54 protein-coding genes (2 of these 54 running past the window's edge) are annotated in these 56,096 nt (G+C 69.8%); 24 read left to right on the top strand and 30 right to left on the bottom strand.

Translation table 11 applies throughout. From position 1 onward, the window contains the following. Together G6N64_RS08710 and G6N64_RS08705 are read right to left on the bottom strand one after the other, a co-directional pair. Window positions 1-511 carry the start of an MMPL/RND family transporter gene (locus G6N64_RS08710; protein ID WP_163796531.1) on the bottom strand. It extends 2,396 nt beyond the left edge of the window, so only the first 511 of its 2,907 coding nucleotides appear in the window; the start codon lies at window positions 509-511; the stop codon falls past the left edge of the window. Further along, the gene (locus tag G6N64_RS08705; protein WP_163796530.1) at window positions 508-939 is read right to left on the bottom strand and encodes an MmpS family transport accessory protein; all 432 of its coding nucleotides are present in this window, start codon (window positions 937-939) and stop codon (window positions 508-510) included. The genes G6N64_RS08710 and G6N64_RS08705 overlap by 4 nt, the downstream gene beginning before the upstream one ends. Window positions 940-1,136: 197 nt before the next feature. Here G6N64_RS08705 and G6N64_RS08700 point away from each other — a divergent pair, with 197 nt between their 5' ends. Then, on the top strand, window positions 1,137-1,772 hold the full coding sequence (locus G6N64_RS08700; protein ID WP_163796529.1) for a TetR/AcrR family transcriptional regulator: 636 nt from the start codon (window positions 1,137-1,139) through the stop codon (window positions 1,770-1,772). Window positions 1,773-1,935: 163 nt separating this feature from the next. Here G6N64_RS08700 and G6N64_RS08695 read toward each other — a convergent pair whose 3' ends face one another. Next, window positions 1,936-2,232 (bottom strand): hypothetical protein, encoded by a 297-nt coding sequence (locus G6N64_RS08695; protein WP_163796528.1) that lies wholly within the window; start codon window positions 2,230-2,232, stop codon window positions 1,936-1,938. A gap of 193 nt (window positions 2,233-2,425) precedes the next feature. Between G6N64_RS08695 and G6N64_RS08690 the strand changes: the two genes are divergently transcribed. Continuing rightward, complete coding sequence (locus G6N64_RS08690; RefSeq protein WP_163796527.1) at window positions 2,426-3,154, top strand: hypothetical protein; 729 nt, start codon at window positions 2,426-2,428, stop codon at window positions 3,152-3,154. A 10-nt stretch (window positions 3,155-3,164) separates the two neighbouring features. Here G6N64_RS08690 and G6N64_RS08685 read toward each other — a convergent pair whose 3' ends face one another. Both G6N64_RS08685 and G6N64_RS08680 read right to left on the bottom strand, forming a co-directional pair. Further along, on the bottom strand, window positions 3,165-4,034 hold the full coding sequence (locus G6N64_RS08685) for a L,D-transpeptidase (RefSeq protein WP_163796526.1): 870 nt from the start codon (window positions 4,032-4,034) through the stop codon (window positions 3,165-3,167). A 53-nt stretch (window positions 4,035-4,087) separates the two neighbouring features. Further along, window positions 4,088-4,687, bottom strand: coding sequence for a hypothetical protein (locus G6N64_RS08680; protein WP_163796525.1), 600 nt, complete (start codon window positions 4,685-4,687; stop codon window positions 4,088-4,090). A 385-nt stretch (window positions 4,688-5,072) separates the two neighbouring features. On the opposite strand from G6N64_RS08680, the gene G6N64_RS08675 reads away from it, so the two are divergent. Beyond that, the gene (locus tag G6N64_RS08675; RefSeq protein ID WP_163796524.1) at window positions 5,073-6,518 is read left to right on the top strand and encodes a glycoside hydrolase family 183 protein; all 1,446 of its coding nucleotides are present in this window, start codon (window positions 5,073-5,075) and stop codon (window positions 6,516-6,518) included. 13 nt (window positions 6,519-6,531) lie between these two features. Here the strand turns inward: G6N64_RS08675 and G6N64_RS08670 are convergent, their stop codons facing one another. The 3 genes from G6N64_RS08670 to G6N64_RS08660 all read right to left on the bottom strand — a co-directional run bounded on the left by G6N64_RS08670 (window position 6,532) and on the right by G6N64_RS08660 (window position 8,357). Further along, the gene (locus G6N64_RS08670) at window positions 6,532-6,792 is read right to left on the bottom strand and encodes a hypothetical protein (protein WP_308206597.1); all 261 of its coding nucleotides are present in this window, start codon (window positions 6,790-6,792) and stop codon (window positions 6,532-6,534) included. Between the two features lie 85 nt (window positions 6,793-6,877). Beyond that, entirely contained in the window at window positions 6,878-7,549 is a 672-nt protein-coding gene (locus G6N64_RS08665) for a VldE C-terminal domain-containing protein (protein WP_246231051.1), read from the bottom strand. An 82-nt stretch (window positions 7,550-7,631) separates the two neighbouring features. Continuing rightward, a complete protein-coding gene (locus G6N64_RS08660) occupies window positions 7,632-8,357 on the bottom strand; it encodes a hypothetical protein (RefSeq protein ID WP_163796522.1) in 726 nt (241 codons plus the stop codon). Between the two features lie 711 nt (window positions 8,358-9,068). Between G6N64_RS08660 and G6N64_RS08655 the strand changes: the two genes are divergently transcribed. The 8 genes from G6N64_RS08655 (at window position 9,069) to G6N64_RS08620 (ending at window position 18,438) form a co-directional block, all read left to right on the top strand. After that, a complete protein-coding gene (locus G6N64_RS08655; RefSeq protein ID WP_163796521.1) occupies window positions 9,069-10,736 on the top strand; it encodes a diguanylate cyclase in 1,668 nt (555 codons plus the stop codon). A gap of 23 nt (window positions 10,737-10,759) precedes the next feature. After that, complete coding sequence (locus G6N64_RS08650) at window positions 10,760-11,518, top strand: type II restriction endonuclease (protein WP_246231049.1); 759 nt, start codon at window positions 10,760-10,762, stop codon at window positions 11,516-11,518. Window positions 11,519-11,574: 56 nt separating this feature from the next. Continuing rightward, window positions 11,575-12,642, top strand: a complete 1,068-nt coding sequence (locus tag G6N64_RS08645; protein WP_163796520.1) for a DNA cytosine methyltransferase — start codon at window positions 11,575-11,577, stop codon at window positions 12,640-12,642. 141 nt (window positions 12,643-12,783) lie between these two features. Continuing rightward, entirely contained in the window at window positions 12,784-14,433 is a 1,650-nt protein-coding gene (locus G6N64_RS08640; protein ID WP_163796519.1) for an ABC transporter substrate-binding protein, read from the top strand. After that, the gene (locus G6N64_RS08635; RefSeq protein WP_163796518.1) at window positions 14,433-15,470 is read left to right on the top strand and encodes an ABC transporter permease; all 1,038 of its coding nucleotides are present in this window, start codon (window positions 14,433-14,435) and stop codon (window positions 15,468-15,470) included. The genes G6N64_RS08640 and G6N64_RS08635 overlap by 1 nt, the downstream gene beginning before the upstream one ends. A gap of 3 nt (window positions 15,471-15,473) precedes the next feature. Continuing rightward, window positions 15,474-16,436: an ABC transporter permease gene (locus tag G6N64_RS08630; protein ID WP_163796517.1), complete on the top strand. Its 963-nt coding sequence runs from the start codon at window positions 15,474-15,476 to the stop codon at window positions 16,434-16,436. Then, window positions 16,433-17,437, top strand: coding sequence for an ABC transporter ATP-binding protein (locus tag G6N64_RS08625; RefSeq protein ID WP_163796516.1), 1,005 nt, complete (start codon window positions 16,433-16,435; stop codon window positions 17,435-17,437). Before G6N64_RS08630 ends, G6N64_RS08625 begins: the two co-directional genes overlap by 4 nt. After that, window positions 17,434-18,438, top strand: coding sequence for an ABC transporter ATP-binding protein (locus G6N64_RS08620; RefSeq protein ID WP_163796515.1), 1,005 nt, complete (start codon window positions 17,434-17,436; stop codon window positions 18,436-18,438). The genes G6N64_RS08625 and G6N64_RS08620 overlap by 4 nt, the downstream gene beginning before the upstream one ends. Here the strand turns inward: G6N64_RS08620 and G6N64_RS08615 are convergent. The 3 genes from G6N64_RS08615 to G6N64_RS08605 are packed head-to-tail and all read right to left on the bottom strand — an operon-like array spanning window position 18,435 to window position 21,013. Then, complete coding sequence (locus G6N64_RS08615) at window positions 18,435-18,854, bottom strand: hypothetical protein (protein ID WP_246231047.1); 420 nt, start codon at window positions 18,852-18,854, stop codon at window positions 18,435-18,437. The genes G6N64_RS08620 and G6N64_RS08615 overlap by 4 nt on opposite strands. Continuing rightward, on the bottom strand, window positions 18,847-19,140 hold the full coding sequence (locus tag G6N64_RS08610; protein ID WP_163796514.1) for a hypothetical protein: 294 nt from the start codon (window positions 19,138-19,140) through the stop codon (window positions 18,847-18,849). The genes G6N64_RS08615 and G6N64_RS08610 overlap by 8 nt, the downstream gene beginning before the upstream one ends. A gap of 55 nt (window positions 19,141-19,195) precedes the next feature. Continuing rightward, complete coding sequence (locus G6N64_RS08605; RefSeq protein WP_163796513.1) at window positions 19,196-21,013, bottom strand: Hsp70 family protein; 1,818 nt, start codon at window positions 21,011-21,013, stop codon at window positions 19,196-19,198. Between the two features lie 246 nt (window positions 21,014-21,259). On the opposite strand from G6N64_RS08605, the gene G6N64_RS08600 reads away from it, so the two are divergent. Continuing rightward, window positions 21,260-21,718: a nuclear transport factor 2 family protein gene (locus G6N64_RS08600; RefSeq protein WP_163796512.1), complete on the top strand. Its 459-nt coding sequence runs from the start codon at window positions 21,260-21,262 to the stop codon at window positions 21,716-21,718. Window positions 21,719-21,837: 119 nt separating this feature from the next. On the opposite strand, the gene G6N64_RS08595 is transcribed toward G6N64_RS08600, so the two are convergent. Then, window positions 21,838-22,503, bottom strand: coding sequence for a L,D-transpeptidase family protein (locus tag G6N64_RS08595; protein ID WP_163796511.1), 666 nt, complete (start codon window positions 22,501-22,503; stop codon window positions 21,838-21,840). Window positions 22,504-22,592: 89 nt separating this feature from the next. Between G6N64_RS08595 and G6N64_RS08590 the strand changes: the two genes are divergently transcribed. Beyond that, window positions 22,593-24,080, top strand: coding sequence for a bifunctional phosphatase PAP2/diacylglycerol kinase family protein (locus tag G6N64_RS08590; protein WP_163796510.1), 1,488 nt, complete (start codon window positions 22,593-22,595; stop codon window positions 24,078-24,080). Here the strand turns inward: G6N64_RS08590 and G6N64_RS08585 are convergent. Next, window positions 24,031-24,699, bottom strand: coding sequence for a phosphatase PAP2 family protein (locus G6N64_RS08585; RefSeq protein ID WP_163796509.1), 669 nt, complete (start codon window positions 24,697-24,699; stop codon window positions 24,031-24,033). The two genes, G6N64_RS08590 and G6N64_RS08585, sit on opposite strands and share 50 nt — an antisense overlap. Before the next feature lie 172 nt (window positions 24,700-24,871). On the opposite strand from G6N64_RS08585, the gene G6N64_RS08580 reads away from it, so the two are divergent. Continuing rightward, the gene (locus tag G6N64_RS08580) at window positions 24,872-26,476 is read left to right on the top strand and encodes a purine-cytosine permease family protein (RefSeq protein ID WP_409370752.1); all 1,605 of its coding nucleotides are present in this window, start codon (window positions 24,872-24,874) and stop codon (window positions 26,474-26,476) included. A gap of 42 nt (window positions 26,477-26,518) precedes the next feature. Continuing rightward, window positions 26,519-27,001, top strand: coding sequence for a hypothetical protein (locus G6N64_RS08575; protein ID WP_163796507.1), 483 nt, complete (start codon window positions 26,519-26,521; stop codon window positions 26,999-27,001). Between the two features lies 1 nt (window position 27,002). Here the strand turns inward: G6N64_RS08575 and G6N64_RS08570 are convergent, their stop codons facing one another. Further along, the gene (locus G6N64_RS08570; protein WP_163796506.1) at window positions 27,003-27,707 is read right to left on the bottom strand and encodes a FadR/GntR family transcriptional regulator; all 705 of its coding nucleotides are present in this window, start codon (window positions 27,705-27,707) and stop codon (window positions 27,003-27,005) included. Between the two features lie 124 nt (window positions 27,708-27,831). Between G6N64_RS08570 and G6N64_RS08565 the strand changes: the two genes are divergently transcribed. Both G6N64_RS08565 and G6N64_RS08560 read left to right on the top strand, forming a co-directional pair. Then, window positions 27,832-28,347: a gluconokinase gene (locus G6N64_RS08565; protein WP_163796505.1), complete on the top strand. Its 516-nt coding sequence runs from the start codon at window positions 27,832-27,834 to the stop codon at window positions 28,345-28,347. A gap of 87 nt (window positions 28,348-28,434) precedes the next feature. Beyond that, window positions 28,435-29,886, top strand: a complete 1,452-nt coding sequence (locus G6N64_RS08560) for a GntP family permease (protein ID WP_163796504.1) — start codon at window positions 28,435-28,437, stop codon at window positions 29,884-29,886. Here G6N64_RS08560 and G6N64_RS08555 read toward each other — a convergent pair. Next, window positions 29,858-30,265 carry a YchJ family protein gene (locus tag G6N64_RS08555; RefSeq protein ID WP_163796503.1) on the bottom strand — a complete coding sequence of 136 codons (408 nt, stop codon included), beginning with the start codon at window positions 30,263-30,265 and terminating at the stop codon, window positions 29,858-29,860. The genes G6N64_RS08560 and G6N64_RS08555 overlap by 29 nt on opposite strands. Window positions 30,266-30,303: 38 nt before the next feature. Between G6N64_RS08555 and G6N64_RS08550 the strand changes: the two genes are divergently transcribed. The 4 genes from G6N64_RS08550 (at window position 30,304) to cysC (ending at window position 35,358) form a co-directional block, all read left to right on the top strand. Then, complete coding sequence (locus tag G6N64_RS08550; RefSeq protein ID WP_246231045.1) at window positions 30,304-31,659, top strand: sulfatase family protein; 1,356 nt, start codon at window positions 30,304-30,306, stop codon at window positions 31,657-31,659. 65 nt (window positions 31,660-31,724) lie between these two features. Further along, window positions 31,725-32,525 carry a trehalose 2-sulfotransferase gene (gene stf0, locus G6N64_RS08545; protein WP_163796501.1) on the top strand — a complete coding sequence of 267 codons (801 nt, stop codon included), beginning with the start codon at window positions 31,725-31,727 and terminating at the stop codon, window positions 32,523-32,525. Next, complete coding sequence (gene cysD, locus G6N64_RS08540) at window positions 32,522-33,442, top strand: sulfate adenylyltransferase subunit CysD (RefSeq protein ID WP_163796500.1); 921 nt, start codon at window positions 32,522-32,524, stop codon at window positions 33,440-33,442. Before stf0 ends, cysD begins: the two co-directional genes overlap by 4 nt. A gap of 35 nt (window positions 33,443-33,477) precedes the next feature. Beyond that, window positions 33,478-35,358, top strand: coding sequence for a sulfate adenylyltransferase subunit CysN (cysC, locus tag G6N64_RS08535; protein WP_246231044.1), 1,881 nt, complete (start codon window positions 33,478-33,480; stop codon window positions 35,356-35,358). On the opposite strand, the gene G6N64_RS08530 is transcribed toward cysC, so the two are convergent. Then, window positions 35,359-36,126, bottom strand: coding sequence for a trans-aconitate 2-methyltransferase (locus G6N64_RS08530; RefSeq protein WP_163796498.1), 768 nt, complete (start codon window positions 36,124-36,126; stop codon window positions 35,359-35,361). Between the two features lie 30 nt (window positions 36,127-36,156). Here G6N64_RS08530 and G6N64_RS08525 point away from each other — a divergent pair, with 30 nt between their 5' ends. Then, on the top strand, window positions 36,157-37,041 hold the full coding sequence (locus tag G6N64_RS08525; protein WP_163796497.1) for an amidohydrolase family protein: 885 nt from the start codon (window positions 36,157-36,159) through the stop codon (window positions 37,039-37,041). A 51-nt stretch (window positions 37,042-37,092) separates the two neighbouring features. Then, on the top strand, window positions 37,093-38,874 hold the full coding sequence (locus G6N64_RS08520) for an ArnT family glycosyltransferase (RefSeq protein ID WP_163796496.1): 1,782 nt from the start codon (window positions 37,093-37,095) through the stop codon (window positions 38,872-38,874). On the opposite strand, the gene G6N64_RS08515 is transcribed toward G6N64_RS08520, so the two are convergent. Continuing rightward, window positions 38,871-39,173 (bottom strand): hypothetical protein, encoded by a 303-nt coding sequence (locus G6N64_RS08515; protein ID WP_163796495.1) that lies wholly within the window; start codon window positions 39,171-39,173, stop codon window positions 38,871-38,873. The genes G6N64_RS08520 and G6N64_RS08515 overlap by 4 nt on opposite strands. A 142-nt stretch (window positions 39,174-39,315) precedes the next feature. Between G6N64_RS08515 and G6N64_RS08510 the strand changes: the two genes are divergently transcribed. Continuing rightward, a complete protein-coding gene (locus tag G6N64_RS08510) occupies window positions 39,316-40,515 on the top strand; it encodes an alpha/beta hydrolase family protein (RefSeq protein ID WP_163796494.1) in 1,200 nt (399 codons plus the stop codon). A gap of 68 nt (window positions 40,516-40,583) precedes the next feature. Here the strand turns inward: G6N64_RS08510 and G6N64_RS08505 are convergent, their stop codons facing one another. From G6N64_RS08505 to G6N64_RS08445, 13 genes are all read right to left on the bottom strand, one after another. Further along, window positions 40,584-41,036, bottom strand: coding sequence for a hypothetical protein (locus G6N64_RS08505; protein ID WP_163796493.1), 453 nt, complete (start codon window positions 41,034-41,036; stop codon window positions 40,584-40,586). 9 nt (window positions 41,037-41,045) lie between these two features. Beyond that, entirely contained in the window at window positions 41,046-41,978 is a 933-nt protein-coding gene (gene eccE, locus G6N64_RS08500; RefSeq protein WP_163796492.1) for a type VII secretion protein EccE, read from the bottom strand. Continuing rightward, a complete protein-coding gene (gene mycP / locus G6N64_RS08495) occupies window positions 41,978-43,360 on the bottom strand; it encodes a type VII secretion-associated serine protease mycosin (RefSeq protein ID WP_281361489.1) in 1,383 nt (460 codons plus the stop codon). Before mycP ends, eccE begins: the two co-directional genes overlap by 1 nt. Next, window positions 43,357-44,772, bottom strand: a complete 1,416-nt coding sequence (gene eccD, locus G6N64_RS08490; protein WP_246231043.1) for a type VII secretion integral membrane protein EccD — start codon at window positions 44,770-44,772, stop codon at window positions 43,357-43,359. Before eccD ends, mycP begins: the two co-directional genes overlap by 4 nt. Then, window positions 44,739-45,614 carry an ESX secretion-associated protein EspG gene (locus tag G6N64_RS08485; RefSeq protein ID WP_163796491.1) on the bottom strand — a complete coding sequence of 292 codons (876 nt, stop codon included), beginning with the start codon at window positions 45,612-45,614 and terminating at the stop codon, window positions 44,739-44,741. The genes eccD and G6N64_RS08485 overlap by 34 nt, the downstream gene beginning before the upstream one ends. Window positions 45,615-45,649: 35 nt before the next feature. Then, a complete protein-coding gene (locus tag G6N64_RS08480; RefSeq protein ID WP_163796490.1) occupies window positions 45,650-45,943 on the bottom strand; it encodes a WXG100 family type VII secretion target in 294 nt (97 codons plus the stop codon). A gap of 31 nt (window positions 45,944-45,974) precedes the next feature. Then, the gene (gene esxG, locus G6N64_RS08475) at window positions 45,975-46,268 is read right to left on the bottom strand and encodes a type VII secretion system protein EsxG (RefSeq protein WP_163796489.1); all 294 of its coding nucleotides are present in this window, start codon (window positions 46,266-46,268) and stop codon (window positions 45,975-45,977) included. A gap of 51 nt (window positions 46,269-46,319) precedes the next feature. Continuing rightward, the gene (locus G6N64_RS08470) at window positions 46,320-47,882 is read right to left on the bottom strand and encodes a PPE domain-containing protein (RefSeq protein WP_163796488.1); all 1,563 of its coding nucleotides are present in this window, start codon (window positions 47,880-47,882) and stop codon (window positions 46,320-46,322) included. A 7-nt stretch (window positions 47,883-47,889) separates the two neighbouring features. After that, window positions 47,890-48,198 carry a PE family protein gene (locus G6N64_RS08465; RefSeq protein WP_163796487.1) on the bottom strand — a complete coding sequence of 103 codons (309 nt, stop codon included), beginning with the start codon at window positions 48,196-48,198 and terminating at the stop codon, window positions 47,890-47,892. Further along, a complete protein-coding gene (gene eccCa / locus G6N64_RS08460) occupies window positions 48,195-52,145 on the bottom strand; it encodes a type VII secretion protein EccCa (protein ID WP_163796486.1) in 3,951 nt (1,316 codons plus the stop codon). Before eccCa ends, G6N64_RS08465 begins: the two co-directional genes overlap by 4 nt. A gap of 28 nt (window positions 52,146-52,173) precedes the next feature. Beyond that, entirely contained in the window at window positions 52,174-53,745 is a 1,572-nt protein-coding gene (gene eccB, locus G6N64_RS08455) for a type VII secretion protein EccB (protein WP_163796485.1), read from the bottom strand. After that, the gene (eccA, locus tag G6N64_RS08450) at window positions 53,742-55,553 is read right to left on the bottom strand and encodes a type VII secretion AAA-ATPase EccA (protein ID WP_163796484.1); all 1,812 of its coding nucleotides are present in this window, start codon (window positions 55,551-55,553) and stop codon (window positions 53,742-53,744) included. Before eccA ends, eccB begins: the two co-directional genes overlap by 4 nt. A gap of 125 nt (window positions 55,554-55,678) precedes the next feature. Continuing rightward, window positions 55,679-56,096, bottom strand: the 3' end of a protein-coding gene (locus G6N64_RS08445) for a class I SAM-dependent methyltransferase (protein ID WP_163796483.1). 503 nt of this gene lie beyond the right edge of the window; only the last 418 of its 921 coding nucleotides appear in the window; the start codon falls outside the window, past its right edge; the stop codon is at window positions 55,679-55,681.

Here is a 56,096-nt window from a genome sequence, read left to right as displayed (position 1 = left end):
CGTCGGGTGCAGGCGTGTCCGCGACGATGTTGCGGATGCTGTCGACGGATTCGTTCGACAGGGCTTCGCCCTGGTTGCCCCGCAGGTAGACCTGGACCAGGGCGGCCTTGCCGTCCTTGCTCTGCGAGCCGCCCGCCGTGAGCGGGTCTCCCCAGAAGTCCTGGACGTGCTCGACGTGCTTGGTGTCCTCGTTGAACTTCTTGACCAGGACGTCGTAGTAGTCGTGGGCGCTCTGGCCCAGCGGCTCGTCGCCCTCGAGCACGACCATCGCCGCGCTGTCGGAGTCGAACTCGTCGAACTTCTGGCCGATGTGCCGCATCGCCATGATCGACGGCGAGTCGGCCGCGTTCATCGCCACCGAGCGCTCCTCGCCCACGGCTTCGAGCTGGGGCGAGACGATGTTGCTCACGACGGCGATGGCGATCCAGAGCAGCAGGATCGGCAGCGCGAGCGCGCGGATCAGGCGCGCCGGACGGGAGTGCACGGACGTTTCCTCGCGGTGCTCGCTCATGCCGACTTGTCCAGGCAGGCGATGTATCCGTTCACGTTGCTGGTGGACCTTTCGTCCTTGACGATGCCGTTGACGGTGATCCGGCAGGTGATCGGCGCGGAGTCACCCTGGGCGCGCAGGTCGGCGAAAAGCGTCGGGTCGTCGGTGACCAGGTTGTGCGACCACGGCAGCGGCACGTCGTCGACGCGCTGCGGCTGGGCGTTCTCGTCGAGGAAGTTGATGGTCGCGGTCGCCCCGGGGCTTCCGAACACCTCGAACAGGACCCGCTTCGGGTTGTATCCGGTGTTCTCGAGCGAGTCGGCAGCCGGCCGGGACGTCTCGTCGGTGGATCCGAAAATCCCCTGCAGCCGGTCGATGCTGAACACGACGATGGCGATGACGATCACGGCGACCAGGACCGTCCAGTGCCTCTTCATGACGCCGATCATCGAAAACCGCCCACGGGTGAAGCCTTTCGACGTCCGTCGCATGCGGCCATCCGCATCACGATCAATTGGTCCCAAACACTGAACCGAACGAAACCGTACGGTACCGTTCGTGGAGTTGCAACCGCAGCGACGCTGCCGCTCGCCTGCACGTATGGCACATTCGGTAACGGCGACGGCGTCAATATCGACGTACACCGATGGAACATCTGGACGGAAGGAGGCGCGTGAGGCGGACGTCCACACCCACCGCACCCGCCGAGACCAAGCCGCGGTGGACGAAGCGCGAGGCCGAACTGCTCGCCGTCACCCTGCGGCACCTGCAGGAGCACGGCTACGACCGACTGACCGTCGAGTCCGTCGCCACCGACGCCCGGTCGAGCAAGGCGACGCTGTACCGGCGGTGGCCGTCAAAGGAACGGCTCGTCCTCGCCGCGTTCATCGAGGGCACCAACTGTTCGGACGTCCCGCCCCAGACCGGCTCGCTGCGCGGCGACCTGCTCCACATCGGCAACGAGATCTGCCGGCAGTCCTCCGAGCACGCCAGCACCATGCGCGCGGTCCTGATGGAACTCGACCGGAGCCCGGAACTCGGCGAAGCCTTCGAGACCGAATTCCTGGTCCAACGGCGCAAGGTGTACGACGAGGTGCTCGCGGCCGCCGTCGACCGGGGCGAGATCGACGCCGAGGTCATCACGACCGAACTCAACGACCTGCTCGCCGGCTACCTGGTCTTCCGGTTCCTGATGCCCGGCAAGTCGCCCACCGAGGACACCGTGGTCGCACTGGTCGACGGCGTGCTGCTGCCCAGCCTGACCCGCAATCGCAGGCGTTGACCTCCCGATCCGACTTTGCTGAATCGACGAGGTTCGGTGCGTACCGGGCTGTATAGACTCCCGACGAAGTAAAGGACGAAGGGGTGGCCATGGGTCGGCACAGCGCCGCGTACATCGCACGCACGCAACGGGTTCGCACGCCGGCGGCGTCGCGAGCCGGGCATCACGTCGGCCGCATCGGTGCGTTGGCATTCGCGCTCGGCGTCGGCGCCGCCGTGGCAGGTGGTGCCGGGACCGCCCACGCCGAGGGGCCGACGGACTCGGGGAGCGCGACCGCCTCCGCGTCGCCGGGCACGTCGCCCGGCGCGACCACCGGCCTGTCGGGAGCGCCGAGCACGTCCACGGGCTCGAACTCGACCACCACGGGTTCGACGTCGGCGACCGCGCCGACCACGACACTGGGCAACGGCCGTGATGCGTCGATGGGTCGGCAATCGTCCTCCTCACGTGCCAGTGGCATGACGGCCGTGCCTTCCGGCCGGACCTCCACGGTGCGGACGCACGCATCCACGGCCGACGAACGGACGCCGGTCTCGGGCCTGGTGCCGAAAGACACTGACACGCAGACGAATACGACCGATATCCGGCCGACCTCAGTCGTCACGTCGGCGAGCAGCCCCCGTGACGACACACCGGTCGCGCCGTTTCCGATCGTGCAGGCCGCACTACAGCTGGTCCATCGGGAGATCGAACGAGCATTCGGACTCGGCCCCACCGGGCCGGCGCCGAGTCCGGTTGCCATCCCGACGACGTCCTCCCCCTCGCTCAGTTCCGGGACACCCACCGCCGTTGACGAAGCGGCGACCCCGTACGGCGACATCGGCAAGTGGATGCTGCAGCCCAACGGGCAGATCTCGAACTACGGCGGGCTGCCCTCCGGTGGCAAGACGGTGCTCGAACCCGTCAACGTGATCATCGTCGATCCGACGTCGTCGTCCGCCGCGCAGTCCGCCGCCAAACTCAACACCGCGATGTTCTGGTCGGGCTTCCCCGCGCAGCCCATCCACAGCACCGGATTCCAGGGCAGGATCGACGACGTCACGTACGGGCAGGAGCCCACGGGCCCGCTTCTCGGGTACTCCGACGCCTTCTTCCTGCTGACCAACAACCACGGCCGCATCTTCGGGCCGGACCCGGTGGAGACCAGTACGGGATACGTCTGGAGCGGCGCCTTCAGCACCGAGGCGTTCGTGTTCTACCAGTTCCTGCCCAGGCACGCCTACGTCTCGTCCACCATCGCCCGCAACGCGCTCGCGATGAGTCTGATCGCCAGCGGCCGGGCCACCTACGGCGGCATGGTCCCACTCGAGAACGCCTACACCACCGCGGACACGACCACCGGCGATCACGACGGCTACGCCGTGGTCGTCATTCTGCGGTAGGAGATCCCCACTAGCTCACGCGCCGTGGCACTTCCGGGTTCACCGGCGGGGCGACGGGACGAGGAACCTCGACGGCGTTCTCCTGAATGATGATCGGATCGCCGACGTTCACCGTGTTGAAGTACCACTCCGCGTCCTCGGTGCTGAGACCGACGCAACCGTGACTGACGTTCTCGTAGCCGAGTGAGTTGACCGCCCACGGTGCCGAGTGCACGAAGAGTCCGCGGCTGGTGAAGCGGACGGCGTATTCCACGTCGAGCATGTAGCCGTCCGGCGAATCGACTGGAATGCCAACGCTGCTCGAGTCCATCTTCACGTCGCGTTCCTTGCCGAGCACGGTGTACTTGCCGACCGGCGTCGGGTACTTCGGCCTGCCCATCGACGCGGGGAACACCCCCTCCTCGCCGAAACGGGGCCGGTGATGCGGGGCCGGCAGCGGGGGGCCCGCCTCGACACCGTCGATCGTCACGGTGAACGTGTGCTCGGAGATGTTCGCGGTGCCGATGACTGCGGGGCCCGTCCGCAAGGTGGTCACCCGATTGCCCACCGACAGAGCCACGGTGGTGTGTGCCGGCCAGAACTGATCCGGCACCCACTGGACCGTGTCGGCGCCCTGCCACTCGAACGTCCCGGTCATCGCGGGTGTCGTCCTGATCCCCAGGGCGCGTTCGGCGGCGGACCGGTCGGCGACCGGGCCCGTGAACGTGACCACCACGGGGTGCGCCACTCCCACCACCTGGTCGGGTGCGGGAGCGACCGAGGCGATCGCGTACTCACCGATCCGGCTAGCCGCAGCACCCGACCCGACGGCGACCGGACCCGCCACCACGCCGACGGCCGTCAACACGACCACGAGCAGACTGCGAAGGATCGTGCGCATGATCTCTGCTCCTCTCGGACGACGGGGGTGGTGGGGGACGGTTCGGGGTCAGATCAGCGCGTGGGACCCGGGGCGATCGGCTGACCGGCGACCGGGGCGCCGGGCGGCGGCGGACCGGTGGGCGTGCCCTTGCCGCCGACCGTGCCGGACATGTCCACCAGTGGGGCGAGCACCGGTCCGCCGACGGGCACCGGAGCACCCACGGGGACGGGCGGTACCCCAACGGGAACCGGGGGTACACCCACCGGAACCGGCGGAACCCCGACCGGAACGGGCGGTACGCCAACGGGAACCGGCGGTACGCCCACGGGGACCGGAGGTACGCCGACGGGCACGGGCGGTACGCCCACGGGGACCGGCGGCACGACCACCGGCGGGCCGGGGAATGCCATGGGCACACCGGCCGACATGTCGGTGAGCGGCGCACACGAGGCACCACCGGCGGCTCCCGCGGCTCCGGTGGCGCCCGGCGCGGCCGCGCCCGGTGCGGCGGCCGGCCCGATCCCACCCGCCGAGGTCTGCAGGCATTCGTAACCGCCGGTGGTGAACGGGGTGGCTGCAGCCCAGGGGCTCAGCGCCACTGCGGCAACACACATTCCGGCAATGGCGATCGCCTTGATGCCCGACCTGCTCGAGATCGTCGTCAACGTCATGTTCCTTCCTTCGTGTACTACTCAGTGATCAACTGGTGCAGCCAAACCAGCTGTACCGATGTCGTACCTTCGACCGAATCAAATTGACGGTCGCCACAATTGGGCCAGAGCCGTTCGTGGTCCGCGACGCGCCGCACCGCATCGTTTCCAAATGGTGACGTTCATCGCACCGCAGGGCCAGATGGCCGAGTAACCCGCTGCTCAAACGTGATTCAACGGAGATGAACCGGACCGGATCACGGCTCAAGACCCCGACGACCGGTCGCGACACGGTCACGAACGCGGCTCGGTCGCGCATCACGGGCCTGTGCGGCTCCACTGCTCGTTACTGTCCGAGACCTGAGTGGACGTCACCGCGTCGTCCTCATCTCGGTGAAGGGGCCACATGTCGTCGCGTCTGCGCATCGCATCCGTTCCGATGGCGGTGGCGGCGGTCGTCGGGCTGACCCTCCCGATGGGCATCGCGCCGCTCGCGAACGCCGAACCCTGCGAGGGTGCGGCGGCGGCCGCGCAGCCACCACCCGGCGTCGGCGTCGAGATCCCCAGCCCGTCGGCACTTCCCGCGTTCGGTAGCAGGCCGACGGGACACCGTCCCGCCGGTGCGAACGACGAGGCACCCAAACCCCGGCTCGGCCAACTGCCGCTGGCCATCCTCAAGGCACTCACACCCCCTCGCACCGGTCAGGTGCAGCAGCAGGCGGGTGTCGTGCCTTCGCCGCAGCCGAACACCACCGCTGCGCCGCCTGCCGCGCAGGCGCCAGTCGCCCAACCCGTTCAGCCCGTCCAGCCCGCGCCTGCCGCGGCACCGGTGCCCGCCGCGCCGCCGGGTACCGCACTCGTCGGCTGGGTGACCGGTCCCGACAGTCCCACCAAGACCATCGACCGGTTCGGCATCACCGGCACCGACCTCGGCATCATGTGGGACAACGGCGATCCGGCGAACAATCAGGTGTTGGTCGCGTTCGGCGACACCTACGGGTACTGCGGCATCCCCGGCGACCAGTGGCGCTACAACGCGCTGTTCCGCACCCAGGACAGGCAGCTGGCCCGCGGCATCGAGGTGGCACCGGGGGCGGTGGGCAACCCGTACTCCGGCTCACCGGTGTGGCGGCCCAACCTCTCCAAGCAGATCATCAACAGCATCAACTATGCCCCGCAGGAGAAGGGCATCATCCCGACCGCGGGCGTCGCGGTCGGCAAGACCCAGTACCTCAACTTCATGTCCATCAAGAACTGGGACAGCAACGGCGCGTGGACGACCAACTTCTCGGCGGTCGCCGCGTCCACCGACAACGGCGAACACTGGGGCGTCTACCCGGGGACGGTCCGCACCCCCGGCGCCGGCAACGAGAACTTCCAGCAGGGCGCCTTCCTGCGGCCCGGACCGGGTGACCCGTACCTCTACTCGTTCGGAACACCCGCGGGGAGAAGCGGTGCCGCGTTCGTCTCGCGGGTGCAGCCCGGCCTCGTCCCCGACCTCACCAGGTACGAGTACTGGAATGCCGACAATCAGAGCTGGGTGCCGGGCAACCCCGCGGCCGCGACACCCGTCGTCCCCGGCCCGGTCGGCGAGATGTCGGCGCAGTACAACACCTACCTCCGGCAGTACCTGATGCTGTACTGCAACGGCGCCAACGACGTCGTGATGCGCACGTCTCCCGCGCCGCAGGGACCATGGGGACCCGAGCAGATGCTCGTCCGGTCGTCGGACATCCCCGGGGGCATCTATGCACCGTTCCTGCACCCGTGGTCGGTGGGCAAGGAGCTGTACTACAACCTGTCGCTGTGGTCGGCGTACAACGTCATGCTGATGAAGACCGTTCTCCCGTAACCGATCACGTCGGTCAGGCGAAGTTCAGGCGCGCCGATGGGAGTGCCGCCGTTCCGTCGCGCGCGAATCCGGTCCAGACCGCACGCATCCGTTCACCCAGGGCCTCGTCGAGTCGCCGGAGTGGCCCCAGCATCGGCGCGTCGGACCAGGCCTCGGGCGTACCCAGCAGGTACGGGAGTTCCATGCAGTGGCAGGCGCCGAAGGGCGCGCCGCGGGGCGCCCAGTCGAAGCGATAGGTGGCCACCCGCCCGCCGCTCGACCGCCACGACTCCACGAACTCCGCGACCGCCAGCGGACGCGTCGGCCTTCAGGACCCCGGAGTCGATCTCGGGTGCACGGCACGAACGTACCGGCCGGTGTCAGCGGTAGTAGGTCTCGTCACCGTCTGGGTAGCCGCCGCCCGTCGTCGTGACGTGTACGTGGTCGAAGTGCCCGGCACCGCCGCCGGCGGGCCCGCTCGGCGTGAAGTAGGTCCCGCGCCAGATGGCGTCCTGCATGCCGAACCGCTTGGCGTTCTTGATCACGAACCTGACGATCTCGTTGCCCAGCGCGATGCCCGAGGCCGAGCCGGCGTTGGGGATCATCACGTCGATGGCCAGACCGTTGGGATGCCACGGCAGCGGATCGGCGCGGACACCGCCGATGTGATCGATCTCCGGGAACGCGGCGCTGATGGCGCGGGCCGCCAGGATGGTCCGAACCTGCAGGCCGGATTCGGAGGCGACGCCGACGGGCAGCGGCTTCGGGATCTGCGCGGCGACCCGCCACCGGGACACCGACACCAACTGATTGACCGGACCGCCGGGCGCGAGGGCGGCGGGTGCCGGCGCGACGTCCTCCAGCGCGGGGACGATCTCCAGGCAGCAGGGTGCGATCGCCGCGGCTGCCGCGACGGCCTTCGTGTCGACCATGGTCGGGGGCGCCGGTGAGACCTTCCCCCCGGTCGCGAGCACGACGGCCACCGGTCCGAGGACCGCAGCGGCCAGCACCGTCGACGTCCGTCGACTGCTGGGTGCTCCGCGTCGTGCCACAGCTCGCACCATACGTGCACTTCGCCGATAGTTCGGGTGGATCGCGTGATCAGACCGTTGGCCAGTCGTTACGGATTCGTGATCAGGCGGCGCGGCCCTGAACGGCTGCTGCCGTCGCGCGGCGGGCCTGAGCCATCTCGCGCACGATGGTCGCGACCTGATCGGGTTCGCCATGTGCGGCGAACGCGCTGCGGTCCCACCACATCATCTTGGTCTCGTACCGCGCATCGGGGTAGGGCGTCGCGGGAATCGGAGCGACCACGCCGCCCGAGGATCGCCACTGGTCGAGGATGTGCGCGGCAGTCGTGGCCATGCAGAAGCCGAGGTCGAGGGCTGCCATCGCGTGAAATCCGCTGCGGGCGATCATCTTTGCGCGGTGCCGCGTTCCGCCGGGTTCCTTGGACAACCAGGCGGCCTTCATCTCGAGGACGCCTCGGGGAATCCGCGCCTCGATCATCCGCCGCACCTCGGTCTCGCCCGCCTGGCCGGCCCACTCGACGATCGCGTGGGACTCCTCCGGCGCGCGTAGCGGCCCCTTGGCGCGCACCCCTCCGACGACGTCGCCGCCGACGTCGACCAGTGCCCAGAACAGCGCCGTGTCCTCGGCGCACCCCGCGGCGTCGGGATCGAGGGCATCGGAGACGCCGAAGCGCGCGTAGCTCGCGACCGCACCGCGGTGGTAGTCCGCGAACATGTCCGGTTCAGCGGCCGGCGTGGCCATCACCATCGTGCACTCGGCGATCGGATCCCACGCCGCGAACCTTGTGAAGTCACTCGCGAGGGTCGGGACCTCTGCAATGCCTGCCATCGTCACCGGAGCACCATCCTTGGGTCGTGTCTGAGTTGCGCTCAACGCTGTCGCGCAGTTCTAGCAATACCATACTGGAGGTATTTTTAGTTGTTGAGCATGAGTTTTAGTATTTGTGATTGTTTTCAGCACATTATTAGCTGTTGACGTAACGAACCTTCTCCACCCGCCTGCGAGCGCGTCGATCGAACGGCTCCGGGCAGCGAACGTCGAACGGAGACCGACGCGTCGCCGACCGCGCGTGGACGCCGGACGAACCCGCATCTCACGGGATCGCGGGTCGACGGCCGCCCCCGGCACCGCCGCCGGACAGGCAACGGTTCCACCGGACCGACGCGCTCTACGCGTGCCACCGAACCGACGAGAACGGGCCGACCCGCCCGGGTTGCTGAGCCGTCACGCCCCGGAAACTGGCGACGCGGGCCGCGCCGATGTTCCTGGGAGACAACGGGAAAAAACCGAGGAACGACCGTCCAGCGAATAATCGACCGGTGCGCTAATACTTCGCCGCCGTGGAAACTTCCCGACGAGCCCCCCGGTTGCTCAGCTCAGTGCGGTATCGTGGGCGCTTCGAATGGCAGCGTTGAACGTTTCAGGCAAACTTTTAGACTGCGGCGACGAACGTTCACGGCAAATGGGTAGGGCGGTCGGAGCGAACATCGCGTGTTCTTGGGGGACGGTGATGACGGATTCGGTGAACGAGGCCTCACGATGAGGCATCGCGCACCCTTCGACGGCGATGACGACGCCGCCACGGGAGCCGGTCCCGGCCACCCGCACGACGACGGACGCGTCCATCGCACACACGTCCCCGTCGCCGGCATCTCCGCAGTGCTCGACCACGGCCCCGACGGCGTCGGCGTACACCAGAACGGCCGCTTCGTGTACGTCAACGCCGTGGCCGCACGCTGGCTCGGAGCCCGATCGGCCCGCGAACTGATCGGCCTCGAGGTGTCCAGCATCGTCCACACCCGGTCACTTCCGTTGGTCCTCGCCGGCGTCGCCTCGCTTCATCGGCCGGGCGACGTGTCGCCGGCCGTTCGGGCGACGGTGGTCCGTGCGGACGGCGCCGACCTCGACGTCGAGGTGCTGTCGACGATGACGACGTGGGACGGTGCCGACGCCTACCAGCTCGTCCTGCGGGATCTGTCGGAACGCCGCGGTCGCCACGAGGCCCTGGCGCGTCAGGCCGCGCTGGTGGACGATGCCGGTGACGCCGTCATCTCGACCACCCGGTCGGGGCTGGTGACCAGCTGGAACCCGGCCGCCGCGCGCCTCTACCGCCGCCCTGCCCACCTCGCACTGGCCTCACCCATCGAGCGCGCGCTCGGAACGAGCATCGACCTGGCCGCGGCCGCCGAGCGCGGCGTCGTCCACGCGGCGCACCACGCCATGGACGGTTCCCTGCGCCGGGTTCGCGTGGGGGTCACCGGTTCCGGCGGAGGGTACGTGCTGATCTGTTCGGACGAGTCGACGCTCCACCGCTCGGCCCGCAATCTGCGAACGGCGATCAACGCGCTGCAGACGGGCGTCCTGGTCGTCGATCCCAATGGCTGGGTGCAGACCGTCAACCTCGCGGCCAGGAGGATCATCGGCCGCGACCACGGCGACGGGGACGCCGAGCGGCGGTTCGACTTCCACGATCTGGACGTCTACGACGCCGACGGCGAACTGCTGCCCATCCCGGACCGACCGGTGAGCAGGGCGATGGCGAGCGGGCTACCCACGATCGGACGGGTGGTCGGCGTCGACCGCCCCGACGGAGCGCGCGTCTGGCTGTCGCTGAGCTGCCAACCGCTCTACCCGGCCGAGGGTCAGCGCTCCCCCATCCTGGTGTCCTTTCACGACGTCACCGCTCAGCGCGCCACCACCGAGCACCTGGCGTTCCAGGCTGCGCACGACGCGCTGACGGGTCTGCCCAACCGCAACCACATCCTCGAGACGATCAACGCCCTGCATCACGACGCAGGCGTCCTGCGAGCCGTCCTGTTCATCGACGTCGACGACCTCAAGACCGTCAACGACACCTTCGGCCACGAGGTCGGCGACCTGGTCCTGCAGACCACCGCGTCCCGGCTGTGCAGGGCCGTGCGCGGCGACGACGTCGTCGGCCGACTGTCCGGTGACGAGTTCGTCGCGCTCCTGGTCGGCGATCTGCGCAACGGCGCCCTGGATCGCTTCGTCGACCGGATCCGGCGCGTGCTCGCCGAGCCCGTGCACATCCCCGGGGGAACGCTGCACCTCGGCGCCAGCATCGGCGTCGTCGACACCGACGGCCACGACGAGCGCGACGCGAACACCCTGCTCCGCGACGCCGACGCCGCGATGTACGAGGCGAAGGCGACCGGCCGCCGGGTCAGCGTCTTCGCGAAGCACTGACCCGCTCTGGCAAGCTCCCCTCCGTGGTGCCGGTTGAGCAGTGGCTTCGGGAACAGTGCGGCGACTACGGCTGGGGGCTCGGCGGCGTCTTCCGCAGCAAGGGCGACCACGCCTGGCCGCTCGTCGCTCGCGACGCCGAGGACCTCGAGGCGCAGCTGGTCGCGGGAGGCCACATCCTGCCGCTGCCGAAGGAGCCCGCCGCGCTGGCCAACGTGCTCGAGGTGGGCATCGTCAGCTTCCTGATGGACCGCGCCGACGACCTCGCCGGTGCAGCCTCGGCGCGCGGCACCGAACGCGGCTACCCGGACGTGGAGCTGAGCGGTGACGCATTCGGCGGCGGGTACCACGCCGTCGACATCAAGGTGGCGCGGCGCGCGGTCGGCACGCGGGGAAATCCGTTGGGCCGCACGCAGAGCCGCATCACCCTGTACACCGGCAACACCTACTTCCGGCACCCCAAGATCTCGTTCCCCGGGGTCATGCGGCCCTTCGCCGAGTACACCTCGCACCTCGACGTCCTCGGGATCTACACCCTCGACGAGACCACCCCCGGTCGCGTCGCCGACCTCGAGCTGATCGTGCAGCAACCGTGGCGCATCGCCAGCAGGCACCGCTCCTCCACCACCAGGGAGTACATCGGCGCGGTCGACAAGATCGCGGACCTGCGCGCCGGGCACGGCGAGTTCGACACCGAGGCCGAGTTCTACTCGTTCTGGCGACGGTTCCCGTTCAAGACCGCGCGGGCGGTCGAACTGCTGCTCGCCAAGGAACTCGACAGGTAGCCCCGCCCCGGGCCGCGTACCCCCGATTCGTCGGTGGGTCGTGGGATGCTTCTGCGATGGCGAGCAGCAAGGGAACGGCGATCTCGTTGTTCTCCGGCGCCGGTGGTTTGGACCACGGCGCGGAGGCTGCCGGCTTCGACGTCAGAGCCGCGGTCGAGCGCAACCGCGATGCCGCGGCGACCATGGAGAAGAACTTCCCCCGACTCGCCTCACCGGTGATCCAGAAGGACATCCTCGAGACGAGCACCGCCGAGATCCTGCGCGCCGCCGGTCTGCGCCGGGGTCAGCGCCCAGACCTCCTGCTCGGCGGTCCGCCCTGCACGCCGTTCTCCAAGAGCGGTTTCTGGCTCGAGTGGAAGCGTTCCGGCCTGGATCCGGATGCCACGCTGCTACAGGAGTACACCCGCGTCCTGCGCGAGGCACGGCCGCGCGCCTTCGTCCTGGAGAACGTCTACGCCCTGACCTACGACAACCGCGCCAGCCGCCCCGCGCTCCTGAGACTGTTGCGCGAGATCGACGAGGCGGGGTACGACCACCGCATGGAGGTCCTGCACGCCGCCAACTTCGGTGTGCCGCAGGCGCGTCCGCGACTGTTCATCGTCGGCGCACCCAAGGGCCGGCCGACGCCGGACTTGCCGGTGCCCACCCACGGAGGCAGCTGGGAGCGGCGATCCACGGGCAACCGGGAGCGGCCGTTCGTCACGGCCGGCGAGGCGCTCGACGGCCTGGTCTGCGATCCCGAGCCCGAGGAGGTGCTGCGCGGGCAGTACGCCCCGCTGCTCGCCGACATCCCGCCGGGCGGGAACTACCTGCACTACACCGCCGAGCGGGGACATCCGGATCCCCGCTTCGAGTGGCGCAGCCGCTACTGGTCCTTTTTGCTGAAGCTCGACCCCGCCAAGCCCTCCCCGACCATCCAGGCGCAGCCCGGGCCCAACGTCGGGCCGTTCCACTGGGGCAACCGGCGGCTCCGGACGGCCGAGGTGAAGCGGCTGTTCACCTTCCCCGACGACTTCGAACTCGTCGGAAGCCGGGCGAGCGTACAGGCCCAGCTCGGCAATTCGGTCCCTCCCCTGCTGGCACGCCACGTCTTCGTTTCGGTGAAACGTTCGCTACGCGCCTGATTTTCCTGCGAACACGGCGTTGTTCCGGAATGTTCGAGTTGCCATGTGTCGGAATTCGGTAAAGATGCTCTGCGGACACGTCGACAGGCGTACTGCTTGAGATCACCGACCGGACAGCCCCCGGTCACCGAAGGAGACTCGATGAAGATGCTCGGAAGGGTCGCGGCGACGGCCTGCGCCACCGTCCTGACCCTGACCATCGCTGCCTGCGGCGGCGATTCCGGAGGTGACTCGGCGTCCGGCACCGGCGGCGGTGACGTCACCGTCACCATGACCTCCTTCCCCGACTACGTGGATCCGCAGCTGTCGTACACCGTCGAGGGATGGGAGACGCTGTACAACGTCTACACCCCGCTGCTCACGTACAAGCACGAGAAGGGCGAGGAGGGCACCAAGGTCGTGCCCGGTCTCGCCGAGGCCATGCCCGAGGTGTCGCCCGACGGCAAGACCTACAAGCTCAAGCTTCGGTCCAACATGAAGTACTCCGACGGGACGCCGATCAAGGCATCCGACTTCACCTACGCGATCCAGCGGCTGTTCAAGGCCAACTCCGGCGGCTCGGTGTTCTACGAGACCATCGTCGGCGCAAAGGAGTACGCCGGTGGCACGGCCGACACGATCAGCGGCATCGTCACCGACGACGCGACCGGCGACGTCACCATCACGCTGACCGAGCCCAACGGCACGTTCGACAACATCCTCGGCCTGCCGTTCGCGGCGCCCGTCCCGCCGAGCACCCCGCTCGACAAGGACGCCACGAACGACCCGCCGCCCGCCAGCGGCCCGTTCATGATCTCCAGCGTCCAGGCGCCGCAGACCATGACCATGGAGCGCAACCCGAACTTCTCGACCGTGAAGGACGCCGGCGCAACGGATGTCGCCGACGCAAACGTCGACAAGATCACCATCACGCAGAACAAGAGCAACACCGCGCAGGTCACCGACATCGAGCAGAACCGCGTCGACTACATGTCCGACCCGCCGGACGCCGACCGGCTCGCCGAGGTCAAGTCGCGCTTCGGTGACCGGTTCCGCATGGAGGAGTCGATCAACACCTACTACTTCTGGATGAACAACCAGATCGCACCGTTCAACGACGTCCGCGTCCGCCAGGCGATCAACTACGCCATCGACCCGGAGGCGCTGAACCGCGTGTTCGGCGGGCGACTGCACCCCTCGCAGCAGATCCTGCCGCCGGGGATGCCGGGCTACGAGGAGTTCAAGCTCTACGCGGGTCCCGACCTGAACAAGGCGAAAGCGCTGATCGCGGAGGCGAATCCGGCCGACCGGGACATCACGGTGTGGACCGACGACGAGCCGGACCGCAAGCGGATCGGCGAGTACTACCACGACGTGCTGTCCCAGCTCGGCTTCAACGCCACACTCAAGGTCATCTCCGGCGACGTCTACTGGGCCACGATCGGCAACCAGTCGACCCCCGACCTCGACACCGGCTTCGCCGACTGGTTCCAGGACTTCCCGCACCCGGACGACTTCTTCCGCCCGCTGCTGAACGGCGCCAGCATCCTGCCGACCAACGGCAACAACTACTCTCGGGCCAGCTACCCCGACCTCGACGCGAAGATGAACGAGCTGCGCAGCAAGCAGCTCGAGGATCCGGGCGTCAAGGAGCAGTACGCCGCGCTCGACCGTGCCTACATGGAGCGGGCGGCGTGGGCCCCGTACGGCAACGAGCAGTACACGACCTTCCTCTCTGAGCGCATGGACTTCGACAAGAGCTACCGCCATCTGCTGTTCAGCCAGGACTTCACCTCGTTCGCCATCAAGTAATGGCCGCGCCCTTCTCGGAAGTGGTGGTTCCCGACGAACCGCCACTTCCCCCGGGGATCCCGGCTGCCGAGATCCGGGGGCGCAGCCCCTGGTACCTCGCGGGACTTCGGTTGCGCCGCAACAAGGTGGCACTGGCGTTCGGGGTGCTGTTCGTCGCGATCGTGCTGGCGTGCCTCGCAGCACCGCTGTGGGCGGACCACGTCGCACACACCACCCCGGACGCGAACCACATCACCGACACCATCGACGTGGACGGCCAACAGGTCGACATCGTGTCGCCCGACGGCACGCCGATCGGACCGGGCCTGCGCGGTCAGTACCTGCTCGGCGCGGACCAGAACGGTCGCGACGTGATGGTCCGGCTGCTGTACGGCGGCCGCACGTCGCTGTTCATCGGCGTCGTCTCGGCCGCGATCACCACCGTCGTCGCCGTGATCGTCGGCCTGCTCTGCGGGTACTACCGCGGGTGGATCGACGCGATCCTGTCGCGCGTGATGGACGTCGTGTGGGCCTTCCCGGTGCTGCTGCTCGGCATCGCGCTGGGCACGGCCCTGGCGGTCGGCGGCCTGGACATCGGCGTCGTCACGATCGCCGGTGACTCCGTGTGGATCCCGATCCTGATCATCGGGCTGGTGTACGTGCCCTACATGGCCCGACCCATCCGCGGTGAGATCCTCGCGCTGCGCGAGAAGGAGTTCGTAGAGGCCGCCGTCGCGCAGGGCAAGGGTCCGCTGCGGATCATGATCACCGAGCTGCTGCCCAACGTGGTGTCGACGATCATCGTGTTCTTCACGCTCAACATCGCCAACGACATGCTGCTGGAGTCCGCGCTGTCCTTCCTCGGAGCGGGTGTCCGGCCGCCCGGCGCATCGTGGGGCACCATGATCGCCGACGGCTACCAGACCATCTACACCGCGCCGCACCTGACCATCATTCCCGGCCTCATGATCGTGCTGACGGTGTTGTCGCTCAACGTGTTCGGTGACGGGCTCCGCGACGCGCTCGATCCCCGCGCCAAGATCCGACTGGAGCACTGACCCATGTTCCGCTTCGTCGCCCGGCGATTGACCGGGATGATCGCCGTGCTGTTCGCCATCTCGGTGATCGTGTTCCTGATCTTCAACGTGATCCCCAACTCGAATCCGGCCATCCGGATCGCGGGCAAGAACGCCAATCCCGAGCTGATCGCCCGCGTCAGTGCCGATCTCGGTCTCGATCAACCGCTGCCCGTCCAGTACGCGACGCTGATGCAGAAGATCTTCACCGGCCAGTTGACGTCGTACGCGAGTTCGCAGAACGTCACCGAGCAGATCTGGCGCGGGCTGCCCGCCACGCTCTCGCTGACCGTCGGCGCGGCCGTGCTGTGGATGGTGCTGGCCGTCGTGTTCGGCTACCTGAGCGCCATTCACGCCGGCCGCTTCACCGACCGGGCGCTCACCATCCTGTCGCTGGTGGGCATCTCGATGCCGGTGTTCTGGCTGGCGGCGATCCTGCTGTACTTCTTCACGTTCAAGATGCAGATCTTCCCGACCAGCAGCTACGTGCCGCTGACCAAGGATCCGGTGAAGTGGGCGTCGCATCTGATCCTGCCGTGGTTGACGCTCGCGGTGCTGTACGTCGGCTTCTACAGCAGGGTGCTGCGGTCGAACATGCTCGACGTGATGAACGAGGACTACGTGCGCACCGCACGCGCCAAGGGCGTCAGCGAGCGGCAGGTGCGCATCCGACACATGTTGCGCAACTCCATGATCCCGATCGTCACGCTGTTCGGGCTCGACTTCGGCGCGGTGGTCGGCGGCGGCGCCATCCTCACCGAGACGGTGTTCAACATCAACGGCGTCGGCCTCTACGCCGGCCGCGCGATCGGCAGTCTCGACCTGCCGCCGCTGATGGGCGTGACGATGTTCGGCGCGTTCTTCATCGTGTTCTTCAATACGGTCGTCGACATCCTCTACGCGTTCCTCGACCCACGCATCAGGCTCGGAGAGGCGGCACCGGCATGATTCTCGAAGTGGAGGACCTCCACGTCTCCTTCGCCACCGACGGCGGCGTGGTCAAGGCCGTCGACGGCGTGTCGTTCAGCCTCGCCGCCGGCGAGATCCTGGCCATCGTCGGCGAATCCGGCTCCGGCAAGAGCGTGACCGCGCAGACCGTGCTCGGGCTGACGCGGGCGCCGAACGCCACCATCACCGGCGCGGTCAGGTTCGACGGTCGCGACCTCACCGACCTCGACGACCGCGACCTGCGGCAGGTCCGGGGCGACCGGATCGCCATGATCTTCCAGGACCCCATGACGTCGCTGAACCCCGTGTACCGGGTCGGGGAGCAGATCGTGGAGATGATCCGTGCGCACCGCGACGTGTCGAAGCGCGAGGCCCGGGAGCGGGCCGTCGAGCTGCTCACCTCGGTCGGCATCCCCAATCCCGAACGCCGCGTGCACCATTACCCGCACGAGTTCTCCGGCGGTATGCGTCAGCGCGTCATGATCGCGATGGCGCTCGCGCTGGATCCGGACGTCCTGATCGCCGACGAGCCGACCACCGCACTCGACGTCACGGTGCAGGCCCAGATTCTGCGCCTGCTCGACCAGTTGAACCGCGAGCGTGGCCTGGCGGTCGTGCTCATCACCCACGACCTCGGCGTCGTCGCCGAGATCGCCGACCGGGTGGCGGTCATGTACGCCGGGCAGATCGTCGAGGACGCGACGCTGGAGAACGCCTTCTACGATCCGCGCCACCCCTACACGTGGGGGCTGCTCGGGTCGATCGCCCGTCTCGACGACGACCGCCCGACGCGGCTGGCGCAGATCGCCGGCTCGCCGCCGTCGCTGCTCTCGCCGCCCACCGGCTGCCGGTTCGCGGCACGGTGTCCACACGAGTTCGCCAAGTGCTCGGAGCCACCGCCCCTGGACGGTGACCGGTGCTGGCTGTCGCCGGAGGACAAGCGCCGCCTGCGCGACGTCGACGGTCGCATCGGCCTCCGGGCGCCGGCGGTGACCCCGTGAGCACGCCGACGACCACTCCCCTGCTCGAGGTGACCGACCTGGTCAAGCACTTCCCGGTCAAGTCGGGCATCATCGTCGACCGCGAGGTCGGCCGGGTGAAGGCGGTCGACGGCGTCAGCCTCACCATCGGTGCGGGCGAGACGCTGGGCCTGGTCGGCGAATCCGGTTGTGGAAAGTCCACGTTGAGCCGGACGATCCTGCAGTTGACGGCACCGACGTCGGGTTCGGTCCGCTTCGAGGGCGAGGAGCTGGTCGGGCGGTCACGCCGGGCGATGCGCCCGCTGCGGCGGCAGATGCAGATGATCTTCCAAGATCCGTATGCCTCGCTGAACCCTCGCAAGCGAGTGGGTCAGATCATCGGCGAGCCGATGGAGTTGCACGGCATCGCCTCGGGCCGCGACGTCACTCCTCGGGTCCGCGACCTGCTCGAGCGCGTCGGTCTGCAGGCCGAGCACGCCGAGCGGTACCCGCACGAGTTCTCCGGCGGCCAGCGCCAACGCATCGGCATCGCCCGGGCGCTGGCACTCAAGCCGAAGCTCATCATCGCCGACGAGCCGGTGTCGGCGCTCGACGTGTCGGTGCAGGCGCAGATCATCAACCTGCTGAAGGACCTGCAGACCGAGTTCGGGTTGGCGTACCTCTTCGTCGCGCACGATCTCGGTGTGGTGCGCCACGTCTCGGACCGCGTGGCGGTGATGTACCTGGGCCGGATCGTCGAGATGACCGATGCGCGTTCCCTGTACGACCAGCCGCTGCACCCGTACTCGCACGCGCTGCTGTCCGCGGTTCCGGTGCCGGACCCCCGGATCAACGCCGCCCGTGAGCGACTGGTGCTCGAGGGCGACCCGCCGAGCCCGATCGACCCGCCGTCGGGCTGCCACTTCCACACCCGGTGCCCGCGGGTGGCCGACGACTGCAGGGTGGAGGATCCGGCGTTGCGCGAGCTGATGCCCAATCACGTTGCGGCATGCCATCACCCGCTGTTGGGTGTGAGTCCCTAGCCCGCCGCCTGGCTCTTCGTCGCGTTCTTCTCCTTGGCCGCCGCCGCCTTCAGGGCCGCTCCCTCGGGGCTGGCGGCGGAGTACCCGGGCACCTTGTTGCTCGCGGGGGCGGCGTCGCAGTTGAGCGATACCAGTACCTCGTTGACGGCCGATCCCGAGCTGTTCTCGGGTGCGGCCATGGTCCGTTCGTGGGCGTTCGACACCAGGCAGTCCGACCACGACTTCTGGTCGCCGACGGTGGTGGCGACCACGGCCTTCATTCCCGCGCCACTGATCGCTGCGCTGGCGTCGCCGTACTTCTCCCCCGTGACCGACGGCGCAGACGCCTGCGCGACTCCCGCGCCGAGCGTCAACGCCGCCGCGGCGGCCGCCACGGCGCACGCCACCCTCTGCATGGACCGGGTCACGTCAGCCACCCGCCTTGACCGGAGGGACGGCCTTCTCGACCTCGGGGGTGGGCGCGGGCGTCGTCCACGTCACCGTCGCGCCCATCTTCGCGGCACCCACCACGGGTTGGACGAAGACCGTGTTCGTGGGGGCGTCACCCGACCCGGCCAGGACGTGTGGGGAGTCGGAGGTCACCGTCGAACCCTCGTGGATCCCGAGAACGGCGAGTGCGATGAGCGCGCAGCCCCCCGACACCCCCGGTAGCCGGACGAAGGTTCGGTCGCGTCGTGCGGGGTCTCGTGTGTCGTCTTCCATTCCCAGATGGTGGACGCCGTCCTCGTCGGCACGCTGAATCCCCGCTGTGACGTTGCTAGTAGCCGAACTGCGGGGGCTGATAGATCGGCGGCTGCTGGTAGTACGGCGGTTGCTGGTAGTACGGCGGCTGCTGATACGCCGGCGGTGGCTGATACGACGGGGTCGGCGTCGACGGCACCTGAACGGGGATCGGCACGGGCACGAACGGCACCGTGATGTAGCTGGTCGTCATGGTCGGTGACGGAGACGTCGTCGTGGGCGGCGTGGTCTCGGTCGTCGTCGTCGTCGGCGCGGTCGTGGTGGTCGTCGGTGGCGTCGTGGTCGTCGTGGTGGGCACGGTCGTCGTGGGCGCGGGACGCTCCACGGTGACCGTCTCGGGCGGCGGTGGCGGTGGGGCCTCCTGGGTCGCCGTGACCGGCGGTGCCTGCGTCTCGGGCGACGGCGGGGGCGCCTCGGACGGCGGGGGCGGCAGCACCGGCTCGGAGGTGGGCGGCGGCAGCGTCGACGTCGCGATCACCGGCGCGGTGCTGGGCGTGGGCTGCGTGTCCTCGGTGGCACTGGTCAGGGCGATGGCCACGCCTCCGACGGCAACCAGGGCGATGACGGCCGCCACGCCGAACACCAGCTGCGGGAGCCGCTGCCATGCACGGGGCTCGTCGTCGTAGACGTCGTCGCGCGCCACCTGCTGCGACACCGCGCGGGTGGTGCCGGTGTCGAGCGAGTAGGGGTTGCCGCCGGCGTAGGGGTTCTCGCCGGCGTAGGGGTTCTCGCCGGTGTAGGGCACCGGATCGCCGACGGCCTCGTCGTCCTGCGACCACGCCAGCGCACGGAACGTGGCCGACCCGGGTGCCGCCTCGCTGATCGCCTCCGTGGTGAGCGCGGCGTGCGCCACCCCGGTCTGGGCGTCGGAGTCGGCGGCGAAGGCGGCGTACACGGCCGCGCCCACGGCTGCGTCCAGCGCGGGCTGCGGCGTGGTCACCGACAGTGGATGGCGTTCGGCGAGCCGCCGGACGACCAGCGGAATGCTCGCACCTCCGCCGACGGCCACCACCGCCGTGACGTCGTCCCACGTGATCCTGTTGCGCTGCAACAGGTCGTCGAGTTCGGTGAGCACGCGGCCGAAGGGCTCGGACATCACCGCGTCGAGGTCGTCGCGGGTGACGGGCACAGCGGAATGGTGACCAGGCAGGTTCACCGCGATCTCGGTGGACGTCTGACCCGACAGCCGTTCCTTGGCTCGACGGCACTCCTCGTGCAGCGCGGACAGGGAGCCAACCGCGGCCGTGCCCGCGGGGTCCACGCCGTCCCGGTCGGTGATCGTGTCGAGCACGTGGGCCATCAGCGCCTGGTCGACGTGATCGCCGGAGAAGTCGAGGACCCGCAGCGTCTCGATCGGTTCGAAGGACGCCGCCGCGTCGGCCAGGGTCAGACTGGTACCTCCGCCGCCGAGGTCCACCAGGGCGATCACGCCATCGGTGGGCAGGCCGGGGTTGGCGTGCAGCGCGGTCAACGCGGCGACGGCGTCGGACACCAGGCGCGCGGGCACGCCACCCGGCGACAGGTTCGGCTTCGTGCGCATCGCCGAGCGCAGGGACCGCAGGGTCGCACCGTTCCAGTACGCCGGGACCGCGATGGCGATCTGACCCGAACCGGGTCCCACCATCTCGTCGAGCGCCTCGACCACGAGGTCGTCCGCCATGAACCGGGATCCGTCCGCGGCGACCAGCGGCACGGGGTCGCCGACCCGCTCGACGAAGCCGCCGAGGGTCTGACCGGACACGGTGAGCACCGATCGGCGGGTGACGGGTGGACTACCGACGCGGGCCGCAACCATGGTGGTGGTCCCGATCGACAACCCCAGGGGGTCGCTCATAACCGTCTCACCATATCGGGCGGCCCTCCTCCGGGGGTACTGACACTCCGGCCGCACGGCGCGCGAACGCTGTTCTGGCGTCATGGTTTTGACGGGCGCACCGGCCACGGAGGCCTGTCGGGACGAGGCGCTTCGACCGGGATCGCACCACCGTCACCAGCACCGATGGTGGGCGTCGTCGAACCCGTCAATACTTCTCGCGCCGGAATCCCATGCGCGGGACCGCCCGTGTGCTGCAATGTCGAAATGGGTGACATCGACGAGATCCAGCACGTGAAGTACCGCTACCTCCGCGCGCTCGACACCAAGCACTGGGACGACTTCGCGGACACCCTCACCGAGGACGTGGTCGGCGACTACGGCGAGTCCCTCGGCGAGGAGCACCACTTCACCGACCGGGCGTCCCTCGTCGAGTTCATGGTCCGCTCGATGCCCGCCGAGGTCATCACCGAGCACCGCGTGACGCATCCCGAGATCGACGTCACCGGCGACGAGGCGACCGGCATCTGGTACCTGCAGGACAAGGTCATCGTCCCGGCGTTCGACTTCATGCTGATCGGCGCGGGCTTCTACCACGACCGGTACCGGCGGACCGCCGACGGCTGGAAGATCAGCGCTACGGGCTACGACCGGACCTACGACGCGTCGCTGTCGACGAAGTCCCTCGACTTCAAGGTGAAGGCCGGCCGCGCCATCCATCTCTGACCTCCTTCCTCCGCCGGGACACTCCCCCGCGAGCAGACGCCAACTCCCCTGATCCGGCCCCATTCAGGGGAGTTCGCTGGAGCCACGCAGTGGAGTGCTCGCGGTCAGAGGGGACCCGGTCACTTGGACACGGCGATCAGCGCACCGGGCCGGAGCCACTTGATCAAGCCGACCATCGTGGCGTCGTCGACCGCCACGCAGCCCGCGGTCGACCCGCCGTCGGTGGTGTGCACGAAGAACGCGCCGCCCTTGCCGGGAACCCGCGCCTTGTTCACCCCCATGACGATCGCGTGGGCGTACTGCGGGATGTCGAGGTTCTCGGTGCCGTCGCTCAGTGACGTGCTGAACGGGCACTGCGCCTTCTTGCACACCTGCATCGTGTTGTAGGTGGGGCTCTTCATGTCGCCGTCCCACCAGTGGTCGGGCGTGACCTGGACGTACTTCAGTCCGCCACCCGGATTCGGTTGCGTGCCAAAGGCGAAGTCGAGCGTGTAGACCCCCATGGGCGTCATCATCGACCCGTCGTAGTGGTCGGGGGACATGCCCTTCGAGCCGATCTTGGCCGGGATGCCCGCGCTCACGGCCTGCCAGCCCGCGGACGTGCGCTCGTAGACGTCCATCTTGGCGTCCGAACCGCCAACGCCGACAACGGAGATCACCTGCGTGGCGGTACCGACCTGGCTGGCGAACCACGGCGTCAGCTCGGCACCCGCCAGCGGCGTTCCGGACCATCCGCCGACGAGCGCCACCGCCGCCACGCACAGGACGGTCAGCAGACGGCGCACGTCCTCCACTCTTCGCAGGCCGGTAGCGCCCGGTCAAGCAAGGTTCGGACACGATCCGGCAACTGCCGGGCGACGGCTAGGTTGGAGGCATGGACATTCGGCGGCGACGGCGCGGCATCCAACAGATCGGCAAGGGCCTCGGCACGCTGGACCGGGAGATCTTCGAGGCGATCGCCGAATCGCCGAGCCCGCTGCTCGACGCCGTGATGCCGCGGCTGACGGCGGCCGCGGACCACTCGAAGCTGTGGTTCGCGATCGCCGCCGGCCTGGGCGTCGTCGGCACCAAGCGGATGCGCCGCGGGGCGCTGCGCGGCGTGGCCACGCTGGGAGTCACCAGCCTGGTCACCAACCAGGTCGCGAAGCGGGCCTGGCGGCGGCAGCGCCCGAACATCAGCACGGTCCCGATCATCCGGCGCTCCCTGCGGATGCCCACCTCGAACTCGCTGCCCTCCGGTCACTCCGCCAGCGCGGCGGCGTTCGCGATCGGCGTCGGCCTCGAGAGCCCGTCGGTGGGCCTGGGCCTGTCGCTGCTGGCCGGCATGGTCGGCATCTCGCGCGTGGCGACCGGCGCGCACTACCCGGGTGACGTGCTGGCCGGGTTCGGCCTGGGCGCGGCCATCGCCGTCGTCGGCAGCCGCATCGTGCCCCCGATCGTCGAAACCCGTTTGCCCACCGCTGATCCCCTGCTCGTCAAGACCGCGAAGCGACCCGACGGCGAGGGCGTCATCCTGGTCATCAACCCGGCGTCGGGCAGCGGCACGGGCGCCCGCGTCATCGACGAGGTGCGGGAGGCACTGCCCCGCACCGAGATCGTGGAGCTGACCCCCGACGACGACGTCGAGGCCGTCATGCGCGACGCCGCCGGGCGCGCCGACGTGCTCGCGGTCGGAGGCGGCGACGGCACGGTGTCGTGTGCGGCAGGCATCGCCCTGGACACGGGCAAGCCTCTCGCCGTCTTCCCCGGCGGCACGTTCAACCACTTCGCCAAGGACATCGGCTGCGACACCGTCGAGCGGACCGCGCAGGCGATCCGTGACGGCAGTGTGTCGTGCGTGGACGTGGTGCGGCTCAACGACACCGGGACCATCATCAACACCGCGAGCATCGGCGACTACCCGGCGTTCGTGCGCACCCGGGAGAAGCTCGAGCACAAGATCGGCAAGCCGTTGGCCGGGGCGTATGCGCTGTTCCATACGCTGCGCCACAACGCGCCGGTCCGGATCGAGTACGACAACAAGGTGCTCGACACGTCGCTGTTCTTCGTCGGCAACTCGGTGTACCTGCCGTCGGGGTTCGCGCCGTCGCACCGCAGCCGGATGGACGACGGTCTGATCGACGTCCGCATCCTGGAGACCGGGAAGCCGCTGGCGCGGACACGCGTGCTGACCGCGTTGGCGCTGGGCCGCCTGGTGCGCAGCCCGCTGTATCACGAGATGCGGGTGCCGGAGTTCTCCTTCAAGGCCATCGACGGGCCCACCCCGGTGGCGCACGACGGGGAGGTCGAGATGACCCTCGACGAGGCGACCTTCAGCGTCCGGTACCGGGCGCTACCGGTGTTCCGGCCGCTGGCAGGCTGACCCGGGCCCCCAGCACCGGCAAGCACAGCACGAACCACGCGTACCCGAGCGCCCAGCCGGCGACCACGTCGGACGCGTGGTGAACGTTCAGTGCCACCCTGCCGACCCCCACGCCCACGATCACCAGGACGGCCGCGGCGACGACGAGCGGGCGCAGGGCCGGGCGGACAAGCGGCCACGTCACCACGCAGAGCGCCAGCACGCAGGCCATGACGCCGAGCGCGTGTCCCGACGGGAACGACGTCGACGAGGCGTGCACCATCGCGGTGTCGGGCCGGGGGCGGTCGGCGACGTACTTGGCGAGTTCGGTCAGCGGCCCCGACATCACGGCGCACAGCAGCAGGAAGCACCCGACCCGCGGCCGGCGCCTGACGAATGCGTAGACGATCAGCACGACCGCGACGACGCGGAGGACCAGCGGCGAGAACACGGTGCACAGCCCATTCCAGAACGTCACCCACGCGCGGTCGCCGTCGCCGGCCCGGTGGGCCGCCGCCAGCGTCGAGGTGTCCACGTCGGTCAGCCACCGCCACGGCGAGGTGAACCCCACCCACATCGACGCATAGACGAGCAGGGCGAGCACGGCCAGTGCGACGAGGACGTGCGCGCGCTTGATCATCCGTCCACAGGTACCACGTCGATTTCGGCCGCGGCCGATTTGTAAAGCGCGTGGGAACACGACCGTCACACACTGGCAACAACTCGGTTCTACCTTGCCATCCATGACGCAGGAGGCGCAGGACGCAAGCGCGGGGACGGAAGTTCCCGCGGCACCAGTAGAAGTCGACACCATGACGGCCACCAAGGAGACCTTGGAGGACTACACGCTGCGGTTCGCACCGCGCAGCTACCGGAAGTGGTCCACCCGGGTGGTCGGTATCTCGGCGCTCGGTGGCATCGCCTACCTGGCCGACTTCGCGATCGGTGCGAACATCGGCATCGCGTACGGCACCACGAACGCGCTGTGGGGAATCCTCATCTTCGCGGTGGTCGTGATGCTGACGGGCTTCCCCGTCGCCTACTACTCGGCGCGGTACAACATCGACCTCGACCTGGTGACCCGCGGCAGCGGGTTCGGCTACTACGGCTCGGTGGTCACCAACGTCATCTTCGCGACGTTCACCTTCATCTTCTTCGCCCTCGAGGGCTCGATCATGGCCCAGGGCCTCGAACTCGGCCTCGGCATACCGCTGTGGATCGGCTACGCGGCATCCACGTTCGTCATCTTCCCGCTGGTCATCTACGGCATGAAGGTGCTCTCGACGCTGCAGGTGTGGACGACGCCGCTGTGGCTGATCCTCATGGTCGCGCCGTTCGTGTACCTCGTCGTCAGCCATCCGGAGTCGGTCAGCTCGTTCTTCGCCTACCAGGGCGAGAACGGCGTGCAGGGCTTCGACCTCGGCTCCACGCTGCTGGCCGCGGGCGTCTGTCTGTCGCTGATCGCCCAGATCGCCGAGCAGAACGACTACCTGCGCTTCATGCCGCCCCGCACCCCGGAGAACAGCCGCAGCTGGTGGACGTGGCTGTTCCTGGCCGGCCCCGGCTGGGTCATCTTCGGCGCCATCAAGCAGATCGTCGGCCTGTTCCTCGCCGTGTACCTGATCGCCAACGTCGCCGACGGCGCGGGCATCGCGAACCAGCCGGTGCACCAGTTCCTGGAGATCTACCAGAACTTCCTGCCCCCGTGGCTCGCCATGACGCTCGCGGTCATCCTGGTGGTCATCAGCCAGGTGAAGATCAACGTCACCAACGCCTACTCGGGCTCGCTGGCGTGGACCAACTCGTTCACCCGCATCACGAAGACCTACCCGGGCCGTCTGGTGTTCCTGGCGTTCAACCTGCTGATCGCCCTGGTTCTGATGGAAGCCAACATGTTCGACTTCCTCAACACGATCCTCGGCTTCTACGCCAACTGCGGCATCGCCTGGGTCGTCGTGGTCGCCTCGGACATCGTCTTCAACAAGTTCCTGCTGAAGTTGTCGCCGATGCAGCCGGAGTTCCGCCGCGGCATGCTCTACGACTTCAACCCCGTCGGGTTCGTGTCGATGCTGGCCGCGGCCGGCGTCTCGATCCTCGCGTTCTTCGGCGGGCTCGGCGAGGCCATCCGGCCGTACTCGCCGCTGGTCGCCATCGTCCTCGGACTGGTGCTGCCGCCGATCATCGCGGTCGCGACCAAGGGTAGGTACTACCTGCGCCGCACCGACGACGGCATCGACCTGCCCATGCTCGACGAGTTCGGCAACCCGTCCGATGACCACCTGCGCTGCCACGTCTGCCACCACGAGTACGAGCGACCCGACATGGTGAAGTCGGCCGGCGTCGACGACGGCTACATCTGCTCGCTGTGCCTGTCCACCGACAAGACCGGTGAGAACGTCCTGCCCGCGCAAACGTAGAACACACGGCACGAGGGCGGCCATGGTCGATATCGTTCGATCATGGCCGTCTTCCTGCGTCGGATGCTCAGCATCGGCAACCTGCCCGACGACATGCGGGCGGAGGTCGACGGGGAGGGCGTCCTGCACCTCGAGGAGTTCGTCCCGGTCACCTTCCGGTTCTCGGGCAAGGTGCCCGGCAAGACCGCCAAGGGCAACGTGCGCAGCTACGTGGGCGCGCTCGCGCTGACGAGCCGGCGCGTGCTGGGCACCCTGTCGACCGTGCCGAAGAAGGCCGGCCGCGCCGTCGACCATCCGTGGCACGACGCGACGGGGTCGATGGTCACCGGGACGCTCGACTCCAGTGGCCTCCTCCTCGAGGTCCCCGACATCTCCGTCATCGACCCGGGTTTCGCGGGATCGGTGTCGCTGCACTACAAGTCGGACCTGTCCGACGAGGTGCTGATGCGGGTGCCGCAGCGCTCCTTCGCGTTCGACGTCCCACCGAAGTTCGTCTACTCGCTGTGCGGCGTGCCGCGCGGCTGAGTCAGTCCGCCGAGAGCATCGACGACGCCGACTCGTCGATGATGGCCAGCATCGCGCGTTCGGCACCCGCTTCGTCGCCGGTCCTGATCGCTCGAGCGACGTCATCGTGCAGCGCGATCGCCACGGGACTCGGTGATGCCGGCATCATGCCGAGGCGCGTACGGCCCGAAAGCACCTCGTCGACTATCCCGCTCAATGCGCGGAGCATCTCGTTGCCGCTCGCATCGAGAAGGGTTTGATGAAAGATCTTGTCGGCCAATAGATAGTCCTCGAGATTGCCGGATCGGCCGTGAATCACCATGTCCGACACCGCCGCCGCCATGATCCGACACTGGTGAGCATTGGCGCGGCGCGCCGCCAGCGCCGCTGCGGCCGGTTCGAATCCGCGTCGCAACTCGGACAGCGACGCCAACTGTGCAGTGCGGTCGCCGAACTCGAGTCGCCAACGGATCACTCTCGGATCGAACACGTTCCACTTGTCCGCCGATCTGATCGTGATTCCGACCCGGCGCCGCGACTCGACCATTCCCATCGACTCCAGTACGCGGATCGCCTCGCGGACCACGCTGCGGGACAACCCGTGCTCGGCGCTCACTCCGTCGAGGGTCAGCACCTCGCCCGCCCGGTACGTTCCCGACACGATCGCCGAACCCAACGCGGCGAGCAAACTGCCGTGCAAAGCACTGACGTTCGGCCGTTCCGGCATGGGCACATCCTGTCATAGCGACGATCAGGCCGGCTTTGAGTAACCGATGATGCCTGAGGGTTGCAATAGTATGCCTTTTGCGGCAGGGTCTGTGATGCCGAACACAACGAAGGAGTCGCACCGGATGAACCCACCCATCGTCGTCATGGGCGTCTCCGGCTCCGGCAAGTCGACCGTCGGAGCCGCCCTCGCGCAACGACTCCGCGTGCCGTTCGCGGACGCGGACGACTTCCATCCGCCCGCCAACATCGCCAAGATGACGGCCGGCGAACCCCTCGACGACGACGATCGCCACCCGTGGCTCGAGGCCATCGGGGAGTGGCTGGCCGCGCGCACGTCGGGCGGCGTCATGAGTTGCTCGGCGCTCAAGCGGCAGTACCGCGATCAACTGCGACTGCATCGAGCCGACGTCGAGTTCCTCCACTTGGCCGGGTCGGCCGACGTCATCAGCCGACGGCAAGCAAGCAGGCCCGGACACTTCATGCCGGCCGCACTGCTGGCATCACAGTTCCAGACTCTGGAACCACTCGAGGACGACGAGCGAGGCGTGGCCATCGACGTCAACCAGGACATCGACTCGATCATCGAGGACTATCTCGAGTCCACCGGTTCTCGTGCGTCGGGCCGTCAGGACCCGTGACGTAGGGGAATGGGACGCAACGTTTCAGCCACCGTGCAGAGCGCACGATGCCCGGCACGGTCCGGGCACTGACACCCCGGAGGCAAAGTGGAGGCAATCGAGCCGGCATACGGTGCCGGCACACTGCTGCTGATCGCGGCGGCAGCCGTCGCGATCCTGCTGTTCTTGATCATGAAGGTGAAGCTGCATGCCTTCGTCGCGCTCGTCCTGGTGAGCGTACTGACCGCCCTCGCCGCGGGAATCCCCGTGGGCGACATTCCCGATGCGCTCTCCTTCGGCTTCTCCAACACCCTCGGTTCCGTGGCCCTACTCGTCGGGTTCGGCGTGATGATCGGTCGACTCCTGGAGATCACCGGCGGCGCACAGGTTTTGGCGGACACCCTGATCGGGCGCTTCGGCGAGAAACGGGCACCGTTCGCCCTGGGCGTCGCGGCGCTGCTTTTCGGGTTCCCGATCTTCTTCGACGCCGGCCTGGTGGTCTTCCTGCCGATCATCATGACCGTCGCGCGCCGCTTCGGCGGGTCGCTGTTGCTCTTCGCCCTGCCCGCCGCAGGGGCGTTCGCCGCCATGCACGCGCTGGTCCCGCCGCACCCGGGGCCCGTCGCGGCTGCCGAGGCACTCGGCGCGAGCATCGGGCTCACGCTGCTGATCGGTGCACCCGTCGCCGTCCTGTCGTGGTACGTCGGTGCGTATCTCGTCTCTCAGGCGCTCGGCCGTCGCATTCACGTCGACGTCCCGAAGTCGTTGTTCGGTGAGATCAACGGGGGTCGCGATGCCGACGGCACGACCGACGAGGATCCCGGCACGACGAACGGAGGGAGCGGACGCGCGATCGACACGGCGACGCCGCGTACCGCACCGGCGTTCGGGACCGTTCTGTCGGTGCTGTTGCTCCCGTTCGTCCTCATCTCGTTCAACACGGTGCTCAACACGCTGATGACCTCTGGTGTCGTCGCGGAGGACGCCGGCTGGGCGCAGTTCCTGCGCCTGCTGGGCAACACCAGTGTGGCGCTGCTGATCACGGTGATCGTGGCGGTCGTGGTCCTCGGCCGGCGTCAGGGTTCCATGGCCGACGTCAACACCATCCTCGACAACGCCCTCGGACCGATCTGCGCGGTCATCCTGATCACCGGCGCAGGCGGGATGTTCGGTGGCGTGCTGCGACTCAGCGGCATCGGCGATGCCTTGAGCGGATCCCTGTCCAACCTGGGGATCTCGCTGATCCTGCAGGCGTTCCTCATCGCCACCCTGCTACGCGTCGCCCAGGGTTCGGCCACCGTCGCGTTGACCACGACGGCCGGCCTGCTTGCCGCCGCGGTCGCCGACGCCGGCCTGAGCAACCTGCAGTTGACCGCCCTGGTCATCGCCATCGCCGCCGGGGCCACCGTCCTGTCGCACGTCAACGACTCCGGCTTCTGGTTGGTCAGTCGATTCTTCGAGATGGACGTCAAGACGACCTTCAAGACGTGGACCGTGATGGAGACGACTCTCGGCCTCAGCGCCTTCGTGATCAGCCTGCTCCTGTGGTCCGTGGGCTGACGTCACCGTCGACGTAGCACCAGCGGCCCGCGCGGCGCTCGAAACGGCTCCTCTCGTGCATCGCGGCGGGACCCTCGGCGTCACGGTAGTGCGCCGTGAACTCCACCTCGCCACGGTCGTCGTCCGCGCCCCCGGCCACCACGGCGTGGATCTCCAACTCCAGCCACGAGATGTCGTCGTCGAGCGAGAGGTCGGCCGGACGGGTGCGCGGATGCCAGGTGCGGAACACGTAGTCCGAGCGCCCGCGCGCGTACGCCGAATACCGTGACCTCATCAGTTCCTCGGCCGTTCCGGCGGCGCGGGTGCCGTCGTGCAGCGGTTCGCAGCAGGCGTCGTAGCGTCGACCGCTGCCGCAGGGACAGTCACCGGAGGTGGGCACGAGGACATGATGGCCCGATCGGGGATATGTTGCTAGCGATGACTGACAACGTGCTGCTGGTGCACTGGCACGACCTCGGTCGCCATCTGGGCGTCTACGGTCACGCCGACGTGTCCAGCCCCCGCATGGACCAGCTGGCCGCCGAGGGCATCCTCTTCACCCGCGCCCACGCGACGGCGCCGCTGTGCTCGCCGTCGCGCGGTTCGCTGTTCACCGGCCGCTATCCGCAGAGCAACGGGCTGGTCGGTCTGGCCCACCACGGCTGGGAGTACCGCGCGGGCGTCCGGACGCTTCCCCAGCTGCTCTCCGAATCCGGTTGGTACACGGCGCTATTCGGCATGCAGCACGAGACGTCGTATCCCGCCAAGCTCGGCTACGACGAGCACGACGTGTCGAACTCCTACTGCGAGTACGTCGTCGACCGGGCCACCGAATGGCTCGCCGACCCGCCCCGCGAGCCCTTCCTGCTCGTCACCGGATTCTTCGAGACGCACCGGCCCTACCCCAGGGACCGGTACGCCCCCGCCGACAGCGCCGCCGTCTCGGTGCCCGACTACCTGCCGGACACCGACGACGTCCGCTCCGACCTCGCCGACTTCTACGGGTCGATCACCGTCGCGGACGCGGCGGTCGGCCGGCTCCTCGACACGCTCGAGGAGACCGGGCTCGACCAGAACACCTGGGTGGTCTTCATGACCGACCACGGGCCCGCGCTGCCGCGGGCGAAGTCGACGCTCTACGACGCGGGCACCGGCATCGCGTTCATCGTCCGCCCGCCGAAGCGGTCCAGTGCCACACCGACGGTGTACGACGAGTTGTTCAGCGGCGTCGACCTGGTGCCCACCCTGCTCGAACTGCTCGGCGTCGACGTGCCCGACGAGGTGCAGGGCCTCTCGCATGCCGCCGCGCTGCGCGAGCCCGGCCGGCCGTCACCGCGCACCGAGGTCTACACGACGAAGACGTACCACGACTCGTTCGACCCGATCCGTGCGATCCGGACCACGGAGTACAGCTACATCGAGAACTACGCGCAGCGTCCGGTGCTCGACCTGCCGTGGGACATCGCCGACAGCGCGCCCGGCCAGCTCGTCGCGCCGCTCACCCGGGGGCCCAGACCGCCGCGCGAACTCTACGACCTGCTCGCCGACCCGACGGAAAGCATCAACCTGCTCGTCGGCGACCCGTCCCCCGAGCACGAGGCCGTCGCCGCCGAACTCGCCCTGCTGCTCGACGACTGGCGCACCAAGACGGGAGACGTCATCCCGTCCGACTTCGCGGGCAGCCGCATCTCCGAGCGCTACACCAGCACCTATCTGAGCATCCAGGGCCGGCCGCTGCCCAGCCGGTCGGCACTCGCGTCGGGGCGCGGCGTGCACGACGACACGAGTCGATAGTTGCGCTCGTGCTGAGCGGAAATCGCCCGGGGCACGCCCTCTGACCACCGGCTAAGCTCTCGCGAATGGCCGCCCCGACCGCTTATCTGGTGCTCGCATCGCAGCGCAGTGGCAGCACGCTGCTGGTCGAGTCGCTCCGCGCCACCGGTGTGGCAGGCGAACCGCAGGAGTTCTTCCAGTACCTCCCGACCACGAGCCAATCCCCGCAGCCGCGCGAGTGGTTCGCGGAAGTGGAGGACGAGTCGATCCTGCGCCTTCTCGACCCGCTTGACGAGGGCAAGCCCGACATCGCGCCTGCCGAGATCTGGCGGGACTACATCCGGACCGTCGGCCGCACCCCGAACGGCGTGTGGGGCGGCAAGCTGATGTGGAACCAGACGCCGCTGCTCCTCGACCGGGCGCGAAATCTCCCGGACCGGTCGGGCGAGGGTCTGCTCGCCGGGATTCGCGACGTCGTCGGCAGCGACCCCGTGCTGATCCACGTCTACCGTCCCGACGTCATCTCCCAGGCCGTCTCGTTCTGGCGTGCGGTCCAGACCCGCGTGTGGCGTGGCAGGCCGGACCCGGTCCGCGACGCCCGCGCCGAGTACCACGCCGGCGCCATCGCGCACGTCGTGACGATGCTGCGGGCGCAGGAGGAGGGCTGGCGCACCTGGTTCGCCGAGGAGAACGTCGAACCGATGGACGTGCCCTACCCGACGCTGTGGCGGAACCTGACCGAGGTGGTCGGCAACGTGTTGGAGGCCCTCGGACTCGATCCCCGACTGGCGCCCGAGCCGGTGCTGGAACGGCAGGCCGACCACCGGTCCGACGAGTGGGTCGAGAGATACAAGGCAGACGCCGAACGGGAAGGACTTCCGACATGACGGTCACGGCAACCGACGCCACGCGCGTCGACGAACTGCGCGTCCTCGAGGCGGAGGCGGTGCACATCATCCGCGAGGTGGTCGCAGAACTGCAGCGGCCCGTGCTGCTGTTCTCGGCGGGCAAGGACTCGATCGTCCTGCTCCGGTTGGCGGAGAAGGCCTTTCGGCCGTCGCCGCTGCCGTTCCCGGTGCTGCACGTCGACACCGGCCACAACTTCGACGAGGTCATCGAGTTCCGCGACCGCCGGTTGGCCGAGCACGGTCACAAGCTGATCGTGGGCTCGGTGCAGGAGACGATCGACAGCGGCCGCGTCGCCGATCCCGGTGAGGGTGCGTCGCGCAACCGGCAGCAGACCCGCACGCTGCTCGACGCGCTCGAGGCCGGCGGCTTCGACGCGGCGTTCGGCGGTGCCCGCCGCGACGAGGAGCGGGCCCGCGCCAAGGAGCGCATCCTGAGCTTCCGCGACGAGTTCGGCCAGTGGGACCCGCGCGCCCAGCGGCCGGAACCGTGGTCGCTGTACAACGGCCGCATCCGCAAGGGCGAGCAGGTTCGCGTGTTCCCGCTGTCGAACTGGACCGAGTTGGACATCTGGCGCTACATCGAGCTGGAGAACCTCGAGCTGCCGCCGATCTACTTCGCCCACGAGCGCGAAGTCCTCGAGCGCGACGGAATCCTGCTCGCCGTCTCGGATTACGTGCAACCCCGAGGTGACGAGAAAGCCGCCGTCGAATGGGTGCGCTACCGCACCGTCGGCGACCTCACTATCACCGGCGCCGTCAGGTCGCGGGCGACGGAGATCTCCGGGGTCATCGAGGAGATCTCGGCGGCCACCGTGTCCGAGCGTGGTGAGACCCGCGCCGACGACCGCACCTCGGTGGCGGCGATGGAGGATCGCAAGCGAGAGGGCTACTTCTGATGAGCGGGACTGGGGCGAGCGAAGCGACGGGGAATGTGGTTGCACGGCAACTGCTGCGCATCACCACGGCGGGGTCGGTCGACGACGGCAAGAGCACGCTGATCGGCAGGCTCATGCACGACACCGACAGCCTGCCGCTGGATCACCTGGACGCCGTCACCGACGAGGCGGGCGTCGCCGACCTCGCCGCACTGTCCGACGGGTTGCGCGCCGAGCGCGAACAGGGCATCACGATCGACGTGGCGTACCGGTTCTTCTCGACCGAACGCCGCAGCTACATCCTGGCCGACACCCCGGGCCACGAGGCCTACACCCGCAACATGTTCACCGGTGCGTCGAACGCCCACGTGGCGATCCTGCTCGTCGACGCCCGCGCCGGCGTGCTGCGCCAGACGCGGCGGCACGCCCGGATCGCCAAGCTGCTGGGCATCAAGCACTTCGTGGCGGCGGTCAACAAGATCGACCTGGTGGACTTCGATCAGGCCCGGTTCGACGAGGTTCAGGCGGAACTGCAGCAGGTGGCCGACCGGCTCGGCGGGTCGGGCACGGAGGCCGACCTGGCGGTGATCCCGATCGCAGCCAAGCTGGGCGACAACGTCGTCCTCCGCTCCGACAACACGCCGTGGTACACCGGCCCCACCCTGCTGGAGTACCTCGAGGGCATCGAACTGTCTGCGCCGCAACCGGAGCCGACGAAGTTGCGGTTGCCCGTGCAGTGGGTGTCGCGGCCGACGGCCGAACAGCGGCGCCGCTACACGGGCCGGATCTCGGCGGGCACGCTGAGCGTCGGGGACCCGATCCTCGCCCTGCCGTCGGGCAGCCGGTCGACGGTCACGGCCCTGGACACCCTCGACGACGACCGCGCCACCGGCGTTGCCCCGCTGTCGGTGTCGGTGGAACTCGCCGACGACATCGACGTCGGCCGCGGCGACGTATTCGTCAGCGGCGCGGACGATGCCGTGCTGCCGGTGGCGGCCCGCGAGCTGTACTCGACGGTGTGCTGGTTCGCCGACACCCCGCTGCGCGCCGGCGACCGGTTGGCGCTCAAGCAGGGCGCACGCACGGTCCGCGCCACCGTCCAGGAACTGCACACCCGCCTCGACCCGGAGACACTCGACGACCTTGACGGTCCAGTCGAGTTGACGCTCAACGACATCGGCGCGGTGACACTGCGCACCAGCGGCGTCGTGGTCGCGGACCCCTACGCCGACAACCGCGACAGCGGCGCGTTCATCCTCATCGACGAGACCTCCAACGACACCGTCGGCGCGGGAACCGTCACCGAGGCGCGTGAGGTCAAGCCCGGTGAGCCGACCCGCAACGACATCCGCTGGCACCCGTCGTCGCTCGACCGCGACTACCGCTGGGGCAAGACCGGCCAGCGCGGGGCCACGATCTGGCTGACCGGGCTGCCCGCCTCCGGCAAGTCGACGCTCGCCGTCGCCGTGGAGCGCGCACTGGTCGAGTCCGGCGACGTGGCCTACCTGCTCGACGGCGACAACATCCGGCACGGCCTGAGCGACGACCTCGGCTTCTCCGCGGGTGACCGCGCCGAGAACATCCGCCGCGTAGGGCATCTCACGCGACTGCTCGCCGACGCGGGCGTCGTGGCGCTGGCGTCGCTGGTGTCGCCGCTGAAGTCGGACCGCGACATCGCCCGCACGCTCAACGAGGCGGCGAAGCTGCCGTTCATCGAGGTGCACGTCGCGACGTCGCTCGCCGAGTGCGAGAACCGCGACCCCAAGGGTCTCTACAAGCGCGCCCGCGCAGGCGAACTCAAGGGATTGACCGGGGTGGACGCACCCTACGAGGAGCCCGAGAACCCCGACCTCGTGGTCGACACCACCGGTGCGGACATCGGCGATCTGGTGCGCCAGGTCCTCGACGCGCTGCACGCCGCCCGCGACCGGAGGTAGTCAGCCGCCGACCCGCGCCACCACGAACACCCGCCGAAACGGGAAGTACGTCGTGCCGTCACGCCGCATCGGGTAGGCCTGAGCCAGAAGCGGAATGATGGCCTGGCGGTACCGCTCCCAGGCGTCGTCGTCGAGCCGGCTGCGCACCTGGGTCAGTGCGGTGCCCGTAATCCAGTCCAGCACCGGCGTGTCCCCGGTGAGCTGATGGACGTAGATGGTCTCCCAGGCGTCCACCACGCATCCGGCGTCGGCCAGCAGTTCCGCGTACCCGGTCGGGGCGGCGACCACGTCGGCCTCGCGGAACGGCATGTCGGCCAACGCATCGGCGAACTCGTCCGACCGGGCGACCGTGCGCACGGCCTCGTGCGAGGGGGCGTCGAAGTTACCGGGCACCTGCATGGCGATCCACGCCCCCGGATCGAGCAGGCCGGCCCACCGCACCAGCATGTCCGCGTGTCCGGGCACCCACTGTAGTGCGGCGTTGGACACGACGACGTCCGTGTCGGGCTTCGGCGACCAGTCGGCGATGCCCGACAGCTTCGCGTCCAGCCCGCGGGCGCGGGCCGCCTCGACCATCTCGGCCGAGCTGTCGACGGCCTCGATGACCGCGTCCGGCCACCGCTCGGCCAGCGTCACGGTCAGGTTTCCGGGTCCGCAGCCGAGGTCGACCACCCGGCGGGGGCTCTGCGCCCCCACCCGCGACAGCAGGTCGAAGAACGGCCGACCGCGATGGTCGGCGAAGGCGAGGTAGACGTCGGGATTCCACATGCCTGCGATCCTCTGCCATCCTGTCCGGTGATGGAAGAGACAGCGGCCGTGCGGCGGATCTGGGCGGACCTCGGGCTGCCCGGGATCGTCGACGTGCACACCCACTTCATGCCCAAGCGGGTCATGGACAAGGTCTGGCAGTACTTCGACTCGGCGGGTCCGCTGGTCGGCCGCGAGTGGCCGATCACCTACCGCACCGACGAGGTGGAACGCCTGCGCACCCTGCGTGAGTTCGGCGTCGTCGCGTTCACCTCGCTGGTCTACCCGCACAAGCCCGGGATGGCGGCGTGGCTGAACCAGTGGGCGGCCCAGTTCGCGGAGGCGACCCCCGACTGCCTGGCCACCGCGACGCTGTACCCGGAACCGGGTGTCGAGGACTACGTCGCCGATGCGATCGGGCGGGGCGCCCGGGTGTTCAAGGCGCACGTCCAGGTCGGTCGGTACGACCCGTCCGACCCGCTGCTCGACGCCGCCTGGGGCATGATCGCCGACGCGCGCGTACCCGTCGTCATGCACTGCGGCTCGGGTCCCGCGCCGGGCGAGTACACCGGTCCCGGGCCGGTGCTCGACGTCCTCTTACACCATCCCCGGCTGCGCCTGATCGTCGCGCACCTCGGCATGCCGGAGTACTCGGAGTTCCTGGACCTGTGTCAGCGGTTCGACGACGTCTACCTCGACACCACCATGGCGTTCACGGCCTTCGCCGAGGAGACGATGCCCTTCCCCACCGCCGACTACTCGCGGCTGCGCGACGTCGGCGACCGCATCCTGTTCGGCAGCGACTTCCCCAACATCCCGTACGGGTACGCCGAGGCACTCACCTCCGTGACCCGACTCGACGACGTGGACGACGACTGGCGGCGAGCGGTGCTGTACGACAACGGCGCCCGCCTGTTCGACCTCGCGCCCAGGTGATTCACAGGCGCCGCACCGGCTCTCGGGAGCATCCCCGACGACGCTGACCCCGTGACCGACCGGTGGCCGCGGTGGACGCTCGCCGCCGTGCTCGCGGGCACGGCCACCCTGTACCTGTGGAACCTGTCGGCCAGCGGGTACGGCAACACCTACTACGCGGCGGCCGCCCAGGCCGGCGCGCAGAGCTGGTCGGCGTGGTTCTTCGGGTCGCTCGACGCCCGGAACTTCATCACCGTCGACAAGCCGCCCGCCGCGCTGTGGGTGACGGGACTCTCGGTGCGCGTGTTCGGCATGCACCCGCTCGCGGTGCTCGCCCCGCAGGCGCTGATGGGGGTGGCCGCGGTGGCGGTGCTGTACGCGACCATGCGCCGGACGTTCACCGACGCGGTGGAGGGTGCGGTGGCGGGCCTGGTGGCCGGTGTCACCCTCGCGCTCGTCCCCGCGGCGGCGCTGATGTTCCGGTTCGACGATCCCGACGCACTGCTGGTGCTGCTGTCGACCGTCGCCGCCTACGGGTCGATCCGGGCGGTGCGGTCGACGTCGTGGCGCTGGCCGGTGTTCGTGGGCGCGGTGGTGGGGCTGGCGTTCCTGACGAAGATGCTGCAGGCGCTGCTGGTGGTGCCCGGCTTCGCCGCCGCCTACCTGACCTGCGCGGCCATCCGCTGGCGTCGACGGGTCGCGCACCTCGCGGCTGCGGGCGTCGCACTGGTGATCGGTGCGGGCTGGTGGGTGGCGGCGGTCGCACTGATCCCCGCGGATTCACGCCCCTACGTGGGCGGTTCGACCGACGACTCGGTGCTCGACCTCGCCTTCGGCTACAACGGCGCGAGCCGGATCCTCGGTCAGGATTCGCCCCGCGTCGCCGGTGGCGCCCGAACCGCGGGCGTGGGACGACTGTTCACGGGTGAGATGGGTGACGAGATCTCCTGGTTGCTGCCCGCGGCGCTCGTGGCGACCGGCATCGGCGCCTACCTCGCCTGCCGCGGTCGGCTCGGGCGGGTGGAGCGTGCCGCCCTGGTCGCGTGGGCCGGCTGGCTGGTGGTGACCGGCGTCGTCCTGAGCTACATGCGCGGCACCGAGCACCCCTACTACGCGGTCCTGCTCGCGCCCGCCGTGGCAGCGCTCGTGGGGCTGGGGTCGACGTGGGCGTGGCGGTGGCGCGACGCGTGGGGCGGTCGGATCGCGATGGCTGCCCTGGTGCTGGCCGGGTCGTCGTGGTCGTCGCTCCTGCTGCAGCGCAACGGGGTCCGATTCGCAACGCTGGTGATGGCCACAGGCGTTTTGGCAGCCGCGGCGCTGTCGATCGGCCACCGGTTTACGGGGCCCGGCGCACTGCTGGGTGCCGCGTCGCTGGCGGTGGGCAGCGTCGTCTTCACCGTGGCGACCGTCGGCACACCGCACCACGGGTCCGTCCCGAGTGCGGTGGTCATGCCACACGGCAGGGCGACCGCCGCTGCCTCGTGGACGGGGGACGAACAGGACGACACCCGGCTCGCCGATCTGCTGGCCGCCACCGACACGCCATGGTCGGCGGCGACCAACGGAGCGCAGTCGGCCGCTGCCCTCGAGATCTCTTCGGGGACGGCGGTGATGGCCGTCGGCGGATGGGGTGGCGACCCCGTGCCGACGTTGGCACGGTTCGTCGACGACGTGCATGCCGGCCGGGTGACCTACTGGGTGGAGGCGGGCGGTGCGGGAGCGGCCCGGCCGCACGGCGAAGTCGTTCGCTCGCAGAATCATTCGACTGCGCACACCCGGGAGATCGCCGACTGGGTGGCCGCGACGTTCCCACCGACGACCGTCGGCGACTCCCTGGTGTACCGGTTGTCCTAGACGGTGTCGTTGCAGGAGGTCGTCACGTGCACCGTGTCGAGTTGGGTCCCGTCGATCCGGCGATCGTCGTCGTCGACGTTCGAACCGCGCAGACCACTCACACCCGTTGCGGTGCACTGGGACAGCGATCCCTGACTGGGTCCGCCGTCGAGCTGGACCTGGTAGCCCTCGGAGCGCAGCCACTCGACGGTGTCCTCGGCCGAGCCGCCCATCGGCACGGCGGCCGCCGATGGTGCGAGCGCAATCCCGCCCATCATCAGCGCGCCGATCGCGAAACCCGTTGCCGCATAGCTCTTCATCAGGGAACTCCTTCGTTCGTCTGGGATGTGTGGTTGGTGCGTCTCCTCCAGGATGGTTGGCGTTCATCTGCAGTGCGAGGAACTCATATGCCACGCATAGACGGCTCGCCGGTGACACCCGAGTGCCGGGTTACCATCGCGTATGGCGCAAGCGCAGACGGATGCGATCGATCCACCGATCCCCGTCCTCGACGTCCCCGGTGCGGACGCCACCAGGGGTGGTCTCCCCCGGCGGGAGGATCTCACCTGGGAGCAGCGGCTGATCGTGGACTCGTCGGCGGTCGCCGATCTGGGTCTGCGCACCGCGATCGCGTCCGTGATCAGCGCGACGATGCTGCCGCGGATGGCGATGTCGGCCCTGCGCCCCTCCGATACGCGGGCCGAGCACGCGGCGCTCGAGTTCTACGCCGACCTGGCCGCCGGCAAGGATCCCGCGGCCTCGTTCCCCGCGCCCACCCGGCCGCCGCGGGTGTCGACGCGGCCGGCCAATCCGATCGCCGAGTGGACTGCCCGCGGACGGGTGGAGAACCTGCGGTTCGCGAGCAGCTTCGAGGCCGTCAACCCCGCGGTACGGGACCGCCGCCTGGGATACGCGCGCAACAGCGTCGTGCACGCGCAGCACTGGCGCCACGACGACGGACCGCATCCGACGCTGTGCCTGATCCACGGCTTCATGGGGTCGGCGTACCTGTTCAACGGGCTGTTCTTCTCGCTGCCGTGGTTCTACCGCGCCGGCTACGACATCGTGCTGTACACCCTGCCCTTCCATGGCAGGCGAGCCGAAAGGGGTTCGCCGTTCAGCGGTTACGGTTATTTCGCCGACGGGCTCGCAGGGTTCGCCGAGGCGATGGCACAGGCCGTGCACGACTTCCGTTCCGTGCTCGACCATCTCGAGTACACCGGAGTGGACCGCATCGCTCTGACCGGGATGTCGCTGGGCGGCTACACCTCGGCGCTGATCGCCGGCGTCGACGACCGCGTCCAGGCCGTGATCCCGAACGTCCCCGTGGTCACGCCGGACGCGGCGTTCGACGACTGGTTCCCCGCCAACCTGCTCGTCAAGCTCGGCAATCGGATGACGCACACCGACCAGGACCTGATGACCGCCGCGTCCGCCTACCACTCGCCGCTGAACTATCGGCCGCTGGTGCCGAAGGACCGGCGACTCATCATCACCGGGCTCGGCGATCGTCTGGCTCCGCCCGAGCAGGCCGAGCGGCTGTGGCAGCACTGGGACCGGTGCGCGTTCCACTGGTTCCCCGGCAATCACGTCCTGCACGTCAGCCAGCCGGACTACCTGCGCCGCATGACGCGCTTCCTCTCGGAGTTCATGTTCGACTAGCTCGAGTGGCCAGTTACCTGCCGCAGCCAGGCCTGCCGGCGCACGTAAGTGGCCACTCGGCGGCGACGCTACAAGGGGCCGAGGCCGACGCCCGGTAGTAGGCCGCCGTCGGTGTCACCGTCACCGGTGCCGCCCGGCTGGTTGGGGAAGGCGGTCCGCGGGGTCGGGCTCACGCTCATCGGCGTCCGCAGCGTCGGGGTCGGTGTCCGTCGCGGGGTGCTGGACGTCGGGCCGGGCGGCGGGGCCGTCACCACGGGTGGGGGCACCGAGACCGGCACGGGTGCGTCGACGACGGGTGCCAGGGCAGGCGCGTCCACCGGCGGTTCCGGCGCCACCGAGACGGTTCCTGCGGGCACGGCCACCATGGGAGTGCTCGTCGAGGTGGACGACGGGACGGGCTCGACCGGCGAGGCGTCGTCGACGGCGTGCGGCCACAGCGCCATCGCCCCGACCACCGCGCCGATGGCGGTCGCCGAGGCCAGCGCCAGGACCGACCGGTCTCCGGCAGCAAACCCTGCCATGCGGCGATGCTACAAGCGCGCGTGCGCTCCGCCCGCCACTTCCGCCGAACCCATCGGCCAGTGCAGCCGGTCGAGCACGTCCGCCCGCAACGGTGCCGGGTCGAGGCCGAGGGCCTCGCCGGTATCCGAGCCGAGGGCGCTCAGCAGCGGGCGATGCCGTCCGCTCTGCGGCACCAGACCGGGGACGGGCGAACCCTTCTGGACGTCGTCGGTGCGGATGGCCGCCACCGCCACCGCCGACGGCCGGGCAGCGGAACCACTGAACTCCAGCGCCGTCCACGTCGCCTCGCCCGCATGGGCCCACACCTGCTCGAGACGCTCGGGCAGGGTGTCGTCGACGGGGATCCGGTATGCGCTGACGAATCCGGCGTCGTCGCGCAGCCCGTGCCACGTCTCGCGAGCCGACTCGACGAGAGGGCCCTCGACGTCGTCGACGATGACCGCCTCGACGCCGAGTTCGCGCAGATGGTCGGCCAACCGCCTGCCGACGATCTCCGCCGTCTCGAACAGCGGCAGTTCGGGCGACCTGGCCCGCAGCGCCGCCAGGTTGTCGACCGCGGCCACCGTCAGGGCGACCCACGTGCGCCGGGTGTCACCGAGGTCGAGGGTGGTGACGCGCACGGACGCGCACCGCACGCCGTACCGCTCCACGTAGCCGGCGATCACGTCGAGCGGCAGCGTCGCATCCGACCGCCCGGCCATCGAGAGCAGCACCGTCACGTCGTCCGAAGGCGTCGACGCGCCGGCCCCGCGGTTGCGTCGCGCCACCGCCAGCCGGCGGCGGATCATCGTGGTGAGGAACTGTCCCCGCCACCACGCCAGCACGATCAGCACCACCGCTATCGCGACGCCGAGCACCCAGCGCTCGGTGGGTGTGTGCCACGGGTAACCCATGGCGGCGGGTATGACGACGAGCAGCGCCAGTGTGAGTCGGGCGGTCATCAGCCCTCCTTCCGTCGATGTGCGGCGATCAGGGTGGCCGCCGCGGCGACGGCGAGGACGCCGGTGCCGACGAAGGCGATGGTGCGAGGAGTGTGGTCGACGACCTCGGGCGGTGCGGGCGCGGCGAGTTGCCGTGACTCCGGCGCCTCGGCGCCGTCGTCGGCGCCGACGTCCCACGTCAGGGCGGCGACCGGATCGACCGTGCCCGCCCCGACGAGGTTGGACGGCGACCGTGCGGCGCCGTGCGCGCTGGCGGTGATCCGGCGCACGACCTCGTCGGCGCGCAGCTCCGGGAAGCGGCTGCGAACCAGGGCGGCGACGCCCGACACGTACGCCGCGGCGTAGCTGGTGCCGCTGACGCCGAACAGTTCACCCTGATCGTTGGGCAGCGCGTTGGCGAGTCCACCGCCGTCGGCGTTGCTCACCGAAGCGATGCCCTGCCCGGGCGCGGCGAGTCCCACCCACGGTCCCGCGGACGTGAAGTCGGACGGCCGGCCCTGCGCGCTGACCGATCCGACCGAGAGCACATAGGGCTGCCACCACGACGGGATCGACACCGAGGTGACGCCCGCCCAGTTGCGCGCGTCGTCGGGACGCCCGGGGTCCGACAGCGGGTTCGACGGACAGGCCGACCCCGCGTTCAGCCCGGCCCGGTTGTTGCCCGCCGCGGCGACGATGACGACGTCCTTCTCGACCGCCGCGTAGCGCAGGGCCGCACCGAGTTCGTCCTGTGCGACAGCCTTGTTGGCGGGCAGGCAGGTCACCGTCGAGACGTTGATGATCCGTGCGCCCAGATCGGCGGCCCGCACCACGGCGCGGGCCAGGCTCGTGACGTCCAGCGTCGCCCGAACCAGCAAGGGGTCCTCCCCCGTCGCGCGGGGTGCGAACCGTCCCGAAGTCTGGCGGATGGAGATCAGCCGTGCGCCGGGCGCCACGCCCGAGAAGCCGTCCTCGCCGGGCTGTCCGGCGATGAGACCCGCCACCAGGGTCCCGTGGCCGTCGCAGTCGGTGAGCCCGTCGGTGTTCTCGACGTAGTCACCGCCGGGTTCGACGTTCGGCAGGCGGGGGCCGGGGCGGACCCCGGTGTCGATGACGGCGACCGTCTGGCCGTCGCCACGGCTGTACTCCCACGCGCCCGTCAGGTTCAGCAGCCCGCCGTTGGGGCTCGCGGCACCGGGATCGCTGCCCGGTAGGACACCCGCGACGAGGCAGGGGCTGCGCTGTGCCATCGGAGCAACCGGGCCGGCCGTGCCCGGCGGCGGTGCCACCTGAGCGTCGATCTCGGGGGGCGTAATCGCCCATGCCGCAGGACAACTCGTCACCGCGACCGCTACCGAGACCGCGAGCGAGGCGAATCCGGCGCGCACCCGCGCGTCGGTCACCGCTCCAGCACCCAGGTGAACAGCCCGACGAGGTACGCCATGACCGGGATCAGCGACGCGTCGAGCGCGGAGGCGACGAAGCCCGTGACCCGCCGCATGGGCAGCGAGTAGGTGTCCGGGTTGGCGACCGCGGGGTAGAGCGCGGCGATCGCCCACGCCACGGTCAGCCCGGCGAGGACGATCAGCGCCCACCACGCCGCCTCGTAGCGCTCGTCGAGCAGGTAGACGATGCCCAGCGCGACGGTGACGAGGTAGGACTGGCCGAGCAGCCACGCCTTGCACGGCGCGGAGTCCCACACCCTGGCCCGCAGTGCCGCGCCCAGCGCCGCCGCGACCACGACGTACCACGCCCACGCCGAGACGCCCTGCGGCGCAACGAGGGCGACCGATCCCGCGACGGCCAGGACGACGCCGCCCGCGACGAAGCCGGTCTGGTGCGAGTCGCCGACCCGAACCCGGCGGGGCAGGTCCTCGAGCACGCGCAGCGACGGGGCGGCCGGGGACGGGTCGCCGGGCGCCGGGATGACCGGCACCGGGAACCGGGCCCACAGCGCGGACAGCTGCGCGGCCTGCACGGTGAAGAGCAGCGCGAGCACGATCAGGGCGCTGCCGAGGACCAGGGCGTCGAGCGTCCACAGTGCGGCCGCGCCGGACACGATCGCGGCGCCGACGCCGACGGTGGTCGCCGCGGTGAACACGGCGATGGCTCGCTCGGCGAGGGTGATGCTGATGATCGACCACGCCGTCACACCCGCGGCGGCGAGCAGCACCTGGGCGGCGCCGACGTCACCGGGCACGGCGAGCGCGAACGCCGCCGCGATCGGGAGGAGCGCGGTGACCGACAGGGCCGTGGCCAGCCGCGGTGTCCGGGACCGGGTGACGAGTGCACCGAGGACCGTCAGCAGCGCGACACCGCTGACGGTGAACAGTCCGGCGTGCTGGCCCGTGGCGACGCGGTGCAGGGTGGCGACGGCCGTGGCGAGGACGACGAGCGCGAGCACGGCGATCGAGGCGCCCCGCTGCACGTGCTCGGCGCCCCAGGGCCGTTCGCGCGCCGCGGAGAAGATGACGGCGGCGTCGGCGATGTCCTCGACGATGCGCGGTGCGGGCGGACCCACCGGAACCGGTTGCAGGGCGAGCAGATCGCCGTCGGCGACACCGACGGTGTCGAGGGTGGCGTCCAGGCTGAACGGCACTCCTCCGACCGGGGCGAGGGACAGCTGCACCGGCACCGCGGGGCGCGCGTCACCGGTCGGCAGCGCCATGCGGCGCACCGCGGGAAGGATCTCGCGCAGCGGCAGTTCGGTGGGCAGCGCCATGTCGACGAGCCGGCCGCCCTCGTCGCCGGTCGCGAGGACCGCGACGCGCACGATGGGCATCACCGGCGAGCCGGACGTGATGGTGTCGGACATTCCTGGTCTTCCGTTCTATGGTCGAAGTCTCTGGTGAGGTGGGCGTGGGGGAACCACACGCCGTCGGGCAGCGTCGAGGTGAGCCGCTCGACGGCGGCCGCAATGGCCAGCGGGGTTCCGGGGGTGAACGTCGAGACCCACTCGCCGTCGTATCCCACTGCGGGACTGACGAGTACGCGCCCGGCCGAGGTTTCGACGACGCTGACGCCGACCTCGGTGCTGACGCGGTGGCCGTCGCGGTGGTCCCCGGCGACGATCTCCACGTACGTGCGGTCGGGCGCGTACGCCGCCTCCACGACGTGCCGTGCACCGGCCGGTATGCCGAGGTCGTCGACGACGTCCGTCAGCGTGGCCCCGCCGCGCAGCCTCTCGTCGGCTCTGGCCCCGACCCGCGCGGCGAGGACGAACTCGTCGAAGCGTGCGGCCGGTCGGTGCGACAGCCCCGCCGTGACCACCGGTACCAGCGCCTGCGGATGGTCGACCTCGAGTTCGGTGAACGTGACGAGGCCGCCGCTGCGGAACGCCACCACCACGCCGCCCTCGAGTCGGGACACGAAGCCGCGCAACAGCCGTCCCGGACCGGACACGAACCGCAGTTCGAGCCACCGCCGTGCACGACAGGTCGCGGTGACCCACCGGGCGACCGACGCGGCGACGCGGCCGTCGGCCAGCACGCCCAGCCCGGTCAGTTCGTCCCGCAACCGGGCGTCGAAGGCCGGGCGCGCCGCGAGGTCCGCATACGGCGGGGTGATGGCGAGAACCCACGGGAAGTTCCCGGCACCCACCGTGTCCGCGACGGACCACGCCTGCTCGGCGGTCAGCTCGACCGCGTTAGCGCCCACTGCTCATCGGGGCCCCCGCATCGGGCTCGACGTCATCAGGCCGCGCCCCACTTCGCGCCCTGTGCCGCATCCCGCGCGCTCATCGACATGGTGTTCATCTCGTGCGTGCTGGCCATCGCCCGGTAGGCCCGGACGAGCTCCTCGAGGCTGGTGTTCCACTGCGCCTGCCATGCCTGGTACGACATGCCGGTGTCGCCCTGCCAGCCCGCGGACAGCGCGGCCTGCTCGCTCGCGACGTCGGCGCCCACGGCGTGGAGCGCGCCGGAGTAGCCGTTCATCTCCGCCGACAGCGCCAGCATGGCCGGGTAGTTGTACATGATCTGCGACATCTGTTGTGTCCCTTCAGCTCTGCTCGGCGGATCAGATTGCGGTGTAGGTGCTGGACGCGGCGGCGTCCTCGGCGACGTAGGTGGACGCGGCGTCGCCGATGTTCGCCTGGGCGATGTCGAGCAGGGCGTTGACCCTCGCCGACACCTCGATGAACCGGGCGTGCGCGGCCTGGAACGCCACAGCCGACTCACCCATGTGAAACGCCTGCGAGGACTGTGCGGCCTGCTCGGCCTGGGCGATGGTGCTGCGCATGAGCGCGGCCTTGGCGGAGAACGCCGCCTCCGAGGCGACGAGCTGGGGGATGTGAGCGTCGAGAAGGCTCATGGTGGGTCCTCATCTGTGAAAGTGATCGTGCGTGGTCGGTGCTCGGGTGTCTCAGGTGCGTGGTCCCCCCTCCTGGTCCCAGTCGCCCGGCATCAGCGGGTCGACGGGACCTCCGCCGTACGGGTCGTCCGGGAGTTGGGTGAGACCTCGCACGTCCTGCGTCGACGCGGGCCTCTCCGCGGTCGTGGTCCCCGTGAAGCCGATCTGACCCGCTCCGCGCGACGACGCGCTGCTACCGGGCTGCGCCCGAGGCGTCGGTTCGGAATCCGGTTCGGGTTCGTAGTCCATGTAGGCGTCGGCGTATCCGCGCTCCTGGACCTGGGCGCCACGCTTGCGACGCGCCTTGCGCTTCGCGAGGGACGACGCCGCCGCACCCGTCGCCGCCGCAGCAGCGATGTCCGAGGCCGGGGCCTTGGCACCGGTGCCCTCGCGCAGCGTCGGGGTGGGCCCGGGGCCGGGGTTGCCGCCCGACACCGCGTAGGGCACCAGCGGCGCGCCCGCCGCGGCGGCGGATCCGACGCCGGGCGCCGACCCGGCGGGCACCGACGTCACGGACGTGGCGGGCGCCGGCGTGACCGTCGGGGCGACACTGGCGGCGGGCAGCGGCTGTTGCTGCTGAACCTCGGCGCGCGGAGCGGGCGCCTGCGCCGGCGCGGGCTGCTCGGCCGGTGCCGGCTCCGGGGCGGCCGGCCTGTTGAGGTACTCCTGGAGGAAGTAGTTGCCGACGCCCAGACCGATCGCGAGCAGCGGCTGCAACAGCAGCTGTGGGTAGGTCAGCGACGCACCGACCCACGAGATCGCCTGATACGCCAGGGCGAACAGGAACGGTCCGTACTGCACCAGCGTCGGCCCGGGATTCGTCAGGAGCCCCGTGAGCAGATCGACCGTGTTCCCCAGCGGGTCCGCGAAGAAGTCGATGAGCGGGTCGAAGAGCGACGACGTGAAGTCGGTGTAGGCCTGGAGTATCTGCTGGAGGAAGTCGGCGTTGTTCAGCGCCGACCCCGCGTCGACCGCCTGCACCTGTGCGACCGACTGCTGCGCGTCCGCGGCGCCCGATCCTGCCTCGCCGACGCCGGGCGCCACCAGCATCGGCGCGGGCGGGGTGGCGGGCGTCGCGGCGACCGACGCACCAGCGACCGCCTGGTACGTGCTCATCGTCGTGGCGGCCTGCACCCACATGCGGACGTAGTCGGCCTCGTTCACGGCGATCGGAATCGTGTTGATGCCCAGGAAGTTCGTGGCCATCAGTACGCCGTGCACGGTGTGGTTGGCCGCCAGCTCGGGCAGCGTCGGCATCATCGCCAGCGCCGTCGTGTACGCCGCCGCCGTCGTCTCGTGCTGGACTGCCGATGCCGCGCTGTTGGCACTGGCCTGAGCGAGCCAGGTCAGATAGGGCGCATGCGCGGCGACGTACTGCTCGGCGCTCGGCCCCTCCCACGCACCCGACTGCACCGCGGCCAGCAGGCTGGTGAGTTCAGCTGCGGCCGTGGAGTACTCGACGCTCAACGACTGCCACGCCGCGGCGGCGGCCATCAGCGGGCCGGGACCGGGGCCGCTGCTGAGCAGACCCGAGTGCACCTCGGGCGGCAGCGCCATCCAGACGGGAGCGGTCATGGCGGCGTCAGCTACCGGCGGTCAGGTAGGAGGACGCGGCCATGGCGTCGCCCGTGGCGTAGCTGGTGCCCGACTCCGCGACGCCCAGTCCGGACCGGCTGAGTTCCGTGGTGCCCTGTGCCGCAACGGCACTGTGCTGCGCGCCGTGGACGCTGAACGCTCCCGCCGACTGCAGCGAGACCGGGTCCGCCGCGGGCGGCAGCACGGTGGAGATGACCGGCGCGGCGGCCGCGTGGGCGGCGGCCAGACGTGCCACGAGTGCCTCGACCTGACCACCGGCCGCGGTCAGCCCCTCCGGAACGACCCTGAGTGTCATCGGTTGAACTCCCTTCCCGAGTTGCCGCTCGTCGCCGCTTCGTCGACGAACGGATTGACCAGTTGCACGAACGTCGCGACGTCGCCGTCGTCGAGCAACAGCCCCCGCCCCGCGGGCAGCCGGCTGAACCGGTGGCCGCGGATCTTGCCACCATCCTGCGGATTGCCCGACAGCATCAGGGTGGTGGCCTGCAGTTCGTTGAGGCGGCGCAGCATGGCGTGGGCGGAGCCCGCCGCGCGCGCCGTCACGATGACGCGCAGCCCCAGCTCCGTCGCCTGCGACAGCAGTCCCACCAGGTTCGTCCACGGCCGCTGCCCGACGTAGGGCCCGCTGATGGCGGGCGCGTCCGGGATCTGGTCGACGTCGTCGACGATCAGGTAGTGGGTGTGCCCCTCGTACGTCCAGCCGCTGAGGTCACGGGCCGCGAGACCTGCCGGGGGACGGCGCTTCTCGAGCAGTGCGGCCAGGCCCAGCATCGCCGGCGTCACCCGGTCGATGTTGGGCGTGTACTCGTTGTCCGGGAAGAGCGGCTCGTCCACCAGGTGCAGCCGGCGGTCGATCACCGTGAAGGCGACCTCGTCCTGCGTGGAGTTCTCCCGGATCGTCCGGATCAGATGCCGCAGCAGCGTCGTCTTGCCGGACTTGGTGTCGCCGAACACCATCAGCAGCGGGTTGTCGGCGAAGTCGACCTCGACCGCGGCGAGATCCTCTTCGCGCTGGCCGACGACCACCCGCTCCGGTCCCCGGTACAGCGGCGCGACCGCCTCGGGTGCCAGCACCGTCGGCAGCAACCGAACCGGCGGTGCGGCCTGGCCGGGGTGGCGGGCGTTGATCGCCCCGATCGTCTCGAGCGTGGGCCGAGCGAACAGGAAGTGTTCGGCGGCCATGGTCAGGCCGCGTCCCGGCTGGTCGGCGGGCACCCCGTCGGCGGCACGGCGCAGCGCCCCGACCACCCGCACGTTGCTGTCCTGCGAGTCGGACAGCTTAAGTTCGAGTCGCAACCCCAGCCCATCTCGCATGGCCAAGGGGACCTCGAGCCAGTTGGGCGTCGTGATCACGACGTGGATGCCGTACGACAGACCCGTGTTGGCCAGCTGGGTCACTCTGGCCAGCAGGGGGTTCCGGGTGTTGAACTGGTCGGTGTTGTCCCGGCTGAACGCGTACAGGTTGTCGATGACCAAGAAGACGTGGGGGTACGCCTCTCCGCTTTGCGTCTGAACCCCGTTGCCGCCGTTCGCCGCCCGCTCCTGACGGGCCCGCAGCAGCTGCTCCAGTTCACCGAAGGTGCGGCGGATGCGCTCGGGCTCCAACGGCGAGGCGACGCTGCCCACGTGGGCCAGGTCGGACATCGGGCGCAGCTGTCCGCCGCCGTAGTCCAGGCAGTAGAAGGTCACGTCGCGCGGCGAGTGCAGCGCGGCGGCCGACAGCATGAAGGTCTGCAGCGCCGTGGTCTTGCCCGACTTCGGCCCACCGTGGATGACGAGGTTCGCGCCCGCCGAGGTGGCGTCGAACACCAGCGGGTCGCGACGCATCTGGAACGGTTTGTCGATCTCGCCCAGCGGCCAGCGCCACTGCCGCTCTGGCACGCCGGCCCGGTGCAGCAGTTCGGCGAGCGGGATGGGCTCGTCGAGCGGCGGCAACCACAGCGCCGGCGCCTTGGGACCATAGTGGGACAGTTGATCGCCGATCGTCGCGACCAGCTTGCGCGGCGGTCGGACGTCCTCCTCGACCGCGCCGCTGACGACCACGGTCTCCGTGGGCGCCTCGACGTGGCCAGCCGTGAACGGTTGCGGGACGGGGACGGCCGACACGACCACCGACGTCGGCGTGCGCGGCGGATCGTAGATGCCGTCGACATAGGTGCTGCGGAACTTCACCGGCATCGCACCCGGGGTGGGCACCAGGAAGCCCTCGCCCTTGTGGTCGGGCCCCGCCTCGATGTGGAAGGCGTCCTCGACGCCGATCACCTGCCGGCTCACGCTCGGGCTCGCGACCTTAAGGCCGATCCGGTATGAGGTGTTCTTGTCGATGTCCTTGATCCGCCCGACGTCGAGGGTCTGCGAGGCGAACAGGATGTGGATGCGGAAGGACCGCCCCTTGCGGGCGACGTAGTCGAACAGGTCGGCGTACTCGGGGTGGTCGGCCAGCATCAGCGAGAACTCGTCGGCGACGACGAGCAGCGTTGGCATCGGGGCCAGGTCGTGGCCGGCCGCGATGGCCGCCTCGTACTCGCGCACCGAGTTGAAGGCGCTGCCCTGGACACGGCGGCCCGCCTCCATCAGCAGCTGCTCGCGGCGGGCGACCTCGCCGCGCAGCGTGTCGGCGAAACGGTCTGCCAGCGAGCGCTTCTCGGCCATGTTCGAGATGACGGCGACGACCTGGGGGAAGTTGCGGAAGATGTCGGCGCCGGCCTCACCCTTGAAGTCGGCGTAGATGACCACCAGCCGGTCGGCGGAGTGGGTGGTCAGCAGGGCCAGCAGCATCGCCATCAACGTCTGCGACTTGCCCGAGCCGGTCATGCCGATCATCAGGCCGTGCGGCCCCATGCCGCCCTCCGCCTCGTCCTTGAGGTCGAACATCAGCGGCTCACCGGTCGCGGTGACGCCGATGGGCACGCGCAACTCGTCGGCGCGGCTGCGCGGTGCCCACAGGTCCGCCACGTCGAGCGCCGAGGCGTCCGCGATGCCGAGCAGGGTGTTGAACGTCTCCAGGCCCGCGCTGGTGGTCCTCGTGTGGCGGGGATTCGAGTCCCATCGCGAGAGTCGGCGCGCGACGTGTTCGGCGTCGGCCACCGGGTAGTGGTCGGCCTGGCCGACGTAGGTCTGCCATGAGCCGGACTGCCAGCGCTCGATGCGGCCGTCGACCACGCGCAGGACGGGACGCTCGGGATCCGAGTACTGCTCGGGGTGTGGCTCCGCGGTGGACCTGTGCACCACCGTGACACCGGCGATACCCGCCCGCGGCACTACGATGCCCGGGTCGGCGTCGGGGTCGTCCACGATCACCAGCAGGTGCCGGGTGGGCGAGTCGCCCGATCCGAAGGTGCCGCGGTCGTCGAGCGCCGGAGCGAGCAGGTCCCGCAGTTCCGTGACGGTGGTCGTCAGGTAGCGCGCGGGACCGGCGCCGTCGACCCGGCCCGGTACGTCGCAGTGCGACAACCACTTCAGCCATGCCCAGTCGTCGTCCTCGAGATCGGGTGCGGCCAGCGCCACGCCCAGGACGGCGGGATCGTGCCACGTGACGGCCTGCGCGATCCACGCCCGCAGGGCGCCCCGGACCTCGTCGGGATCGCCGACGACGGTGATGCGCGAGGTCGCCGCGAGGTCGATGCCCGCGGGGGCCGACCGGACGGTGCGCTGCACGTCGAGCAGGCTCCGGAGCGTGCTGTGCGACACGGGCTCCAGGTCGATCTCGTCGGCGGTGTCCTTGACGCGCAGCGTCGCGTTCAGCGGCACGTCGTGCAGGCCGGCCCGCACCACCAGGAAGTCCGGGTCGTGCGGATCGCGCTCCCACTGCCGACGGGTGCCGGGCACCTCCGCCAGGAGGGCGGGGTCGGGGTGCGACCACTCGAGGGCGGCCCTCTGCTCGGCGGCGTGGGCACGCACGTTGTCGCGGACAACGGACAGGTAGCGGAGGTAGTCGGCGCGCTCGGCGTCCACCTCTTCTGTGCGCATCTTGCCGTCGGTGCCGCGGTACATCGCGGTCGCGGCGAGCAGCAGGACGAAGGGGAAGAACAGCGTCGTCGGCGACAGCAGCCGCATGCCGGTGGCGAACAGCGCGACGACCATGCCGACGATGAGGATGACGATCAGGTACGGCAGCACCCTGCGCAGCAGCGACGGCGGAACCAGGCGGGGCAGTTCGGGCGGCGGCTCGATCGTGATGGTGCCCTTGCGGGTGGCCGGCACCGGGATGCGGCGACGGGCCTCGAAGATCAATCGGCTCATGGTTCCTCGGTTCGCTCTCGGGCGGCGCTCACGGGTTCTGCCTGACGACGGCCGGGCTGGGATCGGGTTCGAGTCCGTCGTGGGCCAGCAGGGCATCGGCCCGCGACAGGGTCGGGCCGGCGGCGAACTGGCTCAGCACCGCCCACGGGATGGGCAGCGGCCCAGCGGTCAGTCCGAGTGCGCCGAGCGTGTCCTGGTCGGCGTCCTGGTCGATGCCGTAGCGCACGCCGGTGTCGCCGACCCAGAACAGCGAGCCCGCCGCCGGGGAGGCCGGCTGCTGCCGGACGTCCTGGCCGACGGTCTGGACCAGGAACCCGGTGCCGGGCGACAGGACCACGCGGGTGGCCGTGACCCCGGCGCCGCCACCGACGAGCGGCACCGGCCGCAGGCCGTCGGCGACGGGAAGCGCTGCGCCGGTGAGGAGGTCGAGCGTGCCCCCGGTGGCGTCGACGGGATGCGACCAGCGTGCGCACGTCAGCGGTGACGCGGCGCCGTCGACGAGGGTGACCGGCGCGCTCGGGTAGGCGTCGACGTCGATCTGGTTCGCGACCGGCAGGCGGGCGACGTCGTCGGCACCCAGGCGTGGCGGCTGCGCCAGGCCGTAGGAGTTCGCATTGCGCATGATCGCGGCCACGACCGGCGAGATCGGTTGCAGCCCATCGGAAAGCACCGCGTAGTGGCGCAGCGTGTTGTCCGCGTCGAAGGCTGCGACGACCGCGCCGATCTGTGCGGGCACCGGCAGCTGGTAGCCGGGCTGGCCACCCGCCTCCGGGACCGCGGGCACGACGAGCGCCGGCGCCTCGGGCACGGCGTTGAACAGGCCCGGCGCGATCGTCCGGGGAGTGGGCGCCTCCGAGCCGGTGCCCAGTGCTCCGGTCACGGCGCGGTCGGCCAGGTCGACCTTGCTGCGGCGGCCGTTCCACAGCAGCCAGGTGCCCGAGTTGGGTCCGCCGTCGTTGCGCACCAGAACCGCGTCCTGGTCGGCGAGCGCCGTGGCTCGTTCCCCAGTCTGGTCGAGCGGGCCCGCGATGACCGTGACGCCGGTCGCCGGACCGGTGGCAGCGTCGCACACCGTCCACTCGGCGTCGCGAGCGGTGTTCTGCACCATGCGTTCCGGTGCACCGGGGATGCCGATCAGGTTGCCGCGCGAGAACTGGTCGATCTCACTGCTCTTCACCGTGGTCGGGTTGTCCGGGCGGTCGGCGATCAGACGCGCCGACGTCAGGTTGAGCACCGGATGCACCTGATCGCCGAGCCGGACGTAGAGGGCCGCGGTCTCGCGGTCGGCCAGGATCGCGCTGTCCCCCGCGTCGCCGGCGGGGCGGATGAGGGAGAACAGGAAGCAACCAGCCAGGCCGGTGACGAGCAGCAGCGCACCAACGAGGACGGCGCGGGACTGCGTGCGCAGCGGATCGACGAGCATGCGGGTGTCGTGCATCGCGACGCCGGATGCGATGCGGCGCATGACGAATCGCCAGCCGGAGACCTGGTGGCGGGTGACGAATCCGCGGCGGTACCGGACGCGTTCGGGGTTGTCGTTCACGGGCGTGCGCGACGTGAAGGACCGCCGGTCGTCGTCCTCGGTGCGCTGGCCGCTCACTGCCGGACCTCCAGACCGAGGCCGCGCAGCAGCGGGATGGCGGAGTTCCGGACGTCGACGTCGGTGATCGTCATCAGCTCGTCGTCGGTGAAGTCGTCGCTGTCGGAGTGGTCGAGCCGGTACTCGCGCTCCTCCTCGGAGCGCTCGACGAGGTTGCGGACGAAGCGGCCGTTGCCCGCGATGTCGAGGCTGCGTCGCGCGACACCCGCGGCGTCGGGGGTGGTGGCCGACGCGAGCTGCGCGAACAGGGTTTCCATCTGGTCGAGTGCGGCCTTCTCGAACACGCTGTCGCGCTTCTCCGCCATGCGCGTGGCGATCTCGACCAGCTCGTGCGCCGAGTAGGACGGGAAGTCGATGCTGCGCGTGAAGCGGGACCGCAGGCCCTCGTTGGTGTCGAGGAAGTTGTCGAGGTCGGCGCGGTAACCGGCCACGATGACCACCAGTCGATCGCGGTCGTTCTCCATGCGGGCCAGCAGCGTGTCGATCGCGACCAGGCCGAAGTCGTTCTTCGCGCCGGTGGACACCAGCGCGTAGGCCTCGTCGAGGAACAGCACGCCGTCCAGCGCACTGTCGATCAGGGCGTTGGTCTTGGCCTCGGTCTCGCCGATGTGCTGGCCGATGAGGTCGGCGCGGTGCACCTCGCGGACCGTCTCCTTCTTGAGGATCCCCAGGCCGCAGTAGATCTTGGCGACGACGCGGGCGATGGTGGTCTTGCCGGTTCCTGGTGGGCCCGCGAAGACGAGGTGGTTGGTGCGTTGCGCGACCGTGAGCCCACGTTCCTGCCTGCGGATCGCCATGGCGACCGACGACTTGAGCCGGGCCACCTGGTACTTGACCTCGTCCAGTCCGATGAACTCGGCGAGTTCGGCCTCCGCCTCGATCAGCAGGTGTGCCTTGCGTTCCTTGGCGCCGGGGTCGACGAAGTCCGTCTCGTCGGGTTCCGTCGAGGGATCCCACGGGTCGGTGCGCGCCTCGATCCGCCCGGCGGTGGTCGGCACGATGCCGAACGACGCGTCGGACAGCGCCTGCTCGACCTGTTCGTTCTCCGGGTTGGCCGCGTACAGCTCGGCGAGGGTGTCGGCGGCGTCGAGGTCCTCGCCCTGCGCGCGCAGCGACAGGGCCTTGACCAGGGTGCCGTCGACGACCGCGACGTCGACCGGGCCGGCCGGGTCCTCGAGGTAGGACAGTGCGGGCGCGAACATGCCGAGCCGGGCCAGCGACGTGCCGAGGGTGACGCGTGCGACATGGGCGTACGCGTCGTCGAGCCGGGGGTCGTTGACGACCGGGGTGAGGACGCGCACCACGTCGGACCAGCGTTCCGCGCGGAAGTACATCGCGACCCGCACCCACCGGGCGTTGGGCCAGCTCGGCCTGCGCTCGAGCAGCTGCTCCACCAGACGGTCGGCCGCCGAATGCTCACCGCGCTCGAAAAGAACTGCGGCGTAGGCGAGTTGGAAGTCGTCGGGCGTGGTGGCTCGGAAGCGGAGGTACAGCCCGGTCTCGTAGTCGAAGCCGAGGTCGCCCGCCGCCATCTCCAGCTCGCGCTGCAGCGCGCCCGCCGTGGCGACGGTCCGCCACACGGACTCCACGACCCGCGCGCTGGTGTCGCCGGCAGCGGCGAGGCCGGTCCACGCGTCACAGTGCTCGTGTGCGATGCGCGTCAGTTCGGCGAACCCCGTTCGCGCTGCCTCGAGGTCGGCCGGACGACGCCGATCGTGGACGGTCAGGCCGAGCGTTCGGCAGCATGTACTGAAACGGCTGAGGACCTCCCGGTCCACCCTCGCCCCCGCAAGCGTGTCACTACCCATGTGTGGTCACGGAGACTCACGCCCCCGCCATCTCCCTTAAGTATGCCTAAGCTAACTCCGCGAAGTTAGCATTGCATAACTTAACTGTCGAGACGCACGGTGCGTCCCCCGGTGGGTGACTGCAGTCACACCTTGCGGGCGGTCACCAGACTGATCGAGGCCAGCATCGGGCCCGCCTCCGAGTCCTCGGCGGCCACGGGCCTGCCGAGCCGGGCGAGGTGGTCGGGCAGAGCGGTGGTGTCGGCGTCCCAGCCGTGCCGGGTGAACCACTCCTGCGCGGGAGCCGTTTGCTCGTTGTAGACGAGCGTGAAGAACGAGCCGTCCTCGCCGGCGTCGCGCTCCTCCTGCTGCTTTGCCCGAAACATCTCGTCGGGCATCGGCCTGCCCTCCTCGACGGCCACCCAGCTGCCGGGGCACGCCAAGTCGTCGATGCCGGCGAACAATTGCTCCTGAGCGCTCGCCGGCAGGTAGATGAGCAGGCCCTCGGCGATCCAGGCCGACGGGCGGGTGGGGTCGAAGCCCGCATCGCGCAGCGCCGCCGGC

Source organism: Mycolicibacterium sediminis (assembly GCF_010731735.1).
GTDB classification, from domain to species: domain Bacteria; phylum Actinomycetota; class Actinomycetes; order Mycobacteriales; family Mycobacteriaceae; genus Mycobacterium; species Mycobacterium sediminis.
Note: the sequence above shows the minus strand (reverse complement) of the source record. Positions and strands in the feature narration are given on the sequence as shown.

What these genes read in the sequence shown, in the direction of transcription:
- G6N64_RS08465 (WP_163796487.1), bottom strand. Translation starts at nt 48,198, where the DNA reads ATGACACTCAGGGTCGTTCCGGAGGGGCTGACCGCGGCCGGTGGTCAG.
- G6N64_RS08610 (WP_163796514.1), bottom strand. Translation starts at nt 19,140, where the DNA reads ATGGAAGACGACACACGAGACCCCGCACGACGCGACCGAACCTTCGTC.
- eccE (WP_163796492.1), bottom strand. Translation starts at nt 41,978, where the DNA reads ATGACCGCCCGACTCACACTGGCGCTGCTCGTCGTCATACCCGCCGCC.
- G6N64_RS08550 (WP_246231045.1), top strand. Translation starts at nt 30,304, where the DNA reads ATGACTGACAACGTGCTGCTGGTGCACTGGCACGACCTCGGTCGCCAT.
- G6N64_RS08590 (WP_163796510.1), top strand. Translation starts at nt 22,593, where the DNA reads ATGGACATTCGGCGGCGACGGCGCGGCATCCAACAGATCGGCAAGGGC.
- G6N64_RS08515 (WP_163796495.1), bottom strand. Translation starts at nt 39,173, where the DNA reads ATGAAGAGCTATGCGGCAACGGGTTTCGCGATCGGCGCGCTGATGATG.
- G6N64_RS08570 (WP_163796506.1), bottom strand. Translation starts at nt 27,707, where the DNA reads ATGCCGGAACGGCCGAACGTCAGTGCTTTGCACGGCAGTTTGCTCGCC.
- eccA (WP_163796484.1), bottom strand. Translation starts at nt 55,553, where the DNA reads ATGGGTAGTGACACGCTTGCGGGGGCGAGGGTGGACCGGGAGGTCCTC.
- G6N64_RS08680 (WP_163796525.1), bottom strand. Translation starts at nt 4,687, where the DNA reads ATGACGTTGACGACGATCTCGAGCAGGTCGGGCATCAAGGCGATCGCC.
- G6N64_RS08685 (WP_163796526.1), bottom strand. Translation starts at nt 4,034, where the DNA reads ATGCGCACGATCCTTCGCAGTCTGCTCGTGGTCGTGTTGACGGCCGTC.
- G6N64_RS08645 (WP_163796520.1), top strand. Translation starts at nt 11,575, where the DNA reads ATGGCGAGCAGCAAGGGAACGGCGATCTCGTTGTTCTCCGGCGCCGGT.
- G6N64_RS08635 (WP_163796518.1), top strand. Translation starts at nt 14,433, where the DNA reads ATGGCCGCGCCCTTCTCGGAAGTGGTGGTTCCCGACGAACCGCCACTT.
- esxG (WP_163796489.1), bottom strand. Translation starts at nt 46,268, where the DNA reads ATGAGCCTTCTCGACGCTCACATCCCCCAGCTCGTCGCCTCGGAGGCG.
- G6N64_RS08630 (WP_163796517.1), top strand. Translation starts at nt 15,474, where the DNA reads ATGTTCCGCTTCGTCGCCCGGCGATTGACCGGGATGATCGCCGTGCTG.
- G6N64_RS08470 (WP_163796488.1), bottom strand. Translation starts at nt 47,882, where the DNA reads ATGACCGCTCCCGTCTGGATGGCGCTGCCGCCCGAGGTGCACTCGGGT.
- G6N64_RS08705 (WP_163796530.1), bottom strand. Translation starts at nt 939, where the DNA reads ATGATCGGCGTCATGAAGAGGCACTGGACGGTCCTGGTCGCCGTGATC.
- G6N64_RS08655 (WP_163796521.1), top strand. Translation starts at nt 9,069, where the DNA reads ATGAGGCATCGCGCACCCTTCGACGGCGATGACGACGCCGCCACGGGA.
- G6N64_RS08575 (WP_163796507.1), top strand. Translation starts at nt 26,519, where the DNA reads ATGGCCGTCTTCCTGCGTCGGATGCTCAGCATCGGCAACCTGCCCGAC.
- G6N64_RS08600 (WP_163796512.1), top strand. Translation starts at nt 21,260, where the DNA reads ATGGGTGACATCGACGAGATCCAGCACGTGAAGTACCGCTACCTCCGC.
- G6N64_RS08505 (WP_163796493.1), bottom strand. Translation starts at nt 41,036, where the DNA reads ATGGCAGGGTTTGCTGCCGGAGACCGGTCGGTCCTGGCGCTGGCCTCG.
- G6N64_RS08695 (WP_163796528.1), bottom strand. Translation starts at nt 2,232, where the DNA reads ATGCCACTGGCACGTGAGGAGGACGATTGCCGACCCATCGACGCATCA.
- G6N64_RS08480 (WP_163796490.1), bottom strand. Translation starts at nt 45,943, where the DNA reads ATGTCGCAGATCATGTACAACTACCCGGCCATGCTGGCGCTGTCGGCG.
- eccD (WP_246231043.1), bottom strand. Translation starts at nt 44,772, where the DNA reads ATGTCCGACACCATCACGTCCGGCTCGCCGGTGATGCCCATCGTGCGC.
- G6N64_RS08525 (WP_163796497.1), top strand. Translation starts at nt 36,157, where the DNA reads ATGGAAGAGACAGCGGCCGTGCGGCGGATCTGGGCGGACCTCGGGCTG.
- stf0 (WP_163796501.1), top strand. Translation starts at nt 31,725, where the DNA reads ATGGCCGCCCCGACCGCTTATCTGGTGCTCGCATCGCAGCGCAGTGGC.
- G6N64_RS08565 (WP_163796505.1), top strand. Translation starts at nt 27,832, where the DNA reads ATGAACCCACCCATCGTCGTCATGGGCGTCTCCGGCTCCGGCAAGTCG.
- G6N64_RS08530 (WP_163796498.1), bottom strand. Translation starts at nt 36,126, where the DNA reads ATGTGGAATCCCGACGTCTACCTCGCCTTCGCCGACCATCGCGGTCGG.
- G6N64_RS08510 (WP_163796494.1), top strand. Translation starts at nt 39,316, where the DNA reads ATGGCGCAAGCGCAGACGGATGCGATCGATCCACCGATCCCCGTCCTC.
- cysD (WP_163796500.1), top strand. Translation starts at nt 32,522, where the DNA reads ATGACGGTCACGGCAACCGACGCCACGCGCGTCGACGAACTGCGCGTC.
- G6N64_RS08640 (WP_163796519.1), top strand. Translation starts at nt 12,784, where the DNA reads ATGAAGATGCTCGGAAGGGTCGCGGCGACGGCCTGCGCCACCGTCCTG.
- G6N64_RS08675 (WP_163796524.1), top strand. Translation starts at nt 5,073, where the DNA reads ATGTCGTCGCGTCTGCGCATCGCATCCGTTCCGATGGCGGTGGCGGCG.
- eccCa (WP_163796486.1), bottom strand. Translation starts at nt 52,145, where the DNA reads ATGAGCCGATTGATCTTCGAGGCCCGTCGCCGCATCCCGGTGCCGGCC.
- G6N64_RS08585 (WP_163796509.1), bottom strand. Translation starts at nt 24,699, where the DNA reads ATGATCAAGCGCGCGCACGTCCTCGTCGCACTGGCCGTGCTCGCCCTG.
- G6N64_RS08605 (WP_163796513.1), bottom strand. Translation starts at nt 21,013, where the DNA reads ATGAGCGACCCCCTGGGGTTGTCGATCGGGACCACCACCATGGTTGCG.
- G6N64_RS08625 (WP_163796516.1), top strand. Translation starts at nt 16,433, where the DNA reads ATGATTCTCGAAGTGGAGGACCTCCACGTCTCCTTCGCCACCGACGGC.
- G6N64_RS08700 (WP_163796529.1), top strand. Translation starts at nt 1,137, where the DNA reads ATGGAACATCTGGACGGAAGGAGGCGCGTGAGGCGGACGTCCACACCC.
- G6N64_RS08580 (WP_409370752.1), top strand. Translation starts at nt 24,872, where the DNA reads ATGACGGCCACCAAGGAGACCTTGGAGGACTACACGCTGCGGTTCGCA.
- G6N64_RS08660 (WP_163796522.1), bottom strand. Translation starts at nt 8,357, where the DNA reads ATGGCAGGCATTGCAGAGGTCCCGACCCTCGCGAGTGACTTCACAAGG.